The following is a 55,261-nucleotide window of genomic DNA, read 5'->3' as shown; positions in this document are numbered from 1 at the left end:
AACCGCAGCGAACTGATCGATCTGCTGCCGCCCGGGCCTCCGGTGGAAGCGGCCGTGCTCGCGGGAATCGTGCCCCGCGCCAGTGGCGCGCAGGTGATCCTCACCCGTCGCACCGAAACCCTGCGCACGCACGGTGGCCAGGTCGGATTCCCCGGCGGCCGCACCGAGCCCGACGACCGCGACGCACTGGCGGCAGCATTGCGCGAGAGCCAGGAAGAAATCGCCTTGGCTCCGGGCCAGGTGCAGGCGCTGGGCTATCTCGATCCCTTCGTGACGATCACCGGCTATCGGGTCACCCCGGTGGTGGCGGTGGTCGATCCGGACTTCGTGCCGGTGCCGCAGCCCAGCGAAGTGGCCGAGGTGTTCGAGGTGCCGCTGGACTACCTGATGGCGGCGGACAACCTGCGCCAGGTCGAAATCAACCATCGCGGCCGCATCCGTCACGTCCTTGAGTACAGCTGGCCCGGCCAGCGCATCTGGGGCGCCACCGCGGCCATTCTCTACAACCTGCGTCGCCGCCTGGAGCAAGTGCAATGAACCCGATCGATCCGCCGTGGACCACCCTGGTCGATGTCGCCACCCTGGCTGCCGCGTTGGGCGAGGGCATCCGCGTGGTCGACGCACGCGCCACCGCCAGCACCGCGGTGCGCGTGGTTGATGCGCGTTCCTCGCTGGCCGATCCGCAGGCGGGTAGCGGCCAGTACCTGGCAGGTCATATCCCGGGAGCGGTGTATGCCGATCTGAATCGTGACCTGTCCGATCTGTCGCGCGTCGGCCATGGTCGCCATCCGCTGCCGGACAGCGATGCCTTCGCCGCGAAGCTCGGCCAGTGGGGTATCGGTCCTGACACGCAGGTGGTGGTCTACGACGGCAGCGACGGCAGCATGGCCGCCTCGCGCCTGTGGTGGCTGCTGCGCCTGATCGGGCACAGCAAGGTGGCCGTGCTCGATGGTGGTATCGCCGCGTGGCAGGCCGCAGGGCAACCTTTGGCGACGGGGCCGGACGAGGTGACCACGCTGCCGGCTTACCCGGGCCGTTTCGACACCACCCGGATCGCCAATGCCGAGGAGATCAGCGCACGCCTGAAGCACGCGCCGGGCTGGCTGGTCGACGCACGCGCGGGCGAACGCTTCCGCGGCGAAGTCGAGCCGCTGGACCCGGTCGCCGGCCACGTACCCGGCGCGGTCAACCGTCCGTTTGCGTTGAACGTGGCCGACGGCCGGCTGCGCGATGCACAGGAACTGCGCGTCGAACTGCAGGGTGTGATCGGCAACCGTGATCCGCAGCAGGTGGTGCTGATGTGCGGCTCCGGGGTGACCGCCTGCCACCTGCTGCTGGCGATGGAAAGCGCAGGCCTGAGCGGCGCACGCATCTACGCCGACTCCTGGAGCGGTTGGGTGAGCGACAGCAGCCGCCCGGTGGCGACCGGCGCCTGAGAAGCGCGGGGTCGGATCCGTTTTCCAACGGAAAACGGCTCTGACCCCGTGCCGACCAAGGTCGGCACCCACCAACAGCGGCAGAAATCTGTCGAAGGCGGGGTGGGTCCGGTTGCGGGGGTGTCCGCGGCATGGACGCCGCGGCCAAGCCCCCATGGACGGGTTTACGGCGTCCCCCGCAACCGGACCCACCCCGCCATCCCCCGGAATGCCAGCTCTTGACGTTGACGTTGACGTTGCTTCTGCGGGTGCAGGGCGCAGCCCTGCCGCTTACCCAACCGGCTGCAGCGGCACCTTCGCCAGCACCCGCGCCCACGGGAACAACGGCCCCGGATCACGCTTGCGCGCCACCATCAGCGTCGGATCATCGCTGGCCGGCACCTGCTCCCGATCCAGCTGGTCATGCCCGGCAATCCGCTGCAGCGACCGATAGCGTGCCACCAGCGCCAACAGCAGCTGCTCCAGCGCTTCCAGCTGCGCCTCGGTGTAGGCCTCGTCCATCGCCTGGTGACGGCTGTCGAACCAGTGCGGGTAGCGCCCGGTATTGACCAGTTCGATACCCAGCGTATGCGCGTTCATGCCGCGCACGTGGTGGGCCACCCGTTCCGGTGCCACGTACTGCACCACGCTGCCATCGCGGTCGATGTAGAAATGCCCGCTGTTGCCGGCACCACTGTCGTACAGCACACGCTCGCCGTACTCGCGGGCCATCGCCAGGTCGGGCAGCTCGGTGCAGTGGATCACCACCATCTCCAGCGTGGCCGGGTCGCGCAGTGGCAGGCGGTCTTCGTAGGGCAGGGGCTGCAGCTGCAGGCCGGGCAGGAGCGGGTTGGGCATCGGGCGATGCTAGCATTGCGGCATGAACCTGCCTTCTCTTTCCTGGTTGGCCCGCGCCCACGGAGCGCGCGCATGAGCCGCGGCCACTGCATCCTGTCCCACGGCTTCGAGAGCGGCCCGGAGGCGACCAAGGTCACCGCGCTGGCCGACGTGGCGCAGCGCCTGGGCTGGACCCATGAGCGCCCGGACTACACCGACCTGGACGCGATGAGCGAGGTCAGCCGGGTGGGCGACGTGCCGACCCGCCTGCGCCGCCTGGTTGAACGCACCGCCATCGCCGCCCGGCAGGGCCCGGTGGTGCTGGCCGGCTCCAGCCTGGGCGCCTACATCTCCGCCATCGCCTCGCTGCAGGTGCCGGTGGCCGGCCTGTTCCTGATGGTGCCGCCCACCACCATGGGCCCGATGCCGGTGCTGGATGCCGCCGCCGTGCCGACCACTGTGGTGCAGGCCTGGCATGACGATGTGGTCCCGGCCGCCGGGGTGATCGCCTGGGCGCAGGCGCGTTCGGCGCAGCTGCTGCTGGTCGACGACGGCCACCGCCTGGAACGCCACGTGGAGGCCTCCGCGCAGGCCTTCGAGCGCCTGTTGCGGCAACTGTGAAGCCCGGGCGCACGGCGCGCCCGCCCGCATTGACTACAATGGCAGCCCCGCCGCCCCTGGCGCGGGCCTGCCGGCCGTGCCTACGGCCCTCCTTTCCGACCGGCCCGGCCCCTGTGCCGCGCCCGACCACCTGCGAACCGATCCCGTGAAATTCTTCGTCTCCTGCGCCAAGGGCCTGGAATACCTGCTTGCCGATGAACTGTCGGCCCTGGGCCTTGGCAAGGCCACTGCCACCATTGCCGGCGTCAACGCCGAGGGCGAACTGGAGCAGGCGCTGCGGATCGTGATGTGGTCGCGCCTGGCCAGCCGCGTGCTGTGGCCGATCGACGAGTTCGAGTGCCCGGACGAGCAGGCCCTGTATGACGGCGTGCGTGCGCTGCCGTGGCACGAGCACATCAAGCCGGAGATGACCCTGGCGGTGGACGCACACGTGTCCGGCGACAAGATCACCCATGCCCGCTTCGCCGCGCAGCGGATCAAGGACGCCATCGTCGACCGCATGCGCGATGAAGGCCTGGAGCGCCCTTCGGTCAACACCGATCTGCCCGATGTGCGCGTCAACCTGTCGCTGCGCAAGGGCCGCGCTTCGTTGTCGATCGACCTCGGCGGTGGCCCGCTGCATCGCCGTGGCTGGCGTGGCGCCGCCCACGAGGCACCGCTGAAGGAGAACCTGGCCGCCGCGCTGCTGCTGCGCGCGCAGTGGCCGCGCCTGCACGCCGCCGGTGGCGGCCTGCTGGACCCGATGTGCGGCAGCGGCACGCTGCTGATCGAAGGCGCGCTGATGGCCGCCGACGTCGCCCCGGGCCTGATGCGCCACGGCAGCCTGCCGCCGAGCCGTTGGCTGGGCTTCGACAAGGCGGCCTGGAAGACCCTCCAGAGCGAAGCACGCGATCGCGAGGCCGCTGGCCTGGCCGCGCTGAAGCCGGTCATCCACGGCAGCGACATCGATCCGACCGCGATCCAGGCGGCACGCGAGAATGCCGAGGTCGCGGGCGTCGCCCACGCGATCCGTTTCACCCGTGCCGACGTTGCCGACCTGGCCGCGCCGGAGCAGGAGATCGGTGCGGTGGTCTGCAACCCGCCCTACGACGAGCGCCTGGCTGCGGATCCGGCGCTGTACCGCGCATTGGGCAATGCCCTGCAGAAGGCGGTGCCGCAGTGGCGCGCCAGCCTGCTGTGCGGCAACGACGAGCTGGCCTTCGCCACCGGCCTGCGCGCGGGCAAGAAGTACCAGATGTTCAACGGTGCGCTGGAATGTGCGCTGATCGTCTGCGACCCGATCGCCGTGCCGGGCCGTGATCCGGCACAGCCGCGCGAGCTGAGCGAAGGCGCGCAGATGGTGGCCAACCGCCTGCGCAAGAACCTGAAGAAGTTCAAGAGCTGGCGTGCCCGCGAAGACATCACCTGCTTCCGCGCCTATGACGCCGACCTGCCGGAGTACGCGGCCGCCATCGACGTGTACGAGGAAGACGGCGGCAAGCGCCGTACCTTCCTGCACGTGCAGGAATACGCCGCACCGGCCGCCATTCCCGAGAACGACGTGCGCCGCCGCCGCAACGAGCTGCTGGCTGCCGCGCGCGAAGTGTTCGGCGTGCCGCCGGAACAGGTCTCGATGAAGTCGCGCGAGCGCGGCAAGGGCGGCAGCAAGTACGGCCGCTTCGAGCAGCGAGATGAATTCATCGTGGTGCGCGAGAACAACGCACTGCTGCAGGTGAACCTGTTCGACTACCTCGATACCGGCCTGTTCCTCGACCATCGCCCGCTGCGCCGGATGATGGCCGAGCAGGTGCGTGGCAAGCGTTTCCTCAACCTGTTCTGCTACACCGGCGTGGCCAGCGTGCAGGCCGCCGTGGCTGGTGCCGCCAGCACCACCAGCGTCGACCTGTCGGCCACTTACCTGCAGTGGTGCTACGACAACCTGGCGTTGAACGGGCAGGGCGGCAACCAGCACCTTCTGGTGCAGGCCGATGCGATGGCCTGGCTGGAAGGTGACCGTGGCCAGTACGACGTGATCTTCTGTGACCCGCCGACCTTCTCCAACTCCGCACGCGCCGATGACTTCGACGTGCAGCGCGAACAGCTGAAGCTGCTGCGTGCGGCGGTGGCGCGGCTGGCCCCGGGGGGCGTGCTGTACTTCTCGAACAACTTCCGCCGCTTCAAGCTGGAAGAAAACGCCATTGCCGAATTTGCCCAGTGCCGCGAGATCACCGCGCGCACCATCGGCCCGGACTTCGAACGCAACGCGCGCATCCATCGCGCGTGGGAGCTGAAGCGGTTGGGGTAACACGACGCCCGGGGTCGGATCCCCTGCGCGAAGCGCAGGGGCTCTGACCCCATCTGGATCTACGTACCAGGGGTCAGAGCCCTTGCGCTTCGCGAAAGGGATCCGACCCCGGTGGCCCGGCTACAGCAACGCCACCACCAGCCCCAACACCGGCAGCGCGATCGCCAGTGGCACGATCCACTTCGGCTGGTACGGATACAACCCGAACGACAGCGCCACGCCGCCCACAGTCATCGTGCCCAGCCACAGCACCGGGCCAATCGCCCAGCCGTGGTCGGCCACGCACAGTGCGAACGCTACCGCCAGCAGTGCCCAGCCCAGTACCCGCCACTGCGTGCGCCGTGCCGGGGGGGCTGCAGCCTTGCCGTGCAGATCGTGCTGGTGCTTTTCCATCGCCAGCGACAGCGCAGTAAACGCAGAGAACGACAGGGTCAGCGCCAGCAGCATCATGCGCTGGCCTCCGCTTCGGCCGCTTCTGCAGTGTTCACCGATGCCTTCGGCGCAGCCGCAGCGGCCGCACGCTTCTTCTTCTGGGCCGCACTCAGCGGTGGCGTCCAGCGCTGCATGCGCCAACCGCACAGCGCCAGCATCGCGCCGAACGCGATCATCGACAGATCGAAGCCAGCCAATACCCAGTCGCCGTTGCGCAGGGTGTTGCCCAGGTGCGCATGCGTGGTCAGCGCATTGACCACCGGTACCAGTGCGAACGCGGCCGCGCCCAGGTAGAGCTGCCACGCCCACATCATCCGCTTCGGCCAGATGAAGGCGGCCAGCAGCGCGCCGGCCCAGGCGTAGAAGAACACGTTGGCCTCCGCACTCGAGCGCTCGGCGATGTCCAGCGGCAGCAGGCGGTTGCCCCAGAAGTAGGCGGCGAAGGCGATCGGCAGGCCGGCCACGGTGCCGATGTTCAGCGCATCGACCAGGCGCAGGCCGAAGCCGGTGCGGCCGCTCTTGGCATGCTTCGGGCGTTCCTTCACCGCCCACAGCACCACGCCGCTGGCCACCATCAGGCAGCCGACCAGGCCGGACAGGAAGAACAGTGCACGCAGGCCCCAGTCGGCAAAACGCGCCAGGTGCAGGCCGTACAGCACGCCGCGGGTGGCGGTGGCACCGCCGGAAGGCGGCGTTTCCTCAAGCAGAGCACCGCTGACCATGTCGTAACGCACGGCCGGGGTGTCGATGGACAGGCGCTTGCCGTCGCGCTGGCGGATGTCGATCACCGCATTGGCCGCGCCCGGATTGGACACGGTGAAGCCGGCCACCTCCACGCCGTGCCAATGCGCGCGCGCGCTGTCCAGCAGTTGTGCGATCGGCAACGGCGTGGCGTGGCCCTCGGCGGGCGCGGTCACTTCCGGGAGGCCGCCGAAGGCCTCGAAGAAGAACGCGTCCTCGTCCTGCGGGTAGGCCACCTTCACCCCCCACGGCAGGTACATGATCATCAACGTCACAATGCCGGTGTAGGTGATCATCGCGTGGTAGGGCAGGGCCATCACCGCGCTGACGTTGTGGAAATCAAGCCAGGAACGCAGGCCCTTGTCCTTGCGGAAGGTGAAGAAGTCCTTGAAGATTTTCTTGTGGGTGATGACGCCGGTGATGATCGCCACCAGCATGAACATCGCGCAGAAGCCGACCAGATAGCGTGCCCACAGCACCGGGATGTAGTGCAGGTCGAAGTGCAGGCGATAGAAGAAGTCGCCGCCGCGGGTCTCGCGCGCTTTCAATGCCTGGCCGGTGTTGGGGTCCAGCGTGGCGTCGCCGAAGCCACTGCGGCGGCCACGGCTGGGATCGGCCAGTTCCGGCGGCAACCGCCAGAACATCTGCATGGCCGGGTTGCGCGGCTGCGGCAGTGTGACGAACCAGTTTTCGGCCTGCGCGGCGTTGGCCTGCAGGTAGTCCACCGCGCGCTGTGCGGCGACGTCGATGCTGACGTTGCTGGACGGCAGTTCCGGCCGCATCCAGCGGCTGATTTCCTCCCGGTAGTAGCTGGCCGTGCCAGCCATGAAGATCAGCAGCAGCAACCAGCCAACCAGCAGCCCGGTCCAGGTGTGCAGCCAGGCCATCGACTGGCGGAATCCGTTCTTCATGCCCAGGCCCCCATCAGGCGCGCAATGGCGGCCATCAGCAGCGCGGGCGCGAGGATGCCGACCCAGGCGCGCAGCGCGCTGCGGGTGGCGAATGCCCACAGTGCCGCACAGGCGGCGACCAGGATGGCCAGCAGCATGCCGGTCAGCACGGTCTGGCCACGTGCGCCGGGCAGGGCCACGGCGCAGAACACGCTGGTCACCGAAGCCAGCGCGTAACCGCCGAAGATCGCGGCCAACGAGCGTGACAGCACGCCCCAGCGCGGGTTGGAAAAGAAGGTGCGGGGGCTGGCGGTTGCGGGCGAGCGGTCCACGGCATTCCTGCAGGTAGGAGAGGGGATGGAACGCGTCCGCGGCCCCCTTGCGCCCTGCGCATGTCGCCCAGCGTGTCCCATCGACAAAGCACGGCCCGCGCAGACGGGCAGTCCAGAGGTCGGGGATGTACACGGGCGATGGGTGCGTCTCCCGCACCCGATTGGCTAAGCGTACAACCGATCAGTAAATGATAGGCATTCGCATTTTATGAATCAAGCGTGATGACCCGAGGGGCGCGTTGAGGCCTAGAACCTGAACACCACTGTCGCCGCATGCAGCAGCAGGCCGATCAGGCCACCCACCAGGGTGCCGTTGAACCGGATGAACTGCAGGTCGCGGCCCACGCTCAGTTCCAGCTGTTCCACCAGATGGCGCTCGTCCCAGCCCTTCACGGTCTGCGCGATATGCGTGGTCACGCCTTCGCGCAGGCGGCCGGTCAGGCGTTGCGCGCCTTCCAGCAGGTGCTGGTTGAGGGCCTCGCGCAGCGCCGGGTCGGCCTGCAGGCTGGCACCGAGCGAACCCAGGCTGCGCTGCAGGTGGCCGACCAGCGCCGAGTCCTCGCGCTGCAGGTCCGCGCGCAGGCTGGCGTGGATGCGCGCCCACAACCCCTGCACGTAGTCCTGCAGGGCCGGATGGTCGATCATTTCCTGCTTGAGCTGTTCGATGCGCTCGGCCAGGGCCGGGTCCTCGCGCAGGCGCTGCACGTAATTCTGCAGCCAGCTCTCGTAGTCCTGGCGCAGCGGATGCTGCGGCTCGGCCAGTACCTGCTGCAGCTCTTCCAGTACCGCGCGGGCCAGGCGCTCGGCCAGGCTGTCGCCGATCTCGTCAATCGGCTTGACCCAGTTCACCGTGCTCGACAGCGTCGGCCATTCGCGTTGGATGTAACGCACGATCAGCTGCGAGGCGCGTTCTTTCACCTCGGGCTGCTCGAGCCAGCGGCCCAGCCGCTGCAGGCCTTCGTCCAGCACGCGCTGGTGGCGACCATCGGCGGTCAGCAGGGCCAGCAGTTCACCGGCAGTGGCAGCGGCATTCCACTGCCGCAGCTGCTGCACAACGAAGCCGTGCAGCTGCCGGCGCACGGCGGTTTCGTCGAAGAAATCCAGTGCCTGCAGCGCCCAGCCGCGGGCCATGTCGGCCAGCATGCGCGAGCGTGCCGGGTCGGCCAGCCAGCTGCCGAGGCGGCTGGCCGGATCGAACACCTGCAGCTTGGCCAGCAGCACGCCCGGCTCCAGGAACTGGTCGCGCACGAACAGCGCAAGGCTGTCGCCGATGCGTTCCTTGCTGCGCGGGATGATCGCGGTGTGCGGGATCGGCAGGCCCATCGGCCGCCGGAACAGCGCGACCACGGCGAACCAATCGGCCAGTGCGCCCACGGCTGCGGCCTCGCAGAACGCCGAAACCCAGGCCCAGATGCCGCGCTCGCCCTGCCAGTGGCTGACCGCGAAACCGGCCAGCATCAACAGCAGCAGGCCCAGCGCGAGGGCTTTCAGGCGCCGCAGCTGAGCGCGGCGCGGATCGTTGGCAGACGTCATGCCGGAAGTCTAACCGGCACGGCATGAGCATCTGGTAGTGCCGGCCGCTGGCCGGCATCCTCAACGCACCCGATACGTTCATGGCGTTGCCGGCCAGCGGCCGGCACTACCCCTTGGTTCAGAGCGCTTCCAGTTGCTTGCGCAGCGCGGCCAGTTGCGCGCGCAGGGTGTCGTTCTCGCGGGTCAGCGCGACCACCCGACGGCGCAGCGCCGGTGCGTCCTCGCCCAGCTGCTCCAGCGCCGACAGCACCTCGGCATCGCGGCTGGCGATCTCGTCCTCATTTACCTCCTCGAAATCCATCTCGGCTGCTTCCGGCTTCGGCGCACGCGGCTTGCGCTTGGACTCGCGCACGCGCTTGGCGGCCTGCTTCAGCTCGTCCTTGCCACCGGCGGCGGCGGCGCGCTGCTCTTCTTCCGGCAGGTCAGCCACGGCGGCGGCGGCGCTGATCGAGATCACGCCGGCCTTGACCGCTTCCACCACCTCGGCCGCGGCCTGGGCGTGGATGCGCTCGATCATGCCAACCTGGCTGGTGCTCAGCTTGGCTTCGCGGGCCAGCTCGGCGCGGCTGATCTTCGGCGCCGGTTCCCACGGCGGGCTGTCTTCACCGGCCTCATCGGTGACGTCGGCAGTGCCATCGCTCTCGCGCTGCAGCTGCGCCTGCTCGATCTGCTTGCGGGCGGCCAGGATGTCGCGCTTGCGCAGCGCCAGCACGCCGCGCTGGAAGTCGGACACGCTGCGACGGCCCAGGTGCTGCTCGATCATCCACAGGTGCACGTCTTCCATGCTCTGGAAGCGGGTGTTCTGTACGGTGTTGAAGGGCAGGCCATGCTTCTGGCAGATGCCGAAGCGGTTGTGGCCGTCGACCAGTACGTTGCCCCACAGGACCAGCGCGTCACGACAGCCCTCGGCCAGGATGCTGCGCTCCAGCGCGTCATGTTCGTCCGCAGTCAGCGGGTCGATATAGGCCTTGAGTTCTTCTTTGACGACGATATCCATGGGCACGGCAGCGAGCAGGAGCGGAACCGCCCATTGTACCCGCTCGCCGCCGCCGGCCAGGGCTCAGGCAGTGGCCCGGATCATCTCGCCCAGCGTGCCGGTGATCTGGTCGATCTGCGCCTTGTCCACGATCAGCGGGGGCGACAGCGCGATGATGTCACCGGTACAGCGCACCAGCAGCCCGCCGTCGTGGAAGCAGCGCCGATAGACCTCGTAGCCCCGGCTGCCCGGCGCATCGCGGCGAGGCGCCAGCTCGACCGCGCCGACCAGGCCGAAGTTGCGGATGTCGATCACGTTGGGGAGGCCCTGCAGCGCATGCAGCCGTTCCTGCCAGTACTCGCCCAGCTCGATGGCGCGCTCGAAAAGGCGCTCCTCGGCGTAGACCTCCAGCGTGGCCAGTGCGGCCGCGCAGGCCAGCGGATGCCCCGAACAGGTATAGCCATGGAACAGCTCGATGGCCTGTGGCGGTGCCTGCATCAGGGTTGCATGCACCGCGTCGCTGGCCAGCACGCCGCCCAGCGGCACTGCGCCGTTGCTGACCGCCTTGGCGAAGGTCAGCAGGTCGGGGGTGACCCCGAAGCGCTGTGCGGCGAATGGCATGCCGACCCTGCCGAAACCGGTGATGACCTCATCGAACACCAGCAGGATGCCGTGGTGGTCGCACAGCTCGCGCAGGCGCTGCAGGTAGCCCGGCGCCGGCAGAATCACCCCGGCGGAACCGGCAATGGGTTCGACGAAGACCGCCGCGATGGTTGAGGCATCATGCAGTGCGATCAGTCGTTCCAGGTCATCGGCCAGCTCGGCGCCCTGGCGCGGCAGGCCTTTGCTGAACGCATTGCGCTGCAGGTCCAGGGTGTGGCGCAGGTAGTCCACGCCGCCCAGCTGCAGGCCGAACGCCCTGCGGTTGTTGGGCAAGCCGCCCAGCGCCATGCCGCCGAAGCCCACGCCGTGGTAGGCCTTCTCGCGGCTGATGAAACGCGTGCGCTGGCCCTCGCCACGCTGGCGGTGGTAGGCCAGCACGATCTTCATCGCGGTATCCACCGCCTCCGAGCCGGAGCTGGTGAAGAACACATGGTTCAGTGGCGTCGGCGCCAATGCGGCCAGTCGCTGCGCCAGCGCGAAGGCCGGCGGTGAGCCCATCTGGAAGGCCGGCGAGTAGTCGAGCGTGCGTGCCTGCTCGACGATGGCCTCGACGATGCGTGGGCGGGCATGGCCCGCGTTGCAGCACCAGAGGCCGGCGGTGCCATCGAGGATCTGGCGACCGTCGACGTCCTCGTAGTGCATGCCTTCGGCGCGTACCAGCATGCGCGGCGCGGCCTTGAACTGGCGGTTGGCGGTGAACGGCATCCAGTACGCCTCCAATGACTCCGGGCGTTGGGTAGCCAGATCGTGCAGGTCGCTCGCGGAACGCTTCATGCCAGCTCCATCGGGTCCGATGGGGGAAATGTAGCGCAGCCACGTCACGGCGGAGTCGCGGCCGCGCCGGTATAACCGGGGAAACTGTTCCGAGGAGCCCGACATGGCCGACTTTCCCGACCGCAGCCACTGGCAGGTGCTGGCCCAGCAGCTTTCGATACCCGCACAGGCCTTCATTGATGGTCGTTACACCGACGCTGCCAGCGGCGCGCGCTTCGACTGCATCAGCCCGATTGATGGGCGCGTGCTGGGGGTGGTCGCCGACTGCGATGCAGAGGACGTAGAGCGCGCAGTTCGGTCGGCGCGGCGTGCCTTCGATGCGGGCCACTGGTCAGAGGCCAGCCCGGCCCATCGCAAGCGGGTGTTGCTGGCCTTGGCGGCATTGGTGGAAAAGCACGCTGATGAGTTGGCCCTGCTGGAAACCCTGGACATGGGCAAGCCGGTGCGCGACGCACGCCGTATCGACCTGCCCGGCGTGGTGCGCTGCCTGCGCTGGACCGCCGAAGCGGTGGACAAGCTGTACGGCGAAGTCGCACCGACTGGCCCACACGAGCTGGGCCTGGTCACGCGCGAGCCAGCCGGCGTGGTCGCAGCGATCGTGCCATGGAACTTTCCGTTGCTGATGGCCTGCTGGAAGATCGCGCCTGCGCTGGCCATGGGCAATTCGGTGGTGCTCAAGCCTTCCGAGCGGTCGCCCTTGAGTGCGTTGCGATTGGCCGCGCTGGCCGCTGAGGCGGGCCTGCCGGACGGCGTGCTGAACGTATTGCCAGGCCACGGTACGCGCGTCGGTGAACCGTTGGCGCTGCACATGGATGTGGACGTGCTGGCCTTCACCGGTTCCACCGCCACCGGCGCGAAGCTGCTGGAGCATGCGGGACGGTCCAACCTCAAGCGGGTCTGGCTGGAATGCGGTGGCAAAAGCCCGCACCTGGTGTTCGCCGACGCACCGGACCTGGACGCAGCGGCCAAGGCCGTGGCGCAGGGCATCTTCTTCAACCAGGGCGAAGTCTGCACCGCCGGCTCGCGGCTGCTGGTGCAGCGCTCGATCCGTGAGGACTTCGTGCACCAGGTGATTGCCTACGGCCAGCATATGCAGCCGCAGCATCCACTGGAGGCCGATGCACCGATGGGCGCGCTGGTCGATGCCGCGCACGTGGACAAGGTGCTGGCCGATATCGCACGGGCCGAAGGCGAGGGCGCCCGCCTGCTGCTCGGCGGCCATCGGGCCGAGGTGGAGGCCGGCGGCTGCTATGTGCAGCCCACGGTGTTCGACCAGGTGCGTCCGGACCACGCGTTGGCACGCGAGGAGGTGTTCGGCCCGGTGCTGGCGGTACTTGGTTTCGAGGATGAAGCGGAGGCAGTGCGCGTGGCCAATGACAGCCGCTATGGGTTGGCGGCGGGCCTGTGGACACGTGACCTCGGCCGCGCCCATCGTGTCGCACGCCAGCTGCGCGCCGGCAGCGTGTGGGTGAACGGCTGGGATGGTGGCGACATGACCGCACCGTTCGGTGGCTACAAGCAGTCCGGCAATGGGCGCGACAAGTCACTGCATGCGTTCGACAAGTACAGCGAGATCAAGGCCACCTGGATCCAGCTGTAACGACGTGGCTGCTTGACCGCTGTTCGTTCTTTGTAGCGTCGAGCCCTGCTCGACTGCTTCTCGCGAAGAGCAGTCGAGCCTTGCTCGACTCTACAGAAGGCAGACAGCCGTCGAGCTACCGGCAGCGGGCACTCACCTGCAGCACTGCCGCGCGCAGCATGTCGCGGTCGGCTTCTTCGACCGCGTTCTGGAAATAGTCCATGTCCTGTTTACCCAGTTCGCACGGGTCGACGATGTATCCCGGCGGCCAAAGCCCCAGCAGTTGCGCAACGCCATGCACGATCTGCTCGGGGCTCATCTGCCGACGGATCCGGAAGTAATTGCGGCGAGGCCCGAACGCAGGATGGACCTCGCGCCGACCGATCAGGCGCGGCGCCACGCCAGCTGCGCTGATGCCGTCACCAGCGTCGATGCTGCCCGCAGGCAGGCTCAGGATCAGTGGCGCCACTGCAGCCACGTTCCCCGCGGCAGGCAGGGCGCTCTCTGCCTGTGCAACCGGGGCAGGGCGGGGCATCATCGATGCGGCCGGACGCGTCATCTTTGCGGAGGGCAAGGCGGGCTGTTGAGGTACCGGCGCCGGCGGTTCCGGTGGCAGCCAATGCAGCGAGATCCGCGGGCCCTCACCGCTACGCAGTTCGATCCGGCCGCTGTCCAGCAGCCACAGAACGAGCCCGCCATGCACCAGCAGTACCACCAGCCATGCCGCCATCCGCGGCAGCTTCGGCGAATCAGAGCATGACAACGCAACTGCAGCCATGGGCAAGGCATCCATGCAGGGACCGGTGGCGCAGCCTAGCCGGCGGCCGGAAAAATTCCGTTGGCATCGGTGTCGGCTGAAACCATCGTCCCGTGCGGCCATCGGCCCGTGGCAGAATCGGGCGATCCGCCGTTACCCGTGTTGCCGATGTCGACGATCACTGCTGCCGCGCCGCCCGTGAACTCCCCCCGTCGTGTCCTGCTGGCCAGCCTGATCGGCACCACCATCGAATTCTTCGATTTCTATATCTACGCCACGGCCGCCGTGCTGGTGTTCCCGCACCTGTTCTTTCCGGACAGTAGTGAGCAGGCGGCCCTGCTGCAGTCACTGGCGACCTTCGCGGTGGCGTTCATCGCGCGTCCGGTCGGCTCGGCGGTGTTCGGCCATTTCGGCGACCGCATCGGCCGCAAGGCCACCCTGGTCGCCGCGCTGCTGACCATGGGCCTGTCCACGGTGCTGATCGGCCTGCTGCCGACCCATGCGCAGATCGGGCTGTGGGCGCCGGCGCTGCTGGCGCTATGCCGTTTCGGCCAGGGCCTTGGGCTGGGCGGCGAGTGGGGTGGGGCGGTGCTGCTGGCCACCGAGAATGCGCCGCCGGGCAAGCGCGCCTGGTACGGCATGTTCCCGCAGCTGGGTGCGCCGCTCGGCTTCCTGCTGTCGGCCGGCATTTTCCTCGTGCTCGGCCGCTGCCTGAGCCAGAACGACTTCCTGCAGTGGGGCTGGCGCATTCCGTTCGTGGCCAGCGCGCTGCTGGTCGGCCTTGGCCTGTGGGTGCGCCTGAACATCCACGAGACGCCGGACTTCAAGAAGGCGCTGGAGCGCAGGGCGCCGGTGCGGTTGCCGATGTGGACGGTACTGCGTGACCACCCGGTACCGATGCTGCTCGGCACGCTGGGTGCGTTCGCCACCTTCGTGCTGTTCTACCTGATGACGGTGTTCAGTCTCGGCCATGGCACCGCGGTGCTGGGCTACAGCCGCGAGCAGTTCCTGCTGATGCAGATGGCCGGCATGCTGTTCTTCGCGCTGGGCATCCCGCTGTCGGCGCGCTATGGCGACCGTTGGGGCACGCGGCGCACGATGATTGTTGCCAGCGTACTGATCGTCGGCTTCGGCGTACTGTTCGCACCGTTGTTCCAGCCGCACAGCCCGTGGCTGGTCACCGCCTTCCTGTGCCTGGGCCTGTTCCTGATGGGGCTGACCTACGGCCCCTGCGGTACCTTCCTGGCCGAGATCTACCCGGTGGAGGTGCGCTACACAGGTGCCTCGCTGTCCTTCAATCTGGCCGGCATCCTCGGTGCGGCACCGGCGCCGTACCTGGCCACTTGGCTGGCCGAGCGCTTCGGCCTGGTTGCGGTGGGTTACTACCTGTGCCTGACCGCGGTGGCCACCCTGTGCGCGCTGGTGGCACTGCATCGGCGCGCGCTGCGGCTCAACCAAAGAAGCGCTTGAGCGTGCGACCCAGCCAGCCGCCGCCCTGGTGTTCGCGGGCGAACTGGTTCAGGTGCGCCTTGACCTGTTCGGCATAGGCCTGGTCGTCGCCACGGATGTGGTTGAACAGCCAGCGCGAGAGCATGGTGCGCAGCTCGTCACTGATGTCCTCGCCGGCCTGGAAGCGCATGCGGTACTCCGAGACACGCTTGATGAAGACCTCATGCACGCGTTTGTGCGCGGCACAGAACGGGTAGCCCGCTTCCTCCATCAGCTCTTCCTCGAACGCGAAGTGCGACATGGTGTAGTCCACCACCTCGTCGATCACTTCACCCACTGCGGCACGCTGCATGCTGGCCTGGGCCACGTGCAGGTGGTTGAGCATTTCGATGATGCGGCGGTGTTGTTGGTCGATCACATCGATGCCGATGTTCAGATCGTCCTGCCAGACCAGTAGTGCCATCCCCGGCTCCCCTTCATGCGTATGTCGGGGCCGACTGTAGAGCCGCCCTGCGCGGGCGGCGTTGATCTGGATCAAAGCGTACCGGTCAGGGCAGCGCCGGCTCGCGTGGGCGCAGCGGGCTGGCGACCGTGGTGCAGCTGACCCGGTTGCGGCCACCGGCCTTGGCCAGGTACAGCTGGCGGTCGGCTTCGGAGATCAGCCGGTGCAGTGCATCGCGCTGCGGGCGCAGGCAGCACAGCCCTATGCTGACCGTCATGCGCAGCGTGGCGGTGCCGATGTCCACCTCCAGCGCGGCGATGCGCTGGCGCAGCTCCTCGAAGTACAGCAGCGCCTCGTCCTGCTCCATGTCCGGCACCAGCAGGCAGAATTCCTCGCCGCCGAAGCGCGCGATCAGGTCGTGGCTGCGTGCATGCGTGGCCACCGCGCCGGCCACCGCGCGCAGCGCATCGTCGCCGGCTTCGTGGCCATGGGTGTCATTGATGTGCTTGAAGTGGTCGATGTCGATCATCGCCACCGCCACGCACTGGCCGTGCAGCTGCAGCTGCGGCAGCTGGCGCTGGCTCTGCTCCAGGAAGCAGCGGCGGTTGGGCAGGCCGGTGAGGAAATCGCGGGTGGCCAGGTCCTGCAGGGTGCCGATCAGCTCCAGCTGGTCCACATTCTGCGAGACCCGGCAGAAGAATTCCTCGCGCGAGAACGGCTTGCGCAGGAAATCGTTGGCGCCGTTCTTCAGGAAGCGCGGAATCAACGATGCATCGGTATTGCCGGAGATGCCGATCACCGCCACCTTGTCGCGCGAGCGCAGGGTGCGCAGGCGGCGGGTGAACTCCACGCCCTGCATGCCCGGCATTTCCTGGTCGACCACGGCGAGGCGGATCGCCGGATGCGCCTCGATCGCGGCCAGGCCTTCGTTGCCATCGGCCGCTTCGTGCACCTCATGGCCGTACATGCGCAGCAAGGCTGCGGCGTAACCGCGCGCGGACGGTGAGTCGTCCACTACCAGCGCGGCGATGCGCCGGTTGCGCTCCAGCCGCTGGACCAGCCACACCAGGTAATCGATGCTGCCGGGAGTGTTCTTCAGCACGTAGTCGATGATCTGCTGCTGCAGCACGCGCTTGCGCAGGTCCTCGTCGTAGACGCCGCTGACCACCACGGTGGGCAGGTCGCGCTTGAGGAAGAACTCGACCACCGCGTCGCGGTCGCCATCGGCCAGGACCAGCCCGGTCAGTACCAGGAACCAGCCGCCACCTTCGCTCAGCAGGCGGTCGGCCTCGGCCAGGGTGGAGGCGATCACCACCGGCAGTTCCAGGCGCTGCTCGATGGCCTCGCGCAGCATGCCGGTGAAGGCGCGGGAGTTTTCGACCAGCAGGATCCGCTGCGGCAGCGGATCGGCCAGGTCGCCATCGACGGCGGCCTGCGGCAGGACGGGCATGATGCGGTGGCTCACGAGGGAGGGGCTCGGCACGGATAACGGCGGTTTCGGGTGTAACTTTAGCGGCGAACGTTGCGCGCCGGGCCAGATTACGCGTCAGGCCGCCGCTGGCGACGCGTGGGTGATCGGTTCATGCAGGACCAGCCGCAGCCGATTGCCGCGGCAGTGGACCGTTCCGCCGTAGGCAAGCATCCGTCCGGCCAGGCGCTCGACGGCCTGTTGGGTGGTACGCGTGGAAAGCGGGCAACCACGGTCGAGCAGGCTCACCACGGCAACAATGCCGCGATGCTTGCCTGCCCGACCGCTTCGGGCGCGCACGCAGACCTGCCCGGTTTCCAGTTCCAGCAGAAGTGAAACCGCCTCGATCAGCGAGCGATAGATGGCCAGTTGCAGATCCACGGTCAGCAGGCAGGGATTGCCCGCCAGCCTGGGTGGAATGACGCGATGCGTGTTGTTCCAGATTTCGCATGCTCCGCCGGCTTGCAGCGCGATGTAGAGCCCGACCTGCTCCAGTCCGGTGGGATAGACCAGGCTGGCCTGTTCGCGAAACAGCCGTGAATGTACCGACGACGCGTGCTGCAGGCTGTTTGCGACCGCATGGTGGCCTTGGGACTTCAGCCAGCTGACCATCTCGCTGAGCGAATTGTCCATGCCCTCGCCCAGGTGCTTCAGGTGGACGGCCCGTTCACGCAGCTCACGCTCGCTGGTCTGAAGTGAGCCGCGTGCCAGGCGCAGCGTGGTTGCCTCGGCCAGGCCGCGGGACCGGGCGCGCTGATGGTGATAGCTGATGCTGGAACCGAGTGCCAGCAGTGCGACACTCATCACCGCCATGTTCTGTTGGGTGGCGAACGTGCCCAGGTCGAACGAGGAAGGCAGGCCAGTGCTGGGCGTTGCGCCGTGCAGGGGGAGGTTCAACAACGGAATCGCGATGGCTGCGCCGCGCCACCCGTGCATGAAGGTCAGGGCGATGGCGGGCAGGGCGGCCAGCAGCACCATGTGTGTCCGCGTCGTGTGGGCGTCGGCGCGTGTCAATTGCATGCACAGGCCCAGCACCAGCATCACCAGGATCGCCGAGGCGGTAGGGGCGACGAAACGGTCTGTCCAACCGGGGTCGGCCTGCCGCCGCGACCAGAGGAATGCCAACGGTACCAGGGTGATGATGGCGGCGAAGTGGCCAAAGATCGTCCGGTCGACCGCGTCCAGCAGGTTGCTGGGTGGTGGGTTCGACCATAGGACATATGAAATGCCCAGGTTGAGACCCGGGACGAACAACGCTGTGCAGAATGACAGCGACAGCAGCCACAGACCGGTTGCTGCTTCGGACGGCATTCTCATCCGATGCAGGTAGACCACCAGCATCGCCATCGGCATCAGCAGCGTCGAAGCCAGGATGACCCAATCCAGGCCGTAGGTGTCGATCATGGGGATGCGCAGCGTTGCAAAGTACGCGTACTCGCCCAGCAGCAGGTAGGGCCACAGGCGGGTCGGGACGATCAGCAGTGCCGCTGCGCGGATGCCCGCCGGCAGGAAGAACTGATCCAGCGAAAACTGACGCGAGCCGAGGCAGCTCAGCGCATAGACGGCCGCGAGTGCGATGCCGGCTGGCCGGATACGGAAGCTCAGTTCAACTGCCTTCTTGAATCGGTCCAAACCCGAGCCTCCCTTGCTCGTGACATGGCAGCGGCCGTGCGGGTTGCTTGAACGGGCCATGACGCGCCATTGGATGACAGTATCGATGGAAGCAGGGGGGCGCAATTGCACGCCGGCGCCAGATCCTGACGGGGTGGGTTCGGCGCCGACCAAAGATCACTTTCGCGCAATTATCTGCAGCTCCTTTCACCGGGATAGTCAGATCGCGGCCCGGGGGGCGCCAGCGTCCATGGAGCGTGTGCTTTCCCTCAAGGCTTCAGCAGCGCCTGCCTGGCGGGGAGCGTCCCGTGCTTCGGTCAACACCATCCTGAGCCTGTTGCCACTCAGGTCCATGTAGCCAGCGTGTGCGAGCACTCGGCCCAGCAGCTGCTCGTTTGCCAGCGCCTTTGCACGGCTTCCCAGTGATGCGTGGCGGTCCAGAAGAGCCACGCAGATGAAGGCACCACGCTTCCGGAAGGAGCTTCCGCAGCGGATACTGACCGAGATCTGTCCACACTCGCACTTCAATAGAAGCGAGACCGCATCGACAACGAGTCGATAGGCAGCAAGCTGCAGGCCGACCCCGAGTGCGCAGGGGTCACCCTTCAACCTCGGCTGGCCGATGCGATGCGTAGCATTCCATGCCTCGCGCACCCCGCCAGCCTGCAACGCCACGTACAGGCCCAGCTGTTCCAGGGCGGCGGGATAGATCATGCTGGCCTGGGCCCGGAACAGGCGCGAATGCACCTCCGAGGTATGCCGCAGGCTGTCGGCCACGGCGTGATGACCCTGCGCATGCAGCCAGTTCACCATTTCGTTCAGCGACAGGTCCATGCCATCCCCCAGCTGGCGCAGGTGTGCCGCGCGTTCGCGCAGGTCCATCTCGCTGGCCAGGTGTGAATTCCGCGCAAGCTGCAGGGCCGCTCTGCCATCTTCCTCGCGCAGCCGGTGCTGGTTCTGGAAGTGGGTGATGCGCGCACCCAGCAACAGCAGGGCGATGCTGGCGATGGCCATGGCCTGCTGGGTAGCGAAGGCAGCCGGGTCGAATGCCGTCGGATGGTCGGCGGGGGTGCTGAGGCCAAGAATCATGTTGACGGCGGCGACACCGATGGCCGCACCGCGCCATCCCAGCAGGCAGGTCAGGGCGATCGCGGGAATAGGCAGGATCAACAGCAGCTGCAGCGAGCCGGGGGCCGTGATCGAGGCCGGTACCGGCGTCGCCTGCAGGCCAATGACCAGCATGGCGCCGAGTGCTGCGACCGTGGCCGCGACAGACCCGGTTGTCCATTTTTCCTCGGCGCGGCGGATCCACAGCAATGCCAGGGGTGCCAGGATCAGGATGCCGGTGAAGTCGCCCAGCGCATAGCGCAATACGTTGGTGATGAATGACGCGTTCTGCAACGGCTCCCAGAGCAGGTACGAGATTCCCAGGTTGAGCAGACTGATGACCGTCGCGGCGCATACCGCAATGGAGATCACGCCGACGATCGTGGTGCGTGCCAGCAGCTTCCGGTGCAGGCGCACGATCAGCATCACGGCAGGCATCAGGAACACCGAGGCCAGGATTACCCAGGTCAGGTTGTATTTGCTGATCAGGGGGATGCGCAGATGCGCGAAGTAGGCGTATTCACCCATCAGCAGGTAGGGCCAAAGACGGGGCGGGCACAGCAACAGCGCGGCCACCCGCACGCCGGCAGGCAGGAAGAACTGGTCCAGTGACAGCTTGCGCGCACCCCAGCAGGCGAGGGCATAGAGCAGCGCCAGCGCCAGCCCTTCGGGGCTGACCCGTATCCTCACCAGCAGGCCGTCCTTCCACCACTGCATCCACGTGCTCCCCAGCTCCTGCGCCGATTATGTGGCTGGGAAGGGCCCCGCTACCACAACGCATCCCGCAGCTTGTACCACGACATCGCCGCCACCAGCAGGGGCGTGCGCAGCAGCCGGCCGCCGGGGAAGGGCGCATGCCGCAGGCGCTGGAACACGTCCAGACGCTCGCTCTGGCCGGCAATGGCGGCGGCGATCACCTCGCCGGCCAGTCCGGCGGCGGCCACCCCATGGCCGGAGAATCCCTGCGCGAAGTACAGGTTGCCGTCCAGCCGGCCCCAGTGCGGGGCGCGGTTGCGGGTAATGTCCACGTAGCCACCCCAGACCTGGTCCAGCACAACGTCGGCCAGCTGCGGGAAGACGTCGTGCATGCGTCGCTGCATCACCCCGCGCAGGCCGGGCGGGGGCAGTGCCGAGTAGCTGGCGCGGCCGCCGAACAGCAGGCGATGGTCGTGGCTGAGGCGGAAGTAGTCCAGTGCCCAGGCGGTGTCGGCCACGGCCATGTTGTTGCCGATCAGGGCGCGGGCACGTTCGGCGCCCAGTGGCTCACTGGCACCGATATAGGTGCCCACCGGCATGATCCGCCGTTCCAGCTCGGGCAGCAGGCCCTGCAGCCAGGCATTGCCGGCCACCACCAGATGCATGGCGCGCACGCTTCCCTGCGCGGTATGCAGGGTGGGCTGCGGTCCGCGTTGCACGCGGGTCACTGCGGAGTTCTCGTGGATCACCACACCTGCCGCGCGCGCTGCATCGGCCAGACCGCGTGCATACGCCAGCGGGTGCAGGTGTGCGCTGAGCGGGTCGAACATCGCGGCGCGGTAGCGCGGGCTGTCCAGCTGCGCGCGCAGAGCGTCACGGCTCCACCACTGCATGGGGTAGTCGTAGTGGCGTTGCAGGTGCTCGCAGTTGGCGTGCAGGTCACGCTCGTGGCGTTCACGGATGGCCACGCTGGCGTGGCCTTCAACCCAATGGCAGTCGATGCGGTGGCGATCGATGCGCGTGCGCATCGCCTGCACCGCGTCGCGCGACCAGTCGAACAGGTGGCGTGCATCATCACGACCCAGCTGACGCTCCAGTTCGTCCACCTCGCAGCCGTAGCCGACCAGCGCCTGGCCACCATTGCGGCCGGACGCGCCCCAACCGATCCGCTGCGCCTCCAGTACCACCACGCGCTGGCCACGTGAGGCCAGTTCCAGGGCCGCGGTCAGGCCGGTGTAGCCCGCACCAAGCACTGCCACATCGGCCTGAACCTCGCCCTGCAGCGGGGGCAGCGCGGGTGGTTCGGGCAGGCTGGCGGCATACCAGCTGGGCGGGAACGCGGCACTCACCGCAGGCCTCGCGGGCGCAGCGCGGGAGAGGAGAGCGGGGGAGGACGATCAGCATTCACCCGAGTAGTTTCGCCGATGCGTGACAGCCATGGTGTGACGGCGACGACTTGCCGCCTTCGCCGGACGGCGGGTAACGTGTCGGCACGCCAAGGAGTTTTCCCATGCGCCGCCTGCCCTGGGTGGGCCTGCCCACCGACAGCACCGTGCTCGGCCATCACCGTTTCGCGGTGGCCGGCGAGAAGTACGTGCGCGCGCTGGCCGAGGCCGCCGAGGTGACCCCGGTACTGTTGCCGAGCGTGCAGCCGCCGCTGCCGGCCGGCGACTGGCTGCAGGGGCTCGATGGCCTGCTGTTGACCGGTGCGGTCAGCAACATCGAACCGCAGCATTACGACGGCGGTCGCAGCTGGCCGGGCAATCCGCATGACCCGGCCCGTGACGCCAACGCGTTCGCGCTGCTGCACGAGGCGCTGGCGCTGGACCTGCCGGTGCTGGCGATCTGCCGCGGCCTGCAGGAGCTGAACGTTGCGCTGGGTGGCACGTTGCATCCGCAGGTGCACGCGGCGCCCGGTCTTTCGGATCATCGTGAAAACCCGAAGGCGCCGGTTGATGTGCAGTACGGGCCGGCCCATGCGGTCGCCCTGGCGGCGGATGGCTGGCTGGCGCAGTGGCAAGGCGGTGACCGCGCACAGGTCAATTCGGTTCACGGGCAGGGCATCGACCGACTGGCACACGGGCTGCAGGTCGAGGCCAGGGCCGATGATGGACTGGTCGAGGCAGCGCGCAGCCCACGCCATCGTTTCGTGCTCGGCGTACAGTGGCACCCGGAGTGGCGTGTCATGGACTCGCCGTTCTATCACGCTATTTTCCGTGCGTTCGGCCAAGCTTGCCGGCAGCACCAACAGAACCGACTGGATTCCCGATGAGTTCCCGAACGCGCCCGCGCAAGACGGCTACGCCCCCCGCACCGCAGGAAAGCAGCCTGCTGCGCTGGCTGAAGGAGCGGCGCATCACCGAGGTCGAATGCCTGGTCCCGGACATCACCGGCAACGCGCGCGGCAAGATCATTCCCGCCGACAAGTTCTCGCATGATTACGGTACGCGGCTGCCCGAAGGCATTTTCGCCACCACCGTCACCGGCGAGTTCCCTGATGACTACTACGAGCTGACCTCGCCGTCGGACTCGGACATGATGCTGCGTCCGGATCCGGACACGGTGCGCATGGTGCCGTGGGCGGCCGATGCCACCGCGCAGGTCATCCACGACTGTTACACCAAGAACGGTGAGCCGCACGAGCTGGCGCCACGCAACGTACTGCGCCGCGTGCTGGCGGCCTACGCCGAGCTGGGCCTGCGCCCGGTGGTGGCGCCGGAGCTTGAATTCTTCCTGGTGCAGAAGAACACCGACCCGGACTTCCCGCTGCTGCCACCGGCCGGCCGCTCCGGGCGCCCGGAAACCGCGCGGCAGTCGTACTCGATCGATGCGGTCAACGAATTCGACCCGATCCTCGACCTGATGTACGACTACGCCGATGCGATGAAGCTGGATGTGGACACGCTGATCCACGAATCCGGTGCGGCGCAGCTGGAGGTCAACTTCACCCATGCCGATGCGATGGACCTGGCCGATCAGGTGTTCCTGTTCAAGCGCACCATGCGCGAGGCGGCGATGCGCCACGGCGTGTATGCCACCTTCCTGGCCAAGCCGATGGAGAACGAGCCGGGCAGTGCCATGCACATCCACCAGAGCCTGGTGCGGGTGAGCGACGGCAGCAATGTGTTCGCTGGCGACACCGATGCCGAAGGCGAGTTCAGCCCGGTGTTCGGCCACTATCTGGGCGGCCTGCAGAAGTACGCGCCGCAGGCGATGGCGTTCTTCGCGCCGAACGTGAATTCCTACCGCCGGCTGGTGTTCGGCGAAGTCTCGCCGAGCAACGTGCACTGGGGCTTCGACAACCGCACCTGTGGCCTGCGCGTGCCGCTGGACACGCCGGAAAACATGCGCGTGGAGAGCCGCTTCGCCGGTTCCGACGCCAACCCCTACCTGGCGATGGCGGCGACCCTGGCCTGCGGCCTGCTGGGCATCCGCGAGCGGTTGGCACCGGATGCGCCAGTGACCGGCAGCGCCAAGGAGCTGGGCTACAACCTGCCGCGCTCGCTGGGCGAAGCGCTGGATGGGCTGGAGCAGTGCAGCGAACTGCAGGCCCTGCTGGGCGAGCGCTTCTGCCGGGCCTACATCTCGGTGAAGCGCAAGGAATACGAGACCTTTTTCCGTGTCATCAGCTCGTGGGAGCGCGAGTTCCTGCTGCTGAACGTCTGAGCATCCGGAATAGAAAAATCCGCCGCCGGGGGGTAGGCTGGCACCCGTCGCCGGCCCCGCCGGCCCCCCTTCCCGCATTCTGGAGCACCCGATGAAGCTGCGTATCCTCACGCTCGGCCTGGCCTCCGCCATGCTCGCCGCCTGTGGCGGTGGCAATGGCGGCGCGCAGGACAGCCAGGTCCTGAACGTCTACAACTACAGCGATTACATCGCCGAGGACACCATCCCGACCTTCGAGAAGGAGAGCGGCATCAAGGTGACCTACGATGTGTTCGACAGCGATGAGATGGTCGAGACCAAGCTGCTGGCCGGCAACAGCGGCTACGACGTGGTGGTACCGACCCTGAACTTCTTCGGTCGCCAGATCCAGGCCGGTGTGTTCCTGCCGCTGGACAAGAGCAAGATCCCGAACCTGGCCAATCTCGATCCGGCGGTGATGAAGCGCATCGCCACCCAGGACCCGGGCAACCAGTACGGCGTGCCGTACATGATCGGCACCACCGGCATCGGCTACAACGTGGAGATGCTGAAGCAGCGTTTCGGTGGCAGCACCGACATCGCCAACAGCTGGGACCTGGTGTTCAAGCCGGAGAACATCAGCAAGATGAAGGACTGCGGCGTGACCATCCTGGACACGCCGGCCGACATGATCCCGATCGCGCTGCATTACCTGGGCCTGGACCCGCACAGCGGTGACCCGGCCGAGCTGCAGAAGGCGGCCGACCTGCTGAAGTCGATCCGACCGTACGTGCAGAATTTCCACTCCTCGCAGTACGTGGGTTCGCTGGCCAATGGCGGCACCTGCCTGGTGGTCGGCTGGTCGGGTGACATCATCCAGGCCCGCGACCGCGCCGAGGAAGCCAGCAATGGCGTGCACGTGGCCTATTCGATCCCGAAGGAAGGCGCCCCGCAGTGGTTCGACATGCTGGCGATCCCGAAGGACGCCAAGCATCCGGAGGCCGCTTACGCCTTCATCAATTACCTGCTGCAGCCGAAGGTTGCCGCGGCCAACACCAACTTCATCCACTACGCCAACCCGGTGCCGACCGCGACCCCGCTGGTGGATGAGGCGATCCGTACCGACCCGACCATCTACCCGCCGGCCGACGTGGCCGCGAAGATGTTCACGTACTCGATCAACACGCCGGAGACCGACAAGCTCTACACCCGGCTGTGGACCGAGGTGAAGACCGGCCGTTGAGCCGGCCTGGTGCCGTCGGGTCATGCCCGGCGGCTGCCTTACCCAGGGTCGATGCCGGTACTCCCGCTTCGGCCCAGGTGCCGCAGGATGGCAGGCAGCAGGTCGCGCGCATCGCGACCGCCGTTGCACAGGAACGATGAACTCATCCGCTGCAGGTTGTGCATGCCGATGAAGAACAGCCCCGGTTGCGGGGAAACACCGAAGTCGCCGAGCGGGTAGCCATGTGAATCCAGCGCGCCCGGTACGTCGAGCCAGGGCCATTCGGCGACGAAGCCGGTGGCCAGCACCACCGAGCGGATGCCTTCCGCCTGCAGATCCAGTTCGCGCGGGGATGCGTCCGGTTCCCAGTGCAGATAGACCTCCTCCGGAATGTGGCGGGCATCGTCGGTGCGTGGCTCGGGACGCGTGGCGTAGTACGCGCTGGCCAGCGAATCAAGATAGGCGTACTCGGCCTGCGTGGCCTCGATCGCGGTACGCAGCTGCGGGCGCACATCGGCGAAGCGGGCGACGTTTCCATCGAAGCCCTGCAACCGGCCCAGCAGCCTGATGCCCGCGCGGTGCATCGCCAGCAGGCTGATCGAGCTGCCCAGGCCACCGTTTCCCTTGCCGGAAATAAGCGGGAACTCCGCGGTGCGGGCCTTGCGCAGTGCATCCGGTTCCCCGGCAAGTACGCCCGCCGCTTCACTCACATGTTGATGGATGCGCCCGGCCATGTCCCACCAGGTCATCGAGTCCTTGCCGCGCAGCCGGCGGGTATGCGAATGCCGCTGGGCCAGTGACCAGTGCACGCTGCGACCGCTGTCGCGCAGGTCCTGGGCGATCTGCGCGCCGGACTGCCCACCCCCGATGACCAGCACGGCGCCATCGGGCAGCTGGCGGGCACTGCGGTAGTCGCCCGAGTGCAGCACGGTCAGGCCTGGCGCGGGCGCGAACGGGACCCGGGGCATCCGTGCGCGGCGGTATTCACCGGTGGCGACCACCACTGCGCGGGCATGGATCAGCCCCTGGCTGCTGTGGATGGCGTAGCCACCGGGCCCAGGCCCAACCCGATGCACCCCGCATCCCTCGTTGATCGGCAGGGAACGCTCGTGGGCATAGTCGCGGAGGTGCCGGATCACCTCCGGGGCGCCCATGAAGCCTTCCGGGTCGTCACCCGCATAGGCATGGCCGTGCAGGGCCATCGTCGCGTTGGCGGTGTTGGTCTGGAACGACTCCCAGCGCCGCTGCCAGCTGGCGCCTACGGTTTCGGCCTCCAGCACGCGATGCTCGACGCCGGCTTCCTGCAGGAGCGCGCTGAGGGACAACCCGGCCTGGCCGGCGCCGATGATGACCAGCGGCAGCCTTGCAGGCAGGGAGCCCGGCAGGCGGGGCGGGAAAGGAGAGGGGCTGTCCGGGGAAATCACCAGTGTGGGTCCATGCAAGGCCTTGATCAGGGCCATTGCGCGGGGAATGCCCCGGGCCTTCAACAGATCCGGTTCTGAAAAACGTTGCAGATCGAGGCGTCGCCTGTGGTGTCTGGCCGGGACGGCCGCAGGGTCGTCCCGGGGAGCCCGGGCCTTTGCGCGGGCAGGCCACCATGGCGGGGGAAAACCGACACTCCTAAGGCCCCCGGAGCCGGCCAGCGGCCGCTTCCGCCTGCCGCCGTCATATCCCCTGGGCCCCCCGGCCGTTAGAATGGCGGCCGCTGTCCACCGCCCGCTCCCGGAGCCCCCATGCCCGTTGAAGCCCAGCCGGTAGCCACCGTCGTCGACACGACCGGTGCGCCCGGCTATCTCTCCATTCGTGACCTGCGCAAGGAATTCGACGGTTTCGTCGCCGTCGACGACGTCAACCTGGACGTGCGCAAGGGCGAGATCTTTGCCCTGCTCGGTGGCTCCGGCAGTGGCAAATCGACCCTGCTGCGCTGCCTGGGCGGCTTCGAGACGCCCACCAAGGGCAGCATCACCCTCGATGGCCAGCGCCTGGACGCGCTGCCGCCGTACCAGCGGCCGGTCAACATGATGTTCCAGTCCTATGCGCTGTTCCCGCACATGACGGTCGAGCAGAACATTGCCTTCGGCCTGAAGCAGGATGGCCTGGGCAAGGACGCGATCAGCAAGCGCGTCGGCGAGATGCTCGACCTGGTGCAGATGGGCCACCTGGGCAAGCGCAAGCCACACCAGCTGTCCGGCGGCCAGCAGCAGCGCGTGGCGCTGGCGCGGTCGCTGGCCAAGGGGCCGAAGCTGCTGCTGCTGGACGAGCCGATGGGCGCGCTGGACAAGAAGCTGCGCTCGCAGATGCAGCTGGAACTGGTCAGCATCATCGAATCGTCGGGCGTGACCTGCGTGATGGTCACCCACGACCAGGAAGAAGCGATGACCATGGCCACCCGCATCGCGGTGATGGATGCCGGCTGGATCCAGCAGGTCGGCAAGCCGGACGAGGTCTACGAGCAGCCGGCCAACCGCTTCGTCGCCGAGTTCATCGGTTCGGTCAACCTGTTCGACGGGGTGATCGACGAGGACCTGCCGGAGTACGTGACCGTACGCTCGCCGCTGTTCCCGGCGCCGATCTACATCGCCCATGGCATCACCGGCTATGAAGGGCAGCCGGTCGCGTTCGCGCTGCGCCCGGAGAAGGTGATGATCGGCAAGGACGAACCGGAAGGGCACACCAACAAGGCCCAGGGCGTGATCGAGGACATCGCCTACTTCGGCAGCCATTCGGTCTACCACGTGCGCCTGCCCAGCGGCGCCAAGGTACTGGCCAACTTCGCCAATTCGCAGCGCTGGGCCAGTGATGGCCTCACCTGGGGCGACGAGGTGTGGGTGCACTGGCGCGACAACGACGGCGTGGTGCTCACCTCATGAGCACCGCCGGCCTGAAGCGCTGGCTGCCGGGGCTGCGTGCCACGGTGATCGGCATTCCGTACCTGTGGCTGCTGCTGTTCTTCGCAGTGCCGTTCCTGATCGTGCTGATGATCAGCTTCTCGCTCAGCCGGGTCGGCTCGCCGCCGTACACCTGGCTGCTGCAGTACGCCGACGGCGGTTTCTCGCTGAAGCTGAACCTGGAAAACTACCTGGCGCTGTTCCGCGATTCGATCTATGCGCAGGCGTTCCTGAGCTCGATCAGGATCGCGGCGATCTCGACCTTCCTGACGCTGCTGATCGGCTATCCGATGGCCTATGCCATCGCGCGCCTGTCGCCCGCCGCGCGCAACGTGGCGATGATGCTGGTGGTGCTGCCGTCGTGGACCTCGTTCCTGATCCGCGTGTATGCGTGGAAGGCGATCCTGGACCGCAATGGCCTGCTCGACCAGTTCCTGCAGTTCACCGGCCTGCAGACGCTGATGACGTCGATGGGCCTGCCGAAACTGCAGCTGATCGACACCCCGACCGCCGCCTACATCGGCATCGTCTACTGCTATCTGCCGTTCATGGTGCTGCCGCTGTACGCTAATCTGGTCAAGCATGACCACCGCCTGCTGGAGGCGGCCTACGACCTCGGTGCCAAGCCGTGGCAGGCGTTCCTGCGCATCACCCTGCCGTTGTCCAAAGCGGGCATCATCGCCGGCTGCATGCTGGTGATGATTCCGGCGATCGGTGAATTCGTGATCCCGGAAATGCTGGGTGGCTCGGAAACGCTGATGGTGGGCCGCCAGCTGTGGAACGAGTTCTTCAACAACCGCAACTGGCCGGGCGCCTCGGCGATGGCGGTGGCGATGATCCTGTTGCTGCTGGTGCCGATCCTGCTGTTCAACCGTTCCCAGCAGCGCCTGCTGGAAGGGAAGCAGGCATGAGCCCGCGTAGCGCAAAGGGCCTGGGGCTGGGCGTGCTGCTGCTCGGCTTCGCCTTCCTGTACCTGCCGATCCTGCTGTTGATGTTCTATTCGTTCAACAGCTCGCGGCTGGCGATGGTCTGGGCCGGGTTCTCCACCCGTGCCTACAGCGACCTGTTCGCCGACCGCGCGCTGATGGATGCGATGTGGACCAGCCTGGTGGTGGCGTTCTGGACCGCCTGTACCGCCACCGTGCTGGGCACGCTGGCGGCGATGGTGATGACGCGCTTCAAGCGCTTCCGTGGCAAGCCGCTGTTCGGCGCGCTGGTGACCGCACCGCTGGTGATGCCGGATGTGATCCTGGGCTTCTCGCTGATGGCGCTGCTGGCCTCGATGGGCGCGATTCCCGGCTTCCCGGCACGCGGCCTGGCCACCATCTGGATCGCCCACGTCACCTTCACCCTGTGCTTCGTCACCGTGGTGGTGTCCTCGCGGCTGCAGGAAATGGACCTGTCGCTGGAAGAAGCCGCGATGGATCTGGGCGCCAGCCGGCTGACCGTGTTCGGCCGCATCACCCTGCCGATCATCGCGCCGGCGCTGGTGGCGGGCTGGCTGCTGGCGTTCACCCTGTCGCTGGATGACGTGGTGGTGGCCAGCTTTGTCGCCACGCCGGGCTCGACCACGCTGCCGATGAAGGTGTTCGCCTCGGTGCGCATGGGCATCAGCCCGAAGATCAACGCGTTGGCCACGCTGCTGGTGTCGGCGGTGTCGATCGCCGCGGTGATCGGCTGGTACATCAACGCCCGCGCCGAGAAGCGGCGCCAGCGCGACCTGCAGCTGGCGCGGCAGGACAACGGCTGAGCACACGGTCTGCCGACAACGCCGGCAACACCCGGCTCACAGCCGGCGGCGCACAATGGGGGTCTTCCAGATGGAGATCCCCCATGACCGTCGAGATCGTCGACCCGGCCACCGGACAGGTGACCTACCGCCATGAACTGATGGGCGCAGCCGACATCGAGCAGCGCCTGCAGGCCGCTGCCGATGCATTTCCGGGCTGGGCAGATCGCTCGCTGCAGGACCGCGGCGCCATCCTTCGCCAGATCGCCGCGCAGCTGCGCACGCGGCGCGACGACCTGCAGCAGGCGATGACCCACGAGATGGGCAAGCTCAAGGCCGAGGCGCTGGCCGAGGTCGACAAGTGCGCTGCCGCCTGCGAGTACTATGCCGATCACGCGGCCGACTATCTCAAGCCGCAGCTGATCGATACCGAAGCCCAGCGCAGCTACGTGCGCTACGAGCCGATCGGCTGCGTGTTCGCGGTGATGCCGTGGAATTTCCCGATCTGGCAGGTGTTCCGTTTCCTCGCCCCGGCGTTCATGGCTGGCAACGTCGCCCTGCTCAAGCACGCCAGCAACGTGCCGCAGTGCGCCGACCTGATCCTGGCGGTGTGCCGTGACGGCGGCCTGCCTGATGGCGTGTTCGACGTGCTGCACATCGACAACGACCAGGCCGCCGGCGTGCTGCGCGACGCACGGGTGAAGGCGGTGACGCTGACCGGCAGCGAGCGGGCAGGGCGCTCGATCGCCTCCAATGCCGGCAGCCAGCTGAAGAAGTCGGTGATGGAGCTGGGTGGCAGCGATGCCTTCGTGGTGCTCGACGATGCCGACCTCGACAAGACCGTGGCCGCGGCAGTGAAGTCGCGCTTCGACAACAGCGGGCAGACCTGCATCGCGGCCAAGCGCTTCATCGTGGTCGAGGCGGTGGCCGATGAATTCACCCGTCGCTTTGTGCAGGCGGCGGGCGAGCGCCAGTACGGCGATCCCGATGAGCGGGGCACCACGCTGGCGCCGATGGCTCGCGCCGACCTGCGTGACGAACTGCACAAGCAGGTGCAGGCCAGCGTGGCCAAGGGCGCGCGGGTGCTGATCGGTGGTGAGCCGATTGCCGGCACCCATGCCGGCTATCCGGCCACGGTGCTCGACCAGGTCGGCCCGGGCATGCCGGCGTATGACGAGGAGCTGTTCGGGCCGGTGGCCGCGGTGATCCGGGTCAAGGATGAGGCCGAGGCACTGCGCGTGGCCAACGACACCCGCTTCGGCCTGGGCGGCAGCGTGTGGACCGGCGATCCGGTACGCGGCGAGCGCTTCGCGCAGCGCATGGAATGCGGTGCGGCGTTCGTCAACGCCATCGTCAAGAGCGACGCGCGGCTGCCGTTCGGTGGCAGCAAGCAGTCCGGTTTCGGTCGGGAGCTGGCCGACCATGGCATCCATGAGTTCATGAACATCAAGACCGTCTACGTGGCTTGATCCCGAACGGTAGTGCCGGCCGTTGGCCGGCATTGCCGGGTTGCCGGCCAGCGGCCGGCACTACCAGAAGCGGGGCATGTGCCACGACCAACGGTCGTGGCCTACCGGATTGCAGGGTATCGACGCCCCCCGTGCATGGTGGGTATCGACGCCCACGTGCATGGTGGGTATCGACCGTTGGTCGATACGCGCTACAACCACTTCGCGCGCTTGAACAACCGGTACAGCCCGACGCACACACCGCCCACGCCAACGATCATCAGCGGGTACGACCAGGGTTCGCTCAGCTCCGGCATGTGACTGAAGTTCATGCCGTACCAGCTGGTGATCAGCGTCGGCGCGGCGAGCAGCGCAGCCCAGGCGCCCAGCCGCTTGACCGTCTCGCCCTGCGCCAGTGTCACCAGCGAAAGGTTCACGCTCAGCGCGGTGCCCAGCATCTCGCGCAGGGTGTCGATCACATCGCTGATGCGCACCGCATGGTCATGCACGTCACGCACGTACAGCTTCACTTCGTCGGGGATCAGTTCGCCCTGGTAGCGGCGCAGCTGCGCCAGCACGTCCTGCAACGGCGCCACCGCCATCCGCATCTTGTTCAGTTCGCGCTTGAGCTCGTACAGCCGCACCACCGTGCTGCGCTTGTAGGTGTCGGCGAAGATGTCCTTTTCCAGCAGGTCCAGGGTGTCGCGGAAGCGGTGCACGATCGGCAGGTAGTTGTCGACCACGAAGTCGGTCACCGCGTACAGGCAGTACGACGGACCCATCTTCAGCAGCTGCGGCTCGCGCTCGACGCGTGCGCGCACCGGCGCGTAGGACAGCGAGGCGCCGTGGCGGACCGTCACCAGGAACCGCGGGCCGAGGAAGGCATGGGTTTCGCCATACTGGATGCGTTCGTCGACCATCTGCGCGGTGGTCACCACCACGAACAACGAGTTGCCATAGGTCTCGACCTTGGGCCGTTGGTGCGCATTGCGCGCATCCTCGATGGCCAGGTCGTGCAGGCAGAATTCTTCCTGCAGTTTCAGCAGCACGTCTTCGTTGGGGTCGTACAGGCCGACCCAGACGAAGCCGTTGCCGCTGGCAATGACATCGCTGATGGCATCCAGGCTGATGTCGTGGCGCTTGCCCTCGTCATCGTAGTGGACGCAGTTGATGACGCAGGTAGGGTTGGCCGAAGCGGGGGCGGAAGCGGAGGCGGGCAATGACATGCCCGCCATCGTGCGTCAGGGCCGTGTTTCGGACAAGTGAGGACGACGCGCCAGCACCCACGCCAGTGCCACGTGCACCGGCAGCAGCAGCACGATCCACTGCACGTTGTACTGCGCCTGCAGGCTCAGCCAGTGCAGCACCAGCGCGGCCATCGCCTGTACCGCCAGCAGCCACAGCACGATCCTGAACATGCGTCCCGGCACGCGCCGGCGCAGCAGTGCGATCGCGCCCGGCAGCAGCAGCACGGCCAGTGGCGAAAGCAGCAGCAGGTTGCGGTTGGCCCATGCGGCGTAGTGGATGCTGAAGCCCCACAGGAACACCAGCACGCCACCGAACAGGGCGCACAGCAGCCAGAACGGCACGGCCAGCCCGGCCAGCAGGCGCGGGCGGTTGCGCAGCGCCAGCACGCCAGCGGCGATCACCAGGCCACACAGCAGCCACGGCCACCAGCGGCGTGCGAACTCCTTCGGCTCCGGATCGATGCGGTGCGGCAACAGTTCCTGTTCGGACTGCACCAGCGGCCGGCCATCGCTGTTGCGTGCCTGGCGCAGGGCATCGGCCAGGCGCATCGGGACGAACGCTTCCTGCCAGCGCGACAGCGGCTGGTCGGCGAACGGTCCGAGGCCCACATCGAAGCCCAGCCACATCCATGGTGCCGGCGAGGCCAGACGGACCGATTCACTGCGATAGGTGTTGCCACGCGAGCGCCCCGACAGCTGCGACTGCAGGCCGCCGCCGAGCGCCTTGTCCAGCGTGTCGCGCACCATCGTCGCGCAGTTGGCGGTGTAGTAATCGTAGTGGTAACGCGCGTTTTCCGGCTTGGCCCGCTCGGCCAGGCCGGCGGCCAGCGAGCGCGCCTGGTCCGGGCGCAGGTCCAGCCATTGCACGCTGGCGCCACGGCCGGTCTCGTCGTAGTACGACAGGTCCTGCTGCAGCGGCAGCGCCACCAGGTAGTACATCATGTCGCCGCGCGCGAAGCGGCTGACGAAATCGTCCTCGGACGGATCGAAGTAGCCGAAGTTGTACGAGGTCGCTTCACCGCTGAGCGGATCGACCACCACGATGGCGTCATGGCCGAAGCGTTCGAAGAACACCGTGCCCGGCTGCATGGTCACCACGCCGATGCGCGGAGCAGGGGCTTCAGCGCTGGCCGCGGGCACGGCAGGTGTGGCCGGCGCCGGCTGCGCGAAGGCGGCCAGCGGCAGGGCCATGGCCAGCACGTAGAGTGCCAGCCACACCATGAGGATCAGGCCGCGGCGCTTCAAGCGTCGTCCTGCGCGTCCGGCGGCAGCACGGTCACGTGGAAGGCCTGTACCCGGCGCGCATCGGCGCGGGCCACGCGGAACATGAAGCGGTCCAGCGCCAGCTCGTCACCGACTTCCGGCAGGTGGCCCACGGCCTCGGTGACCAGGCCGCCGATGGTGTCGTAGTCCTCGTCGGAGAACGTCGCGCCGAAACGCTCGTTGAAGTCGCCGATCGGGGTCAGCGCGTCGACCACGTACTGGCCGTCGGACTGGATCGCGATCTGCGCCGAGGGATCCTCGGCCTCGTCATGCTCATCGTCGATCTCGCCGACGATCTGTTCCAGCACGTCCTCGATGGTGACCAGGCCGGCGACACCGCCGTACTCGTCCACCACGATGGCCATGTGGTTGCGCGACAGGCGGAATTCCTTCAGCAGCACGTTGAGCTTCTTCGCTTCCGGGATCAGGACCGCCGGGCGCAGCAGCTCGCGCACGTTGGCCGGACCGTTGTCGGCGACCACGCCGCGCAGCAGGTCCTTGGCCAGCAGGATGCCAAGGATGTCGTCCTTGTTCTCGCCGTGCACCGGGAAGCGTGAATGGCCGGATTCGACCACCTGCTTCATCAGTTCCAGGAAGGGCGCTTCAACTGGCAGCGAGACCATCTGCGAGCGCGAGATCATCACGTCGCCCACGGTCAGCTCGGCCACCGAAATGGCGCCTTCCATCATCTTCAGGGTATCGGCGGCGATCAGACCCTCTTCCTGCGCGGTGTGCAGGACAGCGACCAGCTCGTCGCGGGTATGGGGTTCGCCGGAGAAGGCGGAGGTCAGGCGTTCAAGCCAGCCGCGCTTCTTTTCACTGTGCTCCGCAGGGGAGCTACTACTGTCGTCTTCTGACATCTCTGGAAAAAAGGCACCCGGCAGGCCGGGCGTTGACCCAAGTCTAGCAGGATGTGACGGCCTGTCAGTGACTGCCGGTGACCGGGGCTGGGGCGGCCGCGGCCGGCTTCTCTTCGGGCAGGTCCAGGCTGTAGGTGCAGCCGGCCAGGGTCTTGCCCGGGTGGGAGGCCACGGTGGAGACGCTGAGGATGATCGACTCGATCTGGGCCTCGCCGGTCTTCGGGTCGGTCACGTCGCGGCTGACCAGCTCGCGGCCGGCCATGAACTTGCCGTCCTGGTCGTAGCCGGTCTCCAATTCCAGCCGTTTGGCCAGCGGGCGTGGGTCGGCCTGGTCGAGGACGGCCATGACGCTGGCGCCGGCCACCGCCACCCGATCGGTCTGTTGGCCGAAGACGGTGATCGGGCTGGCCAGCCGGAACTCGCTCATGAACTGGTTGCCCTGCGGCAGCGGCTGCAGGCCCTGGGCCACGGCCTTCAGCGGATCGGCCAGCAGCGGCGCCAGCGCGGCCTGCTCGGCCACGCCTTGGCGGCATTCGATGAGGGCCGGCAGGTCCAGGCGGGTGGCGAAGGCGGAGGGAGCGGCGAGGGCACAGAGCAGGGGCAGACAGCAGCGCAGTGACACGGTCGGTTTCCGCAGGCGAGGGGCCGCCATCATAGCCCCGGCGAGCGTCGGAACAGCCCGCTGAGAAGGCGCAGGAAACCGGTCATCGCCCGCCGTACGACCATCAGTGAGAGAGTCAGCACGACCGCAAGCATGGCGACCTGCATCGATTGCCCCGCGATGCGCGCCACCGCCGGCCACAGGCCCGGGCTGGTCAGCCAGGGCATCAGTTCCGCCGCGGCTGTCCTGGCCACTTTCATGTAGATCACGGCCAGCACGAACAGCACCAGCAGCGAGGTGCGGCTGGCGTGGAAGAACGGCAGTGCATTGACCGGCCTGCCAAACCGCTGCTGCAGCAGCGTTCGCCACAGCACTGGCAGGGTCAAGGCACCGACCAGTATCAGCACCATCGACGTTTCCCACAGCCCCGGCAGGTGGGCGGGTTCCGCTCTACCTGTGAAGTGCGGGCCGAACATGCCGATCGCCAGCCCGGCCAGCAGGCACACGGGCGACAGCAGGGCCAGGCTGCGCAGCAGCCAGTGCCTGCCGCCGGGGTCGCGGGCGCTGATGCGGCGCACGGTGTGAGCGCCCAGCACCAGCAGGCCCGCGAGCAGGCCGGCGGCCATCGCAAACGTCGTGAAGCTGTTCCCTGGGTTCATCCTTTTTCCTTCCGCGTCCTGGCCGGTGTTGAACAGTAGCTCAGCGCATGGCTGGCACTCCAGCCGTGGCGCAGTCAGGGCGGACTCCAGCGCGTGGCCGCTGGGTACCAGCGCAGCCTGACCGGGTAGCCCAGTCGCGCCTGCAGGTGGTCACGCACGGCCGCCGCCGTCGCGCGGTTGGCTGGGGTATCCCGCAGCTCCACCTCCAGCTCCCCGGTCTTGACATCCAGGCCATGGCCTAACAGGTCGGGCAGCTGGGCCCGCAGCCAGTCCTGCTGTGCGTGCAGGCGGCGCGTCATCTCCGCTTCGGTCATCGCGGCGCCGGTGATGTAGCGCACACGTTGCGGGCCATCCGCCCCTGGATGTGTCTCATCGGCCTCGGGTGCGGCGCCTGTCAGTCGCACGACAACGTTCCAGCCCCTCGCATTGTCCACCCAGATGCCGGCCAGACGTGCCGCGTGCCGCGCTTCCAGGCGCTCGATCAGTGCCCGTTGCTGGGCAGTGGCGACGATGTTGCGGGTGTCGCGCTCGCTGCTGCCGAAGAACGCCCGTAGTTCGGCGATCTTTGCGGCGATGTCGGCCTCGCTGTCGCTGGCGGGGAACGGTGAGGGACGGTCAGGATCGGGCATCAGGCCTGCCCCGGACTGCAGTAGCGCGGCAAGCACAAGTGCGGGCAGGGTCATGCTGCGCTCCTCTTCCGTGAGTGCGTGGGCTCGGAACAGGGCCCGGTGTCAGCGCTCGCCCGCGTAGGGGTCGTCGATGCCCAGCTCGGCCAGGATCTCCCGTTCCAGCTGTTCCATCGCTTCGGCTTCCTTGTCGTCCTCGTGGTCCCAGCCGAGCAGGTGCAGCACGCCGTGCACGGTCAGGTGCGCGTAGTGGGCGTTGAGCGCCTTGCCCTGTTCGTCGGCCTCCCGCGCTACGACAGGTGCACAGATAACCAGATCGCCGAGCAGCGGGAACTTGACGCCCTTGGGCAGGCCTTCGGGCACTTCGGCCGGGAAGCTGAGCACGTTGGTGGCGTAGTCCTTGCCGCGGTAATGGCGGTTCAGCGACTGCCCTTCCTTGGCGTCGACCACGCGGATGGCCAGGTCGGCCTCGCGGATGCGGCCCTTCAGCGCGGCAGCCACCCACTTGCGGAAGCTCACTGCCGCCGGCAGGCCGGCACGCGGCAGGGCATAACTGACGGCGACGTCCAGTCGCACGGGACCACGGGTCATGGAGTTGCTCCAGGTTGGATCTGATGCAGGTCGCGGCGGTCGTAGGCGCTGACGATGCGCGCCACCAGCGGGTGGCGGACCACGTCGCGGGATTCGAAGAAGGTGAAGCTGACACCCTCCACGTCGCGCAGCACGTCGATGGCGTCGCGCAGGCCCGACTTCACGTGCTTGGGCAGGTCGGTCTGGGTCAGGTCACCGGTGACCACCGCGGTGGAGCCGTAGCCGAGGCGGGTCAGGAACATCTTCATCTGCTCGATGGTGGTGTTCTGTGCTTCGTCCAGGATCACGAACGCATCGTTGAGCGTGCGGCCGCGCATATAGGCCAGCGGCGCGATCTCGATGACGTTCCTTTCCAGCAGCTTGACCACCTTTTCCACGCCCATCATCTCGTACAGGGCGTCGTACAGCGGTCGCAGATAGGGATCGACCTTCTGGCTCAGGTCGCCGGGCAGGAAGCCCAGCTTCTCGCCGGCTTCCACCGCGGGGCGGACCAGGATCAGCCGCTGCACCCGCGATTCGTTCAGCGCTTCGACTGCGCTGGCCACGGCCAGGAAGGTCTTGCCGGTGCCGGCCGGCCCGATGCCGAAGTTGATGTCGTGGGTTGCGATCTGGTGCAGGTAGCGGGCCTGGTTGGCACCGCGCCCGCGTACCGTGCCGCGCTTGACCTTGATCGCCACCTCCTGCGCTTCGTAGGAGCGTTCGGCGATCTGCTCGACATTGGCCTGCGCCAGGCGCAGGTGGATGGCGTGGTTGTCGAAGGTCGTTTCGCCGGCTTCGGCGTACAGCGCTTCAACCAGCTTCTGCGCCTCGACGATGGCGTCCTTCGGCCCGCTGATGCGGAACACGAAGCCACGGTTGGCGATTTCCACGCCGAGTTTCAGTTCGATCTGCCGCAGGTGCCCGTCGAACGGGCCACACAGGTTGGCCAGCCGTTCGTTGTCTTCCGGCGACAGGGTGAAGTCTCGATGCTCGATGCTTTTCATTGCTTCGGGTGGGGCGGACGCCTTCCACCGCAGTGTATTCAGGGGAGACAAGGGTAGCGCGCGTGCGGGGCACACGGCCAGCAGACGGTCGATACAGCGTTTTCCACACCCGGTGTGGACGGGGGGCGCGAAAACCTGTGGATAGACCTTCGCAATGCTTGTGCCACAAGGCCCATGAGGTCCTGGTGAAAAAAACGTCATGGTCGCTCGTCGCTTCGGCAGCACTGCCATGGGGGCCTGCACGGGGGCATTCATCGTGACGACAGTGCAGGTTTCGTTGCCGGGTGAGCAACAAAGCCGGGCGCTGGCGGATTTCCACAACGGTTGTGGAATGATGCCGAATCAACCTGTGGATAGGTGGTGCGGAGCCTTGCAGCAAAAGGCGTGCCGGCGCGTGGCGAAAAAACCGCCAGGGCTGATCGGAATCATTGAGGGTGCACGGGGCACATGGCACCGTGTCGCCGTCGCAGGAGGGGATGGCATGGGCATCGGCAACGGGATGCGAGGAATCGGACTGGCGGGCATCGGCCTGCTGGCCGGGTGTGGGCAGTCAACACCGACTGCACTGGGCACGCTGGAGTGGGACCGGATCACGGTGCCGGCACCGGCGGCCGAAGTGATCGCCACGGTGGAGGTGCGCGAGGGACAGCAGGTCAAGGCCGGCGCCGTGCTGATGCAGCTCGACCCGGCCCGCGGCGACGCGCAGTTCGCCGCAGCGCAGGCTGATACGGCGCGTGCGCAGGCGCAGCTGGAAGAACTGATGATCGGCCCACGCCAGGAGCAGATCGCGCAGGCCCAGGCGCAACTGGCCGCGCTGCGCGCACAGGCTGCCGAAGCAAGTGCCTATTACCGACGGGTCCAGCCGTTGGCACAGCAGCGCTTGATTGCCGCCGCTGAGCTGGATCGTGCACGTGCCGCCGCCGGCAATGCCGAGGCCAGCGTGCGTGCTGCCGAGCAGGCCTGGCTGGAGCGGGTGCACGGCAGCCGTGTGCAGGATATCGCCCAGGGCCAGGCCGCCGCCGATGCCGCTCAGGCGCAACAGGCAGTGCAGGCCGTGAACCTGCAGAAGCTGCAATTGCGTGCGCCGCGCGACGGCGTGGTCGATGCCTTGCCTTACCGGCAGGGCGACCAGGCGCCGGTCGGCGCGCCGCTGGCGGTGATGCTGGTCGGCGAGCGCCCCTATGCGCGCGTGTATCTGCCGCAGCCGCTGCGCCTGCAGGTCAAGGTCGGGCAGGCCGCGCAGATACAGCTGGAAGGAGGCAGCACGGTGCTGACGGGACACGTGCGTGCGATCCGCAGCGAACCGTCGTTCACGCCGTACTACGCACTGACCGGTGATGACGTCGAGCGCCTGAGTTATCTGGCCGAGATTGAAGTGGACGGGAACAGCGACATGCAGAAGCTGCCAGCGGGTCTTCCGGTACAGGTGCGCTTCTGAACACCGGCAACGACATCGCGGTGCATGCCCAGGGCCTGACCCGCCGCTTCGGCGATCTGCTGGCCGTGGACAATGTCGACCTGACCGTGCCGCGTGGCCAGGTCTATGGCTTCCTGGGCCCGAACGGGTCGGGCAAGTCGACCACCATCCGCATGCTGTGCGGCCTGCTGGAACCGAGCGCCGGCCAGATCGAGGTGCTCGGCCTGGCCGTGCCGGAGCAGGCCGAGGCACTGCGCCGGCGCATCTGCTACATGACCCAGCGCTTCTCGTTGTATGAAGACCTTTCGGTGCGCGAGAACCTGGAATTCCTCGCCGCCATCCAGGACCTGCCGCGTACGCAGGCCCGGCAGCGGGTCGACGAACTGCTGCAGCAGTACCGTCTCCTGGACCGGCAGCCGCAGCTGGCCGGCACCCTCAGTGGTGGCCAGAAGCAGCGCCTGGCGCTGGCCGGCGCCGTCGTGCACGCGCCCGAGCTGTTGTTCCTGGACGAGCCGACCAGCGCGGTCGACCCGGAGTCACGCCGCGATTTCTGGGAGGCCCTGTTTGAACTTGCCGACGCCGGTACCACCGTGCTGGTATCGACCCACTACATGGACGAAGCCGAGCGCTGCCATCGGCTGGCGATCCTCGATCGAGGCGCGCTGGTGGCCGATGGCACGCCGGCCGAACTCTGTGCACGGCTGGACGGCCGCACGTTGCAGGTCACGTCGGCGCAGCCGCGGCAGGCCAGCCGCGCGTTGTCTGAGCTGCCCGGCGTGCTGAGCGTGGCACAGATCGGCACGCAGCTGCGCGTGCTGTGCAGCGAGGCGGCCGCCGATACGCCAGCGTTGCGGCGCGCGCTGGCCAGCGCCGATCCGCAGGCCCGCATCGAGGCGGTGGCGCCGAACCTGGAAGACGTCTTCGTCGCCGCCACCCGCGGCCGTGGCCGGGAGCCAGCGGCATGAACCTGCGCCGGCTGTGGGCGATCATGCTCAAGGAATTGCGCCAGCTGCGCCGCGACCGCATCACGCTGGCGATGATCGTCGGCATTCCGGTGATGCAGCTGCTGCTGTTCGGCTACGCGATCAATCTCAACCTGCGCCACCTCGACGCCGGTGTCGCCGACCAGGCCAACAGTGCGGCGTCACGCCCGCTGGTGCAGGACATGGTCGCCACCGGCGTGATCACGCCGCGCAGCGAAGCCTATACGCCCGACCAGTTGATGCAGGCGCTGCGGCGTGGCGAGATCAGTGTCGGCATCGTGGTGCCGGCCGACTTCGAGCGTCGTCGCTTCGATGGACGCGAGGCGGTGCAGGTGCTGGTTGATGGCAGCGACACCGTGGTGCAGAGCGCGGCGATCCAGCTGGCGCAGGTGCCGCTGGAGACGCGACCGACCAGCAACACGCGGCCGCTGCGCGAAGGCAGCATCGCCAGTGGTCCAATCAGCGTGACCAGCTTCTACAACCCGCAGCGGCGTTCGGCGGTGAACATCGTGCCAGGCCTGATCGGGGTGATCCTGACCATGACCCTGGTGATGTTCACGGCGGTGGCGGTGGTGCGTGAACGCGAGCGCGGCAACATGGAGCTGCTGATCGCCACGCCGGTGTCGCGCAGCGAACTGATGGTGGGCAAGGTGCTGCCCTATGCAGCCATCGGCCTGCTGCAGACCACGCTGGTGCTGGTGCTGGGCACCTGGCTGTTCCAGGTGCCGATCCGCGGCAGCCTGCTCGATATCTACCTGGCCGCGGTGCTGCTGGTGCTGGCCAACCTCGCACTGGGCCTGCTGATTTCCACGCGCGCGCGCTCGCAGTTCCAGGCGATGCAGATGACCCTGTTCATGTTCCTGCCGTCGATCCTGCTGTCGGGCTTCATGTTCCCGTTCGCGGGCATGCCGCGGCCGGTGCAATGGCTGGCCGAAGTACTGCCGCTGACCCACTTCCTGCGCCTGGTGCGCGGCATCATGCTGCGCGGCGCCTCGCTGTGGGAGCTGTGGCACGACGCGCTGGCGCTGCTGGCCTTCATCGCGGTGATGATGACCCTGGCGATCCTGCGTTTCCGCAAGCGTTTGGATTGAGGCATGCCGACCAACGGTCGGCATCCACCCCGGCAGGTGCCGGCCACTGGCCGGCATCAACTCCGGTGGGTGCCGGCCACTGGCCGGCATCAATTCGGTGGGTGCCGACCGTTGGTCGGCATCAACTCGGTGGGTGCCGACCGTTGGTCGGCATCAACTCCGGTGGGTGCCGACCGTTGGTCGGCGCACCTTATTCCGCCACCACGCGCGCGCGCAGCGAATTGGTCAGCGCCTCGGTGATCACCACATCCACGAACTGGCCGATCAGCCGCGCCGGCGCCGGGAAGTTCACCGAACGCATGTTCTCGGTCTTGCCGGTCAGTTCGTTCGGGTTCTTGCGCGAAGGGCCTTCCACCAGCACGGTCTGCACGGTGCCGACCATCTTCTCGGAGATGCCGGCGGCGTGCGCATTGATGCGCTCCTGCAGGCGCGACAGGCGCGCGTGCTTCTCGGCATCGCTGATCGTGTCCTCCAGGTCGGCCGCCGGGGTCCCCGGGCGGCGCGAATAGATGAAGGAGAAGCTGTGGTCGAAGCCGATGTCCTCGATCAGCTTCATGGTCTTCTCGAAATCGGCATCGGTTTCGCCGGGGAAGCCGACGATGAAGTCCGAGCTGATCGAGATGTCCGGGCGCACCGCGCGCAGCTTGCGGATCTTCGACTTGAATTCCAGCGCGGTATAGCCGCGCTTCATCGCCGACAGTACGCGATCGCTGCCGGCCTGCACCGGCAGGTGCAGGAAGTTGGCCAGCTTCGGCACGTCGCGGAACGCATCGATCAGCGAGTCGCTGAACTCCAGCGGGTGCGAGGTGGTGAAGCGGATGCGGCCGACGCCGTCGATCTCGGCGATGGTCCGGATCAGCAGGCCGAGATCGGCGAACTCGCCATCTCCATAGGGGCCGCGATAGGCATTGACGTTCTGCCCGAGCAGGTTGATTTCGCGCACGCCCTGCGCGGCCAGCTGCGCCACTTCCACCACCACGTCCTCGAACGGGCGGCTGACTTCGGTGCCGCGGGTGTAGGGCACCACGCAGAACGAGCAGTACTTCGAGCAGCCTTCCATGATCGACACGAACGCCGAAGCGCCTTCGGCACGCGGTTCCGGCAGACGGTCGAACTTCTCGATCTCGGGGAAGCTGATGTCCACCTGCGGGCGCTTCTGCTCGCGTCGGGCGCGGATCAGCTCCGGCAGCCGGTGCAGGGTCTGCGGGCCGAACACAAGGTCCACGAACGGCGCACGCTTGATGATCGCCTCGCCTTCCTGCGAGGCAACGCAGCCGCCCACGCCGATGATGACCTCGCGGCCCTTGTTCTTCAGGCCCTTCCAGACGCCGAGCTGGCTGAACACCTTCTCCTGCGCCTTCTCGCGGATGGAACAGGTGTTGACCAGGATGACGTCGGCGTCTTCCGGGGTATCGGTCAGTTCCAGGCCATCGCTGGCGGCGAGCACGTCGGCCATCTTGGCCGAGTCGTACTCGTTCATCTGGCAACCGTGGGTCTTGATGTACAGCTTGCCTTTCACCTGGTCGGGCTTGCGCGGACCGGCGGGCAGGGCAACGAGCGGGGCACCGCCCGGCGGGGCGGGCGGAAAGACGTCTGGCGTCCCGGTCATGGCGCTTAATCCATTCGGGTGGCGGGAAAGCCGGCAATTCTACCTGCATCCCGGCGCGTACGCCGCGCTGTGCGCTCGCGGGGCACGGCCCCGCGCTACCCGCATCCCGCCGGCCCCGGTAGCGCCGGGCGGTGCCCGGCGGGCGCCCTTACGCCGCCGCCAGCTCCGCATCGATCTGCCGCGAACGGTCGAACGCGGTCATCGCGCTCATCCGTGCGATGTAGTCAGCCGTGGCCGGCGCCGGCTGTACCAGGCCAAAGGCCGTGGTCCACGCCAGTGCATTGCCCCACAGCACGTCGGCGGCGCTCATGACCTCGCCCAGCAGGTACGGGCCCTGCGCCAGCTGGGCCTCGACCACCTGCAGCACGGTCTCGGCATCGTTGTACGGCGACATCAGGCGCGGCGGCGGCTCGCGGTGCATCGCCTTGTCGATCATCGCCGGCTCGAAACAGGCGCCATAGAAGGCCATCCAGCGCAGGTAGGGGCCGCGCAGGGCGTCGCCGATCGGCGGTGCCAGCCCGGCTTCCGGATACAGGTCGGCCAGGTACAGATAGATCGCCACCTGCTCGGTCACCAGTGCGCCGTTGTGGACGATGGCCGGCACCTTGCCCATCGGGTTGATGGCCAGGTAGGCCGGGGCCAGGTTGGCGCCGGCTTTCAGGTCCAGCACCTGCATGCGGTAGTCGGCACCCAGCGCTTCGAGCAGGGCCACGGCGCCGCTCGAGCGGGAACGGGCGGCGTGGTACAGGGTGATCTGGCGTGAATTCATGGCATTGCTCCTTGCGGTGGGTGGTGAACTGGAGGCCATCCTGGGGCACTATTGCGGACGACTTCTGTCCTCGATCCTTCATGCGCCATACCGCCCATCGTCTGCTGCGCCTGATCGCCCTGCTGCAGGCCCGCCGCCAGTGGTCCGGGGCCGAGCTCGCCGAGCGCATGGGCGTGGACCGGCGCAGCATTCGCCGTGATATCGAGCGCCTGCGCGAGCTGGGCTATCCGGTGCAGGCCTCGTCCGGGGTCGGCGGCGGCTACCAGTTGGGGGCCGGGGCCCCGGTGCTGCCGATGCTGCTGGACGAGGAGGAGGCGACCACCCTGGCCATCGCCCTGCGCGCAGCCTCGGCCACCGTTGCCGGGATCGACGACACCGCGCGTGGCCTGTTGTCCAAGCTCGATCCGCTGGTGCCGACCCGTCGTCGCCAGCAGGCCGGCGAGGTGCATGCAGCGACGGCCACCCTGTCCGACCTTCCGTCCACCGACGCACGCCTGCTCGGGCGGCTGGCCCAGCACTGCCGACAGGCGTCACGGCTGGCCTTCGAATACCGCAGCGCGCAGGAAGCCGTCACCCAGCGCGAGGTTGAGGCCCAGCACCTGGTCAATTACGGGCGACGCTGGTATCTGCTTGCCTGGGACCTGGGGCGGCAGGACTGGCGCACCCTGCGCGTGGACCGCATGGGCGCCGTACGTGAGTGCGCCGGGCCGGGCCTGCACCGGCGCACCCCGGCGCCGCCCGATGTGATGGTGCGGCAGGCGGTCAGCCAGGCGCCGTTCGCGCTGCAGGCCATCCTCCGCCTGTCCGGCAGCCATTCCGAGCTGGAAGGCCGCATCCCGCCGTGGTGTGGAGTACTGGAAGCGGATGGCCCAGACCACTGCCTGCTGCGCATGGGCGCCGAGAGCCGCGGCATGATGCTGGCGCAGATTCTCAGCCTGGACCGCCTGCCCGTGGCGCTTTGGACCACCCCGCCGGGCCTGCGCGACGAACTGGCACAGCGCCTGGCGGGCCTCGGCCAGCTGCTGGCTGTGCCGCCGGTCACAGGCTGAGCCACGTCGCTTGGCAAGCCCCGGCGAAGCTGGGACACTCGCCGCCATGAAGGGGATACTGGGGACAACGGCGATCATCATCGCTGCGCTGACCGCTGCGCCGGCCAGCGCTGGAACCCTGTACAAGTGCCAGGGCGCTGACGGCGTCACCAGTTATGTGAGCAAGCGGGTGGCCGGCGCGCGCTGCAGCACCATCAGCTACACCCGTGACACCCGCCCGGCACCTCGACCGGTGGTGGCCGCGCCCAGGCCGGCACCCACCACGGTGGCCAGCATCGAACGCAACCCGGTGGCCGTTGCTGCGAGTGCCGCAGCGCCGGCAACGGTCGCGCCTGCGTCCGTGCCGGCATCCGGTCCCGCACAGCCGGTCGCCTCGCGCAGCGGGCGCATGGTCAGTGGCCAGGTGTATTCCTTCATGAAGGATGGCGTGCGCCACTACACCAGTGCGCGCCCGACACAGGTGGCCAACCTCGGCCCGGTCCGGACCATCCGCTACAGCTTCATGGAGCGCTGCTATGCCTGCGGGGTCAATCCACGCGTGGACTTCGGCACCGTGCGACTGAACACCTCGGCCTTCCAGGCCGAGATCACCTCGGCCGCGCGCGAGTTCGGCGTGGAGGAGGCGGTGGTGCGCGCCATCATCCATGCCGAGTCGGCCTACAACCCGACCGCGCTCAGCCGTGCTGGCGCGCAGGGCCTGATGCAGCTGATGCCGCCGACCGCCGCGCGCTTCGGCGTAAGCGATTCCTATGACGCCGGGCAGAACATCCGTGGCGGCGTGCAGTATCTTGCGTGGTTGCTGAAACGCTTCAATGGCGACCTGACCCTTGCCGCAGCCGGCTACAACGCTGGCGAAGGTGCGGTCGACCGCCACGGTGGCGTGCCACCCTACAGCGAAACCCAGTACTACGTGCGCCGGGTCGGGCAGCTGGCCGAGCGTTACCGCACCGCCCTGAGTCACCAGTAGGTGCCGACCGTTGGCCGGTACTCCTTGAACGGTAGGTGTCGACCGTTGGTCGGCACTCCTTTGAAAGGTAGTGCCGGCCGCTGGCCGGCAACCCCGCAATCAATGTTGTTGCAATGCGTTGTGTGGCGCGCGACGGTTCCGCTACACTCGACCGTGATTCAATGCGGCTCTGGCCCCCACCGGATCCGCTGGCAGCCTTAAAGCTACCTAATCAATATCGGAGTGCCGGATGGCCAACGATGGGGTACACGATCCAGTCAACACCGGACGTCGGCGTTTTCTTTCTGCCACCACAGCCGTGGTGGGCGCCGTCGGCGTCGGATTCACCGCAGTTCCTTTCATCAAATCCTGGAACCCCAGTGCCCGCGCCAAGCTTGCCGGCGCACCGGTGGTGGCCGACATCAGCGCCCTGCAGGAAGGCCAACGCCTGATCGTGGAATGGCGTGGCCAGCCGATCTGGATCGTCAAGCGGTCCAAGGCCATCCTCGATGCGCTGCACGGGCTGGACGGCCGTCTCAAGGACCCCGAGTCCGGCGAGAAGGATCAGCAGCCGGACTACGTGCTGAAGCAGAACCCCGAACTGCGCTCGATCAAGCCGGATATCTCCGTACTGGTCGGCCTGTGCACGCACCTGGGCTGCTCGCCGGAAATGGTCGCCGAGATCCGGCCTGAGCCCTACGATCCGCAGTGGAAGGGCGGCTACTTCTGCCCGTGCCACAAGTCGCGCTTCGACATGTCCGGACGCGTCTTCAAGGACGTGCCGGCGCCGATCAACCTGAAGGTGCCCGCGCACCATTACCAGGACGACAACACCATCATCATCGGTGTCGATCCGCAGGGGGCTGCCTGATGGCCAATATCCTCAGCCGTACTGCCAGCGGCGTGGCCGACTGGGTCAACGCCCGCGCGCCCGGCCTGATGCCGGTCTACCGGAAGCACGTCAGCGAGTACTACGCGCCGAAGAACTTCAACATCTGGTACTACTTCGGTTCGCTGGCGCTGCTGGTGCTGGTCAACCAGATCGTCACCGGCATCTTCCTGACGATGCACTACAAGACCAGCGCCGCCGAGGCGTTCGGCTCCATCGAATACATCATGCGCGATGTGGAGTGGGGCTGGCTGATCCGCTACATGCACTCCACCGGTGCCTCGCTGTTCTTCATCGTGGTCTACCTGCACATGTTCCGTGGCCTGCTGTACGGCAGTTACCAGAAGCCGCGCGAGCTGGTGTGGATCCTCGGCATGCTGATCTACCTGGTGTTGATGGCCGAAGCCTTCATGGGCTACGTGCTGCCGTGGGGCCAGATGTCGTTCTGGGGCGCCAAGGTGATCATCTCGCTGTTCGGCGCGATACCGGTGATCGGCAACGGCCTGACCGAATGGATCATGGGCGATTACCTGCCCAGTGACGCCACGCTCAACCGCTTCTTCGCGCTGCATGTCATCGCCCTGCCGCTGGTGCTGTTGCTGCTGGTGGTACTGCACCTGGGCGCGCTGCACGAAGTGGGTTCGAACAACCCCGATGGCGTGGAGATCAAGAAGGGGCCGAAGGGCAACCGCTGGTCGCCGAACGCGCCGGCCGATGGCATTCCGTTCCACCCGTACTACACGCTCAAGGATGGCGTCGGCGCCGGTTTCCTGCTGATCATCGCCGCCTTCATCATCTTCTTCGCGCCCGGTTTCGGCGGCCTGTTCCTGGAGCACGACAACTTCACCGAGGCCAACCGCCTGGTGACCCCGGAACACATCAAGCCGGTCTGGTACTACACGCCTTACTACGCGATGTTGCGCGTGGTGCCGAACAAGCTCGGTGGCGTGCTGGTGATGTTCTCGGCCATTGCGATCCTGTTCCTGGTGCCGTGGCTGGACAAGGCCAGGGTGAAGTCGGTGCGCTACCGCGGCTGGATCTCGAAGGTGATGCTGGGCGTGCTGGCGGTGTGCTTCGTGTGGCTGGGCGTGATTGGTTCCGGCCCGGGCACCGACGTGCACGAGACCTACATCGGGCGGGTGCTGACCTTCCTGTACTTCGCGTTCTTCATCACCATGCCGCTATGGACACGGTTGGACAAGACCAAGCCGGTACCGGAGAGGGTGACCACCCATGACTGATCGCTGGATGGTCCGGTTGGCCCTGACGGCCACCCTGATGCTGGGCAGTTTCCTGGCCTCCGCCGCCGAAGGTGGCACCAAGCTGCTGCAGGCCGGCAACGATCTGGGCGACCGCGCTTCGCTGCAGCGCGGCGCGCAGCTGTACATGAACTACTGCTCCGGCTGCCACGCGCTGAAGTACCTGCGCTATTCGCGGATGGCGCAGGACCTGGGCCTGACCGAGGAAGAGGTGATGAACAACCTCAACTTCACCGGTTCGGCGATCGGCGACCCGATCCCGGTGGCGATGCCCAAGGAGAACGCGGAGAAGTGGTTCGGCAAGATGCCGCCCGACCTCAGCCTGATCGCGCGCGTGCGGGGCAGTGACTGGGTCTACACGTACCTCAAGTCGTTCTACCTGGACAGCAGCCGGCCGCTGGGCTGGAACAACGCGCTGTTCGCCAATGCCTCCATGCCCAACCCGCTGTGGGAGATGCAGGGCCTGCAGCATGCGGTCCATGGCAAGGCGGAAGCGCCCGGCATGGACCCGCCGGTGACTGGCCTGAAGATCGAAACGCCCGGGTCGGTCGATGCCGGCCAGTACGACCAGGCGGTGCGGGACATCACCAACTTCCTCGAGTACGCCGGTGAACCGGCCGCGCTCAAGCGCCAGCAGCTGGGCGTGTGGGTGATCCTGTTCCTGGCCCTGCTCACCTTCCTGCTGTACCTGCTGAAGAAGGAATACTGGAAGGACGTTCACTGAATCTGCCGCCGGCCATCGCACGGGCCTATTGGCTTTTGTGATGGTCGGTTGCACACTCGGGGAGGAGTCGACCGCCGGCACGGTGCCGGCGGCGCCGATGCGGCAGGCGGTCTCCTGTCGTGGGAGAGCCTTTGATGGCGGCGAGCGTACGCATGCGCAATACACTGACGCTGTTTTCCTCGAACGACGATGTACTGTGCCACCGTGTACGCCTGGTCCTGGCGGCCAAGGGTGTGACCTTCGACTTCGTTCCGGTCGATCCACAGAACCCGCCTGAAGACCTGATCGACCTCAATCCGTATCACTCGGTGCCGACCCTGGTCGAACGCGAGCTGGTGCTGTACGCCGCATCAGTGGTCAGCGAGTACCTGGACGAACGTTATCCGCATCCGCCGCTGATGCCGGTCGATCCGCTCTCGCGTGCGCGCATCCGCCTGGCGATGCTGCGCATCGAGCACGACTGGGTGCCACAGGTGCAGGCCATCCAGCTCGGCAACAAGACCCAGGCCGAGGCTGGCCGCAAGCGCCTGAAGGAGCTGCTGACCGCCTCGCTGCCGCTGTTCAAGGCCAGCAAGTTCTTCCTCAACCCGGAAATGAGCCTGGCCGACTGCGCGATGGCGCCGATCATCTGGCGCCTGCAGTCGCTGGACGTACCGCTGCCGAAGGACGGCAAGGCGATCGAGGACTACGGCAACCGCATCTTCCGCCACCCCGGTTTCGTCCGCAGCCTGACCGATCAGGAAAAGAAGCTGCGCGATCTGCCGGTCTGATCCGGGCCTGCGTTACCCGTCTGCACGCCGACCGGCGTGCAGGTGATCCGCCCCGGCGGGGCGCCGGGCGCGTACACTTCACGCATGACCGAAGACTTCTTCCACATGACCAGCCACCGCCCGTACCTGCTGCGGGCGCTGGTGGAATGGATCAACGACAACCAGCTGACCCCGCACATCCTGGTCGACGCCGGCGTTCCCGGCGTGCAGGTCCCGCCTTCGGCGGTCAAGGATGGCCGGGTCGTGCTCAACATCGCCGAACGTGCTGTCGTGCGGCTGATGATCGACAACGAGATGGTGAGCTTCTCGGCGCGCTTCTCCGGTACCAGCTACCCGGTGCAGGTGCCGATCAGCGCCGTGCTGGCCGTCTACGCCCGCGAGACCGGGCAGGGCATGGCGCTACCGGATGACATCCCGGGCAACGAGACCGCTCCGACCAGCGATGAGCTGCTGCACGAGGAAGGCACGCCGCCGGACGATACGCCGCCAGCCAGCCCGCCGCCGAAGGGGCGCCCGAACCTGCGCGTGGTCAAGTAACCAGGTAACGGTGGGTGCCGACCGTTGGTCGGCACGCCTTCAGCCCTTACACATCCTCGGCATCGTCCACATCCGCGCGGATCTGGCTGATCCGCGCCGCGCCCGGACCAGTGAATGAGATCAGCTGGTCGCCGCGCAGCACCATGCGGCCCACGTGGCGATCGATGCCGTCGTAGGAATACTCGAACTTGAAGGTACGTTCGAAGCCGAGCCGGCCATCTTCGCCGCGCGACAGGCGCAGGCCGGTGGCGTGCACCGCTTGATCCAGCCATTGCACGTCGGCAGCACGGCAGGCATTGCGCCCCAGTTCGACCGCGCGCTCGGCGGCCGAACGCGCCGCGTTCCAGAAGAAATAGATGATTCCGCCGGCAATCAGCAACAGCAGCAGGGTTGGCATGGCGTCAGCCGTCAGGGGTCGATCCCGCAAAGGTGGCGGCGAACGCGCGCGGGATCAAGCGCTGCACTCACCGCCGCGGCTGCGGTTCGCTGGACATCGGCTGCGTTGGCACGATGACCGGTTGCGGTGCCGGAGTGGGCTGCATCGGCGTTGCAGTGGGCGAGGGCATCACCAGCGGTGAGGTTGCAGTCAGCTGCAGCAGCGCTGCCCAGTCCTGCCGGTTGAAGCTGCATTCGTCCTCGCGACCTGGTGTGCAGCCGGGGTCGATGCCGGTGCTGTTGCGTTCGCGTGCCGGAGGCAGCTTGATCAGCCCCGTACGATCCAGCTGCAGCAACCGCATCGCCACGGTGTTCATCACGTTGCCACCGACCAGGTACAGGGTCTGGTCGCCGCCGAGGTTGGCCGCCACCACCACTTCGCAATGCGATTTCCAGTGGCCCACCGAGCCATTGCCCAGTGCCTGCACCAGCCCGCTGTAGCTGAGCGTGGTGCTGCGGTCGCGCAGGAAGCACAGCAGGTCGCCCGGTGCGGGTTTGGCCGTGGCCGGGTCGACCAGCCGGTACGGCACGCCCGAGGGGCCGCCCTGGTAGGCGGCACGGATGTAGTCGATGTGGCGTGGCGACGTATTGAAGCCAGGAACGCCGGACTGCACCATCACCCAGGAAATGAACGCGGCCGACCACGGGTTGTCGATCAGGAAGGCGCGGCAGTCGCTGTCGGTGTAGCGCGTGCCCAACGGCGCCAGGCAGCTGCTGGCGCCCGCGATGCTGCCCATTGCATTGAGCGTGCCGCTGTTGCGCCAGTAGCCTGCCACCCGCTGCCAGGCGATCAGGCCATTGTCTGCCAGGTGATCGCTTTCGGCCTCGGTGACGCTGAGGCTGGCGGCACGGCCTTCACGATCGATGAAGGGCCGGTACCAGAGCCGGTGCTCATTGCAGGCGGTGTTGCGGATGGCCACCGCCAACGGACTCAGGCCGAAGCGGGGCGGAACATCGCAGGCTTCGGCGGCCGCTACGGACAACGGTGCCGCGGCCAGCAGCAGGCAGGCAGGCAAAAGCATCCGGCGCATGCGCGGCTCCTGTGGGGGATACCTCAGCGTCGCAGCGCTGTCGTGAACGCCGGGTGTGAGAACGGGGTCAGATCCCTTTCCCCATGGACAACGGATCGACCCCCACGCCAGGCCTCAACCCGGCGGCGGGCCCAGCTTCAGCGACAGATCGATGGCCTGCACGTGCTTGGTCAGTCCACCGATGGAGATGCAGTCAACGCCGTCCTCGGCGATCGAACGCAGGCCGCCCAGGCCCACGCTGCCTGACACTTCCAGCGGAATGCGGCCGGCCGTGATGCGCACTGCCTCGCGGCGCAGGTCGGGGCTGAAGTCATCCAGCAGGATGCGCTCGCAACCGGCTTCCAGCGCCTGGCGCAGCTGGGCCAGGTCCTCGACCTCGACCACCAGCGGCAGCGCGGGCCATTGCCGGCGCGCGGCGGCCACCGCCGCGGCCAGCGAACCGGCGGCACGGATGTGGTTTTCCTTCAGCATCACCGTGTCATAGAGGCCGAAGCGGTGGTTGTCGCCGCCGCCACAGCGCACTGCGTACTTCTGCGCCAGGCGCAGGCCAGGCAGAGTCTTGCGGGTGTCGAGGATGCGCGTGCCGGTACCGGCCACCGCCGCCACGTAGCGGGCAGTGGTGGTGGCGGTGCCAGACAGCGTCTGCAGGAAGTTCAGCGAGGTGCGCTCGGCGCTGACCAGGCTGCGGCTGCGCCCGTGCAGCAGGGCCAGCACGGTGCCTGCGGTGACCGCGTCACCTTCGGAGACACGCCATTCGATGCGCACGTCCGGGTCGAGTGCGCGGTGGGTGGCGTCGAACCACGGACGGCCGGCAATCACCCCGTCCTGCTTGCACAGCAGGTAAGCGCTGTCGGCCTGGTCGGGCAGCAGGGCGGCGGTGACGTCGCCGCTGCCCAGGTCCTCGGCCAGCGCCCGCGCGACATCGGCGGCGACAACGGCCGCATCCGGCGTCGGCAGCGCGCTCATGCGGCCGGGAAGTCGGCGATCTGGGCGGTCGGGATGGCTTCCTCGGCCAGCAGCACCGGGATGCCGTCGTCAACGCGGAACACCTGCTTGCGGTCGCGGGTGACCAGGGCTTCGCGCAGCGGCTGCGCCAGCGGGTTGCCATCGGCCTTGTTCACCGCGCCGACGGAAATGGCCTTGTTGAGGGTTTCCAGGCCCTTGCCATCCAGCAGGGACAGGGGCTGGCGGGTGTCCGGCGACACCAGCAGGTCGAGCAGCTTGCGATCCATGGTTCTTCGTCTTGCGTGGAAGATGGCTAGAATACGTCTTTAAGGCAGGTGACGGCCAATGACCCCCAACCCGATCGCGCCGCTTGTCGGCATCGTCATGGGTTCCCGTTCCGACTGGGAAACCATGCAGCACGCCGCCCAGAAGCTTGAAGCCCTGGGTGTTCCGTTCGAAGTGAAGGTGGTGTCCGCGCATCGGACGCCGGATGTGTTGTTCAGTTACGCCGAGCAGGCGGGCCCGCGTGGCCTGCGCGCGATCATCGCCGGCGCCGGCGGGGCCGCCCACCTGCCGGGCATGATCGCCGCCAAGACCGCCGTGCCGGTGCTGGGCGTGCCGGTGCAGTCCAAGGCCCTCAACGGCATGGATTCGCTGCTGTCGATCGTGCAGATGCCTGCCGGCATCCCGGTCGCCACCTTCGCCATCGGCAATGCCGGCGCGTCCAACGCGGCGCTGTTCGCTGCTGCGATGCTGGCCAGCGACCAGCCGGCGATCGGCCAGGCGCTCGACGCCTTCCGTGCACGCCAGACCGAAGACGTGATGGCCCACGACGATCCGCGCCAATGAGCCTGACCGTCGGCATCCTGGGCGGCGGCCAGCTCGCCCGCATGATGGTCCTGGCCGGTGCGCCGCTGGGACTGCGCTTCCAGCTGTACGACCCGGCGGCCGACGCCTGCAGTGGCCCGCTGGCGCCGCTCACCGTCGGTGCCTTCGATGACCGCCACGCGCTGGCGGACTTCGCCGCCAAGGTCGATGTGGTCACTTTCGATTTCGAGAACGTGCCCGCAGACAGCGCGCAGTTCCTGGCCGACCGCGTGCCGGTCTATCCGCCGCCGGCCGCGCTGGCGGTGGCCCAGGACCGATTGAGCGAGAAGACCCTGTTCCAGCAGTTGGGCATCCCGCTGCCGGCCTTCGCTGATATCCGCAGCCGTGACGAGCTGGCTGCGAAGGCGGCTGAGTTCGGCCTGCCGTGCATCCTCAAGACCCGCCGCCTTGGTTATGACGGAAAGGGCCAGTTCCGCCTGCGCAGCGAGGCCGACATCGACGCCGCGTGGGATGCACTGGGCGCGCAGGTCGAGCGTACCGGCCTGATCCTGGAAGGCTTCGTGGCGTTCCAGCGCGAGGTCAGCGTGGTCGCCGTGCGTGGCCGCGATGGCAGCTTCGAAGCCTGGCCGGTCACCGGCAACTGGCATGTCGACGGCGTGCTGTCGGCCAGCGTGGCACCGGCTGTGCTGTCCGATGCCGAGCAGCAGGCCGCGATCGGCTATGCCCGCCGTGTCGCCGAGCACCTGCAGTACGTCGGCGTGTTCGCGCTGGAGCTGTTCTGTCGCGATGGCGAGCTGTTGGCCAACGAGATGGCGCCGCGCGTACACAACTCCGGCCACTGGACCATCGAGGGCAGCGAGACCTCGCAGTTCGAGAACCATCTGCGTGCCGTGCTGGGCCTGCCGCTGGGCAGCACCCGCATGCTCGGCCACGCCTGCATGCTGAACTGGCTGGGCGCGATGCCGGACCCGGCACCGGTGCTGGGCCAGGCCAGCGGCCATTGGCACGACTATGGCAAGGAGCCGCGCGAAGGCCGCAAGGTCGGCCACGCCACGTTGCGCGATGACGATGCTGCCGCGTTGGCCGATGCGCTGGAGCAGGTCGGCCTGGAGCTGGATCGCCAGGCCCAGGTGGCGCCGGCGGTGCACGCGCTGCGCAATCGCTGAGCCCGGTAGTGCCGGCCGCTGGCCGGCAGTGCAACGCTGTGAAGCGCCGGTGCAGGCATCGGCGCAACATTCCCGGTGGTAGCGTGGAGCTCCTTTCACAGGAGTCACCCCATGCTCGACTGGAATGCCTACCGCAAGGAACTGAAGGGCCGTATCGGCGAGATCGGCAAGCTCTCGCCGGATACGGTGAAGGGTTACGCCACGCTGGCCAATGCCGGTGCCCAGACCAACCACCTCGATGCGAAGACCCGCGCGCTGATCGCGTTGGCGGTGGCGGTCACTACCCGCTGCGACGGTTGCATCACCGTGCACGTGGATGCCGCGCTGAAGCACGGTGCCAACCGCGAGGAAATCGCCGAGGCGCTGGGTGTGGCGGTGTCGCTCAATGCCGGTGCGGCGTTGGTGTACTCGGCGCGGGTGATGGATGCGGTGGCCGCGCACGAGAACGCGTGAAGTCACGCTCTG

At 67.5% G+C, this 55,261-nt stretch carries 54 protein-coding genes (1 of these 54 cut by a window edge); 26 read left to right on the top strand and 28 right to left on the bottom strand.

All coding sequences use genetic code 11. From position 1 onward, the window contains the following. Positions 1-537 carry the 3' portion of a CoA pyrophosphatase gene (locus AC5P67_RS06855; protein ID WP_049395294.1) on the top strand. The gene continues 267 nt to the left of window position 1, outside the view, so 537 of the gene's 804 nt are visible here — the last part of the coding sequence; its start codon lies off the left edge, out of view; it ends in the stop codon at positions 535-537. Next, a complete protein-coding gene (locus AC5P67_RS06850) occupies positions 534-1,436 on the top strand; it encodes a sulfurtransferase (RefSeq protein WP_076739118.1) in 903 nt (300 codons plus the stop codon). The genes AC5P67_RS06855 and AC5P67_RS06850 overlap by 4 nt, the downstream gene beginning before the upstream one ends. A 270-nt stretch (positions 1,437-1,706) precedes the next feature. On the opposite strand, the gene AC5P67_RS06845 is transcribed toward AC5P67_RS06850, so the two are convergent. Beyond that, a complete protein-coding gene (locus AC5P67_RS06845) occupies positions 1,707-2,273 on the bottom strand; it encodes an N-acetylmuramoyl-L-alanine amidase (protein WP_111118089.1) in 567 nt (188 codons plus the stop codon). Between the two features lie 72 nt (positions 2,274-2,345). Here AC5P67_RS06845 and AC5P67_RS06840 point away from each other — a divergent pair, with 72 nt between their 5' ends. Both AC5P67_RS06840 and rlmKL read left to right on the top strand, forming a co-directional pair. Then, positions 2,346-2,873: an alpha/beta hydrolase gene (locus AC5P67_RS06840; RefSeq protein WP_099527142.1), complete on the top strand. Its 528-nt coding sequence runs from the start codon at positions 2,346-2,348 to the stop codon at positions 2,871-2,873. 145 nt (positions 2,874-3,018) lie between these two features. Continuing rightward, positions 3,019-5,157 (top strand): bifunctional 23S rRNA (guanine(2069)-N(7))-methyltransferase RlmK/23S rRNA (guanine(2445)-N(2))-methyltransferase RlmL, encoded by a 2,139-nt coding sequence (gene rlmKL / locus AC5P67_RS06835; RefSeq protein WP_111118090.1) that lies wholly within the window; start codon positions 3,019-3,021, stop codon positions 5,155-5,157. A gap of 120 nt (positions 5,158-5,277) precedes the next feature. Here the strand turns inward: rlmKL and AC5P67_RS06830 are convergent, their stop codons facing one another. From AC5P67_RS06830 to aptA, 6 genes are all read right to left on the bottom strand, one after another. Next, positions 5,278-5,607 (bottom strand): DUF3325 domain-containing protein, encoded by a 330-nt coding sequence (locus AC5P67_RS06830; RefSeq protein WP_111118091.1) that lies wholly within the window; start codon positions 5,605-5,607, stop codon positions 5,278-5,280. Then, positions 5,604-7,241, bottom strand: a complete 1,638-nt coding sequence (locus AC5P67_RS06825; RefSeq protein WP_495214412.1) for a PepSY domain-containing protein — start codon at positions 7,239-7,241, stop codon at positions 5,604-5,606. The genes AC5P67_RS06830 and AC5P67_RS06825 overlap by 4 nt, the downstream gene beginning before the upstream one ends. Continuing rightward, on the bottom strand, positions 7,238-7,552 hold the full coding sequence (locus AC5P67_RS06820; RefSeq protein ID WP_033834719.1) for a DUF3649 domain-containing protein: 315 nt from the start codon (positions 7,550-7,552) through the stop codon (positions 7,238-7,240). The genes AC5P67_RS06825 and AC5P67_RS06820 overlap by 4 nt, the downstream gene beginning before the upstream one ends. Positions 7,553-7,798: 246 nt before the next feature. Then, positions 7,799-9,085, bottom strand: a complete 1,287-nt coding sequence (locus AC5P67_RS06815) for a DUF445 domain-containing protein (RefSeq protein WP_024958724.1) — start codon at positions 9,083-9,085, stop codon at positions 7,799-7,801. Between the two features lie 118 nt (positions 9,086-9,203). Further along, positions 9,204-10,082 carry a ParB N-terminal domain-containing protein gene (locus tag AC5P67_RS06810; protein WP_111118093.1) on the bottom strand — a complete coding sequence of 293 codons (879 nt, stop codon included), beginning with the start codon at positions 10,080-10,082 and terminating at the stop codon, positions 9,204-9,206. A 63-nt stretch (positions 10,083-10,145) separates the two neighbouring features. Then, on the bottom strand, positions 10,146-11,498 hold the full coding sequence (gene aptA / locus AC5P67_RS06805; RefSeq protein ID WP_049451321.1) for an omega-aminotransferase AptA: 1,353 nt from the start codon (positions 11,496-11,498) through the stop codon (positions 10,146-10,148). Between the two features lie 103 nt (positions 11,499-11,601). On the opposite strand from aptA, the gene AC5P67_RS06800 reads away from it, so the two are divergent. Further along, on the top strand, positions 11,602-13,098 hold the full coding sequence (locus tag AC5P67_RS06800) for an aldehyde dehydrogenase (protein WP_024958722.1): 1,497 nt from the start codon (positions 11,602-11,604) through the stop codon (positions 13,096-13,098). Between the two features lie 115 nt (positions 13,099-13,213). Here the strand turns inward: AC5P67_RS06800 and AC5P67_RS06795 are convergent, their stop codons facing one another. Beyond that, positions 13,214-13,855: a hypothetical protein gene (locus AC5P67_RS06795; protein ID WP_111189461.1), complete on the bottom strand. Its 642-nt coding sequence runs from the start codon at positions 13,853-13,855 to the stop codon at positions 13,214-13,216. A gap of 156 nt (positions 13,856-14,011) precedes the next feature. Between AC5P67_RS06795 and AC5P67_RS06790 the strand changes: the two genes are divergently transcribed. Beyond that, on the top strand, positions 14,012-15,304 hold the full coding sequence (locus tag AC5P67_RS06790; protein ID WP_181453869.1) for an MFS transporter: 1,293 nt from the start codon (positions 14,012-14,014) through the stop codon (positions 15,302-15,304). On the opposite strand, the gene AC5P67_RS06785 is transcribed toward AC5P67_RS06790, so the two are convergent. The 5 genes from AC5P67_RS06785 to AC5P67_RS06765 all read right to left on the bottom strand — a co-directional run bounded on the left by AC5P67_RS06785 (position 15,285) and on the right by AC5P67_RS06765 (position 21,956). Beyond that, on the bottom strand, positions 15,285-15,746 hold the full coding sequence (locus tag AC5P67_RS06785; protein WP_004151683.1) for a bacteriohemerythrin: 462 nt from the start codon (positions 15,744-15,746) through the stop codon (positions 15,285-15,287). The two genes, AC5P67_RS06790 and AC5P67_RS06785, sit on opposite strands and share 20 nt — an antisense overlap. Before the next feature lie 85 nt (positions 15,747-15,831). Next, the gene (locus AC5P67_RS06780; protein WP_005408813.1) at positions 15,832-17,175 is read right to left on the bottom strand and encodes a diguanylate cyclase; all 1,344 of its coding nucleotides are present in this window, start codon (positions 17,173-17,175) and stop codon (positions 15,832-15,834) included. 96 nt (positions 17,176-17,271) lie between these two features. After that, positions 17,272-18,825, bottom strand: coding sequence for an MASE1 domain-containing protein (locus AC5P67_RS06775; protein ID WP_043034387.1), 1,554 nt, complete (start codon positions 18,823-18,825; stop codon positions 17,272-17,274). Positions 18,826-19,023: 198 nt separating this feature from the next. After that, positions 19,024-20,628 carry an MASE1 domain-containing protein gene (locus AC5P67_RS06770; protein WP_329754539.1) on the bottom strand — a complete coding sequence of 535 codons (1,605 nt, stop codon included), beginning with the start codon at positions 20,626-20,628 and terminating at the stop codon, positions 19,024-19,026. Between the two features lie 50 nt (positions 20,629-20,678). Beyond that, positions 20,679-21,956, bottom strand: coding sequence for an NAD(P)/FAD-dependent oxidoreductase (locus AC5P67_RS06765; RefSeq protein ID WP_043034385.1), 1,278 nt, complete (start codon positions 21,954-21,956; stop codon positions 20,679-20,681). Positions 21,957-22,117: 161 nt separating this feature from the next. On the opposite strand from AC5P67_RS06765, the gene AC5P67_RS06760 reads away from it, so the two are divergent. The 3 genes from AC5P67_RS06760 to AC5P67_RS06750 all read left to right on the top strand — a co-directional run bounded on the left by AC5P67_RS06760 (position 22,118) and on the right by AC5P67_RS06750 (position 25,474). After that, complete coding sequence (locus AC5P67_RS06760; protein WP_043034384.1) at positions 22,118-22,879, top strand: gamma-glutamyl-gamma-aminobutyrate hydrolase family protein; 762 nt, start codon at positions 22,118-22,120, stop codon at positions 22,877-22,879. Next, complete coding sequence (locus AC5P67_RS06755) at positions 22,876-24,273, top strand: glutamine synthetase family protein (RefSeq protein WP_005408818.1); 1,398 nt, start codon at positions 22,876-22,878, stop codon at positions 24,271-24,273. Before AC5P67_RS06760 ends, AC5P67_RS06755 begins: the two co-directional genes overlap by 4 nt. Before the next feature lie 91 nt (positions 24,274-24,364). Further along, complete coding sequence (locus AC5P67_RS06750) at positions 24,365-25,474, top strand: polyamine ABC transporter substrate-binding protein (RefSeq protein WP_005408819.1); 1,110 nt, start codon at positions 24,365-24,367, stop codon at positions 25,472-25,474. Positions 25,475-25,512: 38 nt separating this feature from the next. On the opposite strand, the gene AC5P67_RS06745 is transcribed toward AC5P67_RS06750, so the two are convergent. Continuing rightward, entirely contained in the window at positions 25,513-26,913 is a 1,401-nt protein-coding gene (locus tag AC5P67_RS06745) for a flavin-containing monooxygenase (protein ID WP_111189464.1), read from the bottom strand. A 273-nt stretch (positions 26,914-27,186) separates the two neighbouring features. On the opposite strand from AC5P67_RS06745, the gene AC5P67_RS06740 reads away from it, so the two are divergent. The 4 genes from AC5P67_RS06740 (at position 27,187) to AC5P67_RS06725 (ending at position 31,539) form a co-directional block, all read left to right on the top strand. Next, on the top strand, positions 27,187-28,323 hold the full coding sequence (locus tag AC5P67_RS06740; protein WP_032130239.1) for an ABC transporter ATP-binding protein: 1,137 nt from the start codon (positions 27,187-27,189) through the stop codon (positions 28,321-28,323). Continuing rightward, entirely contained in the window at positions 28,320-29,252 is a 933-nt protein-coding gene (locus AC5P67_RS06735) for an ABC transporter permease subunit (RefSeq protein ID WP_005408822.1), read from the top strand. Before AC5P67_RS06740 ends, AC5P67_RS06735 begins: the two co-directional genes overlap by 4 nt. Beyond that, on the top strand, positions 29,249-30,091 hold the full coding sequence (locus AC5P67_RS06730; RefSeq protein WP_005408823.1) for an ABC transporter permease subunit: 843 nt from the start codon (positions 29,249-29,251) through the stop codon (positions 30,089-30,091). Before AC5P67_RS06735 ends, AC5P67_RS06730 begins: the two co-directional genes overlap by 4 nt. A gap of 83 nt (positions 30,092-30,174) precedes the next feature. Then, positions 30,175-31,539: an NAD-dependent succinate-semialdehyde dehydrogenase gene (locus tag AC5P67_RS06725; protein ID WP_111189465.1), complete on the top strand. Its 1,365-nt coding sequence runs from the start codon at positions 30,175-30,177 to the stop codon at positions 31,537-31,539. Between the two features lie 191 nt (positions 31,540-31,730). On the opposite strand, the gene AC5P67_RS06720 is transcribed toward AC5P67_RS06725, so the two are convergent. The 8 genes from AC5P67_RS06720 to AC5P67_RS06685 form a co-directional block, all read right to left on the bottom strand. Next, positions 31,731-32,753 (bottom strand): magnesium and cobalt transport protein CorA, encoded by a 1,023-nt coding sequence (locus AC5P67_RS06720; RefSeq protein ID WP_005408825.1) that lies wholly within the window; start codon positions 32,751-32,753, stop codon positions 31,731-31,733. 6 nt (positions 32,754-32,759) lie between these two features. Further along, positions 32,760-34,010, bottom strand: coding sequence for a lipoprotein N-acyltransferase Lnb domain-containing protein (locus AC5P67_RS06715; RefSeq protein ID WP_111189466.1), 1,251 nt, complete (start codon positions 34,008-34,010; stop codon positions 32,760-32,762). Next, complete coding sequence (locus tag AC5P67_RS06710) at positions 34,007-34,888, bottom strand: CorC family transporter (RefSeq protein ID WP_005408827.1); 882 nt, start codon at positions 34,886-34,888, stop codon at positions 34,007-34,009. Before AC5P67_RS06710 ends, AC5P67_RS06715 begins: the two co-directional genes overlap by 4 nt. A gap of 64 nt (positions 34,889-34,952) precedes the next feature. Then, entirely contained in the window at positions 34,953-35,540 is a 588-nt protein-coding gene (locus AC5P67_RS06705) for a hypothetical protein (protein ID WP_171974396.1), read from the bottom strand. Beyond that, positions 35,540-36,148, bottom strand: a complete 609-nt coding sequence (locus AC5P67_RS06700; RefSeq protein ID WP_043034380.1) for a hypothetical protein — start codon at positions 36,146-36,148, stop codon at positions 35,540-35,542. The genes AC5P67_RS06705 and AC5P67_RS06700 overlap by 1 nt, the downstream gene beginning before the upstream one ends. Positions 36,149-36,222: 74 nt before the next feature. Further along, positions 36,223-36,831 carry a hypothetical protein gene (locus AC5P67_RS06695; RefSeq protein WP_043034379.1) on the bottom strand — a complete coding sequence of 203 codons (609 nt, stop codon included), beginning with the start codon at positions 36,829-36,831 and terminating at the stop codon, positions 36,223-36,225. 48 nt (positions 36,832-36,879) lie between these two features. Further along, on the bottom strand, positions 36,880-37,365 hold the full coding sequence (gene ybeY / locus AC5P67_RS06690) for an rRNA maturation RNase YbeY (protein ID WP_005408831.1): 486 nt from the start codon (positions 37,363-37,365) through the stop codon (positions 36,880-36,882). After that, positions 37,362-38,348 carry a PhoH family protein gene (locus AC5P67_RS06685; protein ID WP_495214406.1) on the bottom strand — a complete coding sequence of 329 codons (987 nt, stop codon included), beginning with the start codon at positions 38,346-38,348 and terminating at the stop codon, positions 37,362-37,364. Before AC5P67_RS06685 ends, ybeY begins: the two co-directional genes overlap by 4 nt. Positions 38,349-38,829: 481 nt before the next feature. On the opposite strand from AC5P67_RS06685, the gene AC5P67_RS06680 reads away from it, so the two are divergent. The 3 genes from AC5P67_RS06680 to AC5P67_RS06670 are packed head-to-tail and all read left to right on the top strand — an operon-like array spanning position 38,830 to position 41,839. After that, positions 38,830-39,786, top strand: a complete 957-nt coding sequence (locus tag AC5P67_RS06680) for an HlyD family secretion protein (RefSeq protein ID WP_043034378.1) — start codon at positions 38,830-38,832, stop codon at positions 39,784-39,786. 20 nt (positions 39,787-39,806) lie between these two features. Continuing rightward, on the top strand, positions 39,807-40,730 hold the full coding sequence (locus AC5P67_RS06675; protein ID WP_495214405.1) for an ABC transporter ATP-binding protein: 924 nt from the start codon (positions 39,807-39,809) through the stop codon (positions 40,728-40,730). Then, positions 40,727-41,839, top strand: a complete 1,113-nt coding sequence (locus AC5P67_RS06670; RefSeq protein ID WP_308310334.1) for an ABC transporter permease — start codon at positions 40,727-40,729, stop codon at positions 41,837-41,839. The genes AC5P67_RS06675 and AC5P67_RS06670 overlap by 4 nt, the downstream gene beginning before the upstream one ends. 190 nt (positions 41,840-42,029) lie before the next feature. On the opposite strand, the gene miaB is transcribed toward AC5P67_RS06670, so the two are convergent. Together miaB and AC5P67_RS06660 are read right to left on the bottom strand one after the other, a co-directional pair. Beyond that, positions 42,030-43,448: a tRNA (N6-isopentenyl adenosine(37)-C2)-methylthiotransferase MiaB gene (gene miaB / locus AC5P67_RS06665; RefSeq protein ID WP_099474839.1), complete on the bottom strand. Its 1,419-nt coding sequence runs from the start codon at positions 43,446-43,448 to the stop codon at positions 42,030-42,032. Positions 43,449-43,596: 148 nt separating this feature from the next. Then, a complete protein-coding gene (locus AC5P67_RS06660) occupies positions 43,597-44,217 on the bottom strand; it encodes a glutathione S-transferase family protein (protein WP_005408837.1) in 621 nt (206 codons plus the stop codon). 80 nt (positions 44,218-44,297) lie between these two features. Between AC5P67_RS06660 and AC5P67_RS06655 the strand changes: the two genes are divergently transcribed. The 7 genes from AC5P67_RS06655 (at position 44,298) to AC5P67_RS06625 (ending at position 50,391) form a co-directional block, all read left to right on the top strand. Next, positions 44,298-45,266, top strand: coding sequence for a helix-turn-helix transcriptional regulator (locus tag AC5P67_RS06655; protein ID WP_033834738.1), 969 nt, complete (start codon positions 44,298-44,300; stop codon positions 45,264-45,266). Between the two features lie 46 nt (positions 45,267-45,312). After that, positions 45,313-46,233: a lytic transglycosylase domain-containing protein gene (locus AC5P67_RS06650; RefSeq protein ID WP_005408839.1), complete on the top strand. Its 921-nt coding sequence runs from the start codon at positions 45,313-45,315 to the stop codon at positions 46,231-46,233. Positions 46,234-46,462: 229 nt separating this feature from the next. Beyond that, positions 46,463-47,083, top strand: coding sequence for a ubiquinol-cytochrome c reductase iron-sulfur subunit (petA, locus tag AC5P67_RS06645; RefSeq protein ID WP_004151998.1), 621 nt, complete (start codon positions 46,463-46,465; stop codon positions 47,081-47,083). Further along, positions 47,083-48,342, top strand: a complete 1,260-nt coding sequence (locus tag AC5P67_RS06640) for a cytochrome b (protein ID WP_005408840.1) — start codon at positions 47,083-47,085, stop codon at positions 48,340-48,342. The genes petA and AC5P67_RS06640 overlap by 1 nt, the downstream gene beginning before the upstream one ends. Beyond that, positions 48,335-49,084 carry a cytochrome c1 gene (locus AC5P67_RS06635; protein ID WP_005408841.1) on the top strand — a complete coding sequence of 250 codons (750 nt, stop codon included), beginning with the start codon at positions 48,335-48,337 and terminating at the stop codon, positions 49,082-49,084. Before AC5P67_RS06640 ends, AC5P67_RS06635 begins: the two co-directional genes overlap by 8 nt. A gap of 134 nt (positions 49,085-49,218) precedes the next feature. Further along, positions 49,219-49,854, top strand: a complete 636-nt coding sequence (locus AC5P67_RS06630; RefSeq protein WP_005408842.1) for a glutathione S-transferase N-terminal domain-containing protein — start codon at positions 49,219-49,221, stop codon at positions 49,852-49,854. Between the two features lie 84 nt (positions 49,855-49,938). Next, positions 49,939-50,391: a ClpXP protease specificity-enhancing factor gene (locus tag AC5P67_RS06625; protein ID WP_005412806.1), complete on the top strand. Its 453-nt coding sequence runs from the start codon at positions 49,939-49,941 to the stop codon at positions 50,389-50,391. 46 nt (positions 50,392-50,437) lie between these two features. Here the strand turns inward: AC5P67_RS06625 and AC5P67_RS06620 are convergent, their stop codons facing one another. The 4 genes from AC5P67_RS06620 to AC5P67_RS06605 form a co-directional block, all read right to left on the bottom strand. Continuing rightward, entirely contained in the window at positions 50,438-50,788 is a 351-nt protein-coding gene (locus AC5P67_RS06620) for a DUF3301 domain-containing protein (protein WP_005408844.1), read from the bottom strand. A gap of 67 nt (positions 50,789-50,855) precedes the next feature. Continuing rightward, positions 50,856-51,857, bottom strand: a complete 1,002-nt coding sequence (locus AC5P67_RS06615) for a DUF2272 domain-containing protein (protein WP_111193803.1) — start codon at positions 51,855-51,857, stop codon at positions 50,856-50,858. Positions 51,858-51,971: 114 nt separating this feature from the next. Next, positions 51,972-52,823 carry a carboxylating nicotinate-nucleotide diphosphorylase gene (gene nadC / locus AC5P67_RS06610; RefSeq protein WP_005408846.1) on the bottom strand — a complete coding sequence of 284 codons (852 nt, stop codon included), beginning with the start codon at positions 52,821-52,823 and terminating at the stop codon, positions 51,972-51,974. After that, the gene (locus AC5P67_RS06605) at positions 52,820-53,089 is read right to left on the bottom strand and encodes a Trm112 family protein (protein ID WP_099474841.1); all 270 of its coding nucleotides are present in this window, start codon (positions 53,087-53,089) and stop codon (positions 52,820-52,822) included. Before AC5P67_RS06605 ends, nadC begins: the two co-directional genes overlap by 4 nt. A gap of 58 nt (positions 53,090-53,147) precedes the next feature. Between AC5P67_RS06605 and purE the strand changes: the two genes are divergently transcribed. From purE to AC5P67_RS06590, 3 genes are all read left to right on the top strand, one after another. Beyond that, positions 53,148-53,651, top strand: coding sequence for a 5-(carboxyamino)imidazole ribonucleotide mutase (gene purE / locus AC5P67_RS06600; RefSeq protein ID WP_005412808.1), 504 nt, complete (start codon positions 53,148-53,150; stop codon positions 53,649-53,651). Further along, on the top strand, positions 53,648-54,796 hold the full coding sequence (locus AC5P67_RS06595) for a 5-(carboxyamino)imidazole ribonucleotide synthase (protein ID WP_005408849.1): 1,149 nt from the start codon (positions 53,648-53,650) through the stop codon (positions 54,794-54,796). The genes purE and AC5P67_RS06595 overlap by 4 nt, the downstream gene beginning before the upstream one ends. Before the next feature lie 111 nt (positions 54,797-54,907). Continuing rightward, positions 54,908-55,249: a carboxymuconolactone decarboxylase family protein gene (locus tag AC5P67_RS06590; protein WP_111193802.1), complete on the top strand. Its 342-nt coding sequence runs from the start codon at positions 54,908-54,910 to the stop codon at positions 55,247-55,249. The last annotated feature ends 12 nt before the right edge of the window (positions 55,250-55,261 follow it).

The sequence above is a fragment of the Stenotrophomonas sp. YJH_SMC_21 genome (assembly GCF_059369555.1).
This window is presented reverse-complemented; position numbering and strand designations above follow the sequence as displayed.

Excerpts from the sequence above, each read along its gene's own strand:
- AC5P67_RS06850 (WP_076739118.1), top strand. The coding sequence starts at position 534 with ATGAACCCGATCGATCCGCCGTGGACCACCCTGGTCGATGTCGCCACC.
- AC5P67_RS06845 (WP_111118089.1), bottom strand. The coding sequence starts at position 2,273 with ATGCCCAACCCGCTCCTGCCCGGCCTGCAGCTGCAGCCCCTGCCCTAC.
- AC5P67_RS06840 (WP_099527142.1), top strand. The coding sequence starts at position 2,346 with ATGAGCCGCGGCCACTGCATCCTGTCCCACGGCTTCGAGAGCGGCCCG.
- AC5P67_RS06830 (WP_111118091.1), bottom strand. The coding sequence starts at position 5,607 with ATGATGCTGCTGGCGCTGACCCTGTCGTTCTCTGCGTTTACTGCGCTG.
- AC5P67_RS06825 (WP_495214412.1), bottom strand. The coding sequence starts at position 7,241 with ATGAAGAACGGATTCCGCCAGTCGATGGCCTGGCTGCACACCTGGACC.
- AC5P67_RS06815 (WP_024958724.1), bottom strand. The coding sequence starts at position 9,085 with ATGACGTCTGCCAACGATCCGCGCCGCGCTCAGCTGCGGCGCCTGAAA.
- AC5P67_RS06810 (WP_111118093.1), bottom strand. The coding sequence starts at position 10,082 with ATGGATATCGTCGTCAAAGAAGAACTCAAGGCCTATATCGACCCGCTG.
- aptA (WP_049451321.1), bottom strand. The coding sequence starts at position 11,498 with ATGAAGCGTTCCGCGAGCGACCTGCACGATCTGGCTACCCAACGCCCG.
- AC5P67_RS06800 (WP_024958722.1), top strand. The coding sequence starts at position 11,602 with ATGGCCGACTTTCCCGACCGCAGCCACTGGCAGGTGCTGGCCCAGCAG.
- AC5P67_RS06795 (WP_111189461.1), bottom strand. The coding sequence starts at position 13,855 with ATGGCTGCAGTTGCGTTGTCATGCTCTGATTCGCCGAAGCTGCCGCGG.
- AC5P67_RS06785 (WP_004151683.1), bottom strand. The coding sequence starts at position 15,746 with ATGGCACTACTGGTCTGGCAGGACGATCTGAACATCGGCATCGATGTG.
- AC5P67_RS06780 (WP_005408813.1), bottom strand. The coding sequence starts at position 17,175 with ATGCCCGTCCTGCCGCAGGCCGCCGTCGATGGCGACCTGGCCGATCCG.
- AC5P67_RS06770 (WP_329754539.1), bottom strand. The coding sequence starts at position 20,628 with ATGCAGTGGTGGAAGGACGGCCTGCTGGTGAGGATACGGGTCAGCCCC.
- AC5P67_RS06760 (WP_043034384.1), top strand. The coding sequence starts at position 22,118 with ATGCGCCGCCTGCCCTGGGTGGGCCTGCCCACCGACAGCACCGTGCTC.
- AC5P67_RS06755 (WP_005408818.1), top strand. The coding sequence starts at position 22,876 with ATGAGTTCCCGAACGCGCCCGCGCAAGACGGCTACGCCCCCCGCACCG.
- AC5P67_RS06750 (WP_005408819.1), top strand. The coding sequence starts at position 24,365 with ATGAAGCTGCGTATCCTCACGCTCGGCCTGGCCTCCGCCATGCTCGCC.
- AC5P67_RS06745 (WP_111189464.1), bottom strand. The coding sequence starts at position 26,913 with ATGGCCCTGATCAAGGCCTTGCATGGACCCACACTGGTGATTTCCCCG.
- AC5P67_RS06740 (WP_032130239.1), top strand. The coding sequence starts at position 27,187 with ATGCCCGTTGAAGCCCAGCCGGTAGCCACCGTCGTCGACACGACCGGT.
- AC5P67_RS06735 (WP_005408822.1), top strand. The coding sequence starts at position 28,320 with ATGAGCACCGCCGGCCTGAAGCGCTGGCTGCCGGGGCTGCGTGCCACG.
- AC5P67_RS06730 (WP_005408823.1), top strand. The coding sequence starts at position 29,249 with ATGAGCCCGCGTAGCGCAAAGGGCCTGGGGCTGGGCGTGCTGCTGCTC.
- AC5P67_RS06725 (WP_111189465.1), top strand. The coding sequence starts at position 30,175 with ATGACCGTCGAGATCGTCGACCCGGCCACCGGACAGGTGACCTACCGC.
- AC5P67_RS06720 (WP_005408825.1), bottom strand. The coding sequence starts at position 32,753 with ATGGCGGGCATGTCATTGCCCGCCTCCGCTTCCGCCCCCGCTTCGGCC.
- AC5P67_RS06710 (WP_005408827.1), bottom strand. The coding sequence starts at position 34,888 with ATGTCAGAAGACGACAGTAGTAGCTCCCCTGCGGAGCACAGTGAAAAG.
- AC5P67_RS06705 (WP_171974396.1), bottom strand. The coding sequence starts at position 35,540 with ATGGCGGCCCCTCGCCTGCGGAAACCGACCGTGTCACTGCGCTGCTGT.
- AC5P67_RS06700 (WP_043034380.1), bottom strand. The coding sequence starts at position 36,148 with ATGAACCCAGGGAACAGCTTCACGACGTTTGCGATGGCCGCCGGCCTG.
- AC5P67_RS06695 (WP_043034379.1), bottom strand. The coding sequence starts at position 36,831 with ATGACCCTGCCCGCACTTGTGCTTGCCGCGCTACTGCAGTCCGGGGCA.
- ybeY (WP_005408831.1), bottom strand. The coding sequence starts at position 37,365 with ATGACCCGTGGTCCCGTGCGACTGGACGTCGCCGTCAGTTATGCCCTG.
- AC5P67_RS06685 (WP_495214406.1), bottom strand. The coding sequence starts at position 38,348 with ATGAAAAGCATCGAGCATCGAGACTTCACCCTGTCGCCGGAAGACAAC.
- AC5P67_RS06680 (WP_043034378.1), top strand. The coding sequence starts at position 38,830 with ATGGGCATCGGCAACGGGATGCGAGGAATCGGACTGGCGGGCATCGGC.
- AC5P67_RS06670 (WP_308310334.1), top strand. The coding sequence starts at position 40,727 with ATGAACCTGCGCCGGCTGTGGGCGATCATGCTCAAGGAATTGCGCCAG.
- miaB (WP_099474839.1), bottom strand. The coding sequence starts at position 43,448 with ATGACCGGGACGCCAGACGTCTTTCCGCCCGCCCCGCCGGGCGGTGCC.
- AC5P67_RS06660 (WP_005408837.1), bottom strand. The coding sequence starts at position 44,217 with ATGAATTCACGCCAGATCACCCTGTACCACGCCGCCCGTTCCCGCTCG.
- AC5P67_RS06655 (WP_033834738.1), top strand. The coding sequence starts at position 44,298 with ATGCGCCATACCGCCCATCGTCTGCTGCGCCTGATCGCCCTGCTGCAG.
- AC5P67_RS06650 (WP_005408839.1), top strand. The coding sequence starts at position 45,313 with ATGAAGGGGATACTGGGGACAACGGCGATCATCATCGCTGCGCTGACC.
- petA (WP_004151998.1), top strand. The coding sequence starts at position 46,463 with ATGGCCAACGATGGGGTACACGATCCAGTCAACACCGGACGTCGGCGT.
- AC5P67_RS06640 (WP_005408840.1), top strand. The coding sequence starts at position 47,083 with ATGGCCAATATCCTCAGCCGTACTGCCAGCGGCGTGGCCGACTGGGTC.
- AC5P67_RS06635 (WP_005408841.1), top strand. The coding sequence starts at position 48,335 with ATGACTGATCGCTGGATGGTCCGGTTGGCCCTGACGGCCACCCTGATG.
- AC5P67_RS06630 (WP_005408842.1), top strand. The coding sequence starts at position 49,219 with ATGGCGGCGAGCGTACGCATGCGCAATACACTGACGCTGTTTTCCTCG.
- AC5P67_RS06625 (WP_005412806.1), top strand. The coding sequence starts at position 49,939 with ATGACCGAAGACTTCTTCCACATGACCAGCCACCGCCCGTACCTGCTG.
- AC5P67_RS06620 (WP_005408844.1), bottom strand. The coding sequence starts at position 50,788 with ATGCCAACCCTGCTGCTGTTGCTGATTGCCGGCGGAATCATCTATTTC.
- AC5P67_RS06615 (WP_111193803.1), bottom strand. The coding sequence starts at position 51,857 with ATGCGCCGGATGCTTTTGCCTGCCTGCCTGCTGCTGGCCGCGGCACCG.
- nadC (WP_005408846.1), bottom strand. The coding sequence starts at position 52,823 with ATGAGCGCGCTGCCGACGCCGGATGCGGCCGTTGTCGCCGCCGATGTC.
- AC5P67_RS06605 (WP_099474841.1), bottom strand. The coding sequence starts at position 53,089 with ATGGATCGCAAGCTGCTCGACCTGCTGGTGTCGCCGGACACCCGCCAG.
- purE (WP_005412808.1), top strand. The coding sequence starts at position 53,148 with ATGACCCCCAACCCGATCGCGCCGCTTGTCGGCATCGTCATGGGTTCC.
- AC5P67_RS06595 (WP_005408849.1), top strand. The coding sequence starts at position 53,648 with ATGAGCCTGACCGTCGGCATCCTGGGCGGCGGCCAGCTCGCCCGCATG.
- AC5P67_RS06590 (WP_111193802.1), top strand. The coding sequence starts at position 54,908 with ATGCTCGACTGGAATGCCTACCGCAAGGAACTGAAGGGCCGTATCGGC.